The organism is Actinocrispum wychmicini, from assembly GCF_004345645.1.
GTDB lineage: Bacteria > Actinomycetota > Actinomycetes > Mycobacteriales > Pseudonocardiaceae > Kibdelosporangium > Kibdelosporangium wychmicini.
On the sequence record NZ_SLWS01000005.1, the window covers coordinates 459,398 to 516,186 of the forward strand.

57 protein-coding genes, 1 tRNA gene and 1 riboswitch (2 of these 59 running past the window's edge) are annotated in these 56,789 nt (G+C 69.0%); of the genes, 32 read left to right on the plus strand and 26 right to left on the minus strand.

Going from position 1 to position 56,789, the window contains the following annotated elements:
* Positions 1–410: the 5' end (the start) of a serine/threonine-protein kinase gene (locus EV192_RS24100; RefSeq protein WP_424923380.1), read on the minus strand. 1,936 nt of this gene lie to the left of the window's left edge; 410 of the gene's 2,346 nt are visible here — the first part of the coding sequence; the start codon lies at positions 408–410; the stop codon falls past the left edge of the window.
* 159 nt (positions 411–569) lie between these two features.
* On the opposite strand from EV192_RS24100, the gene EV192_RS24105 reads away from it, so the two are divergent.
* Positions 570–2,435, plus strand: a complete 1,866-nt coding sequence (locus EV192_RS24105) for a propionyl-CoA synthetase (RefSeq protein WP_132119056.1) — start codon at positions 570–572, stop codon at positions 2,433–2,435.
* Here the strand turns inward: EV192_RS24105 and EV192_RS24110 are convergent.
* Entirely contained in the window at positions 2,432–3,406 is a 975-nt protein-coding gene (locus EV192_RS24110) for a hypothetical protein (RefSeq protein ID WP_132119058.1), read from the minus strand. The genes EV192_RS24105 and EV192_RS24110 overlap by 4 nt on opposite strands.
* 137 nt (positions 3,407–3,543) lie before the next feature.
* Here EV192_RS24110 and EV192_RS24115 point away from each other — a divergent pair, with 137 nt between their 5' ends.
* Positions 3,544–5,091, plus strand: coding sequence for a beta-N-acetylhexosaminidase (locus EV192_RS24115; protein WP_132119060.1), 1,548 nt, complete (start codon positions 3,544–3,546; stop codon positions 5,089–5,091).
* Between the two features lie 155 nt (positions 5,092–5,246).
* Here EV192_RS24115 and EV192_RS24120 read toward each other — a convergent pair whose 3' ends face one another.
* Positions 5,247–6,566, minus strand: a complete 1,320-nt coding sequence (locus EV192_RS24120; protein ID WP_132119062.1) for an aldehyde dehydrogenase family protein — start codon at positions 6,564–6,566, stop codon at positions 5,247–5,249.
* Between the two features lie 88 nt (positions 6,567–6,654).
* Here EV192_RS24120 and EV192_RS24125 point away from each other — a divergent pair, with 88 nt between their 5' ends.
* The 6 genes from EV192_RS24125 (at position 6,655) to EV192_RS24145 (ending at position 12,470) form a co-directional block, all read left to right on the plus strand.
* On the plus strand, positions 6,655–8,073 hold the full coding sequence (locus tag EV192_RS24125; protein ID WP_132119064.1) for a GAF domain-containing protein: 1,419 nt from the start codon (positions 6,655–6,657) through the stop codon (positions 8,071–8,073).
* A gap of 66 nt (positions 8,074–8,139) precedes the next feature.
* Positions 8,140–8,529 carry a hypothetical protein gene (locus EV192_RS24130; protein ID WP_132119066.1) on the plus strand — a complete coding sequence of 130 codons (390 nt, stop codon included), beginning with the start codon at positions 8,140–8,142 and terminating at the stop codon, positions 8,527–8,529.
* Positions 8,530–8,534: 5 nt separating this feature from the next.
* A complete protein-coding gene (locus EV192_RS56865) occupies positions 8,535–8,669 on the plus strand; it encodes a hypothetical protein (RefSeq protein ID WP_279494028.1) in 135 nt (44 codons plus the stop codon).
* Complete coding sequence (locus EV192_RS24135) at positions 8,659–9,339, plus strand: response regulator transcription factor (protein ID WP_132119068.1); 681 nt, start codon at positions 8,659–8,661, stop codon at positions 9,337–9,339. The genes EV192_RS56865 and EV192_RS24135 overlap by 11 nt, the downstream gene beginning before the upstream one ends.
* Entirely contained in the window at positions 9,336–10,685 is a 1,350-nt protein-coding gene (locus tag EV192_RS24140; RefSeq protein WP_132119069.1) for a HAMP domain-containing sensor histidine kinase, read from the plus strand. The genes EV192_RS24135 and EV192_RS24140 overlap by 4 nt, the downstream gene beginning before the upstream one ends.
* 96 nt (positions 10,686–10,781) lie before the next feature.
* Positions 10,782–12,470 carry a sensor histidine kinase gene (locus tag EV192_RS24145; RefSeq protein ID WP_132119071.1) on the plus strand — a complete coding sequence of 563 codons (1,689 nt, stop codon included), beginning with the start codon at positions 10,782–10,784 and terminating at the stop codon, positions 12,468–12,470.
* A 9-nt stretch (positions 12,471–12,479) separates the two neighbouring features.
* Here EV192_RS24145 and EV192_RS24150 read toward each other — a convergent pair whose 3' ends face one another.
* On the minus strand, positions 12,480–13,319 hold the full coding sequence (locus tag EV192_RS24150) for an SDR family oxidoreductase (protein ID WP_132119073.1): 840 nt from the start codon (positions 13,317–13,319) through the stop codon (positions 12,480–12,482).
* Positions 13,320–13,382: 63 nt separating this feature from the next.
* Between EV192_RS24150 and EV192_RS24155 the strand changes: the two genes are divergently transcribed.
* Together EV192_RS24155 and trpS are read left to right on the plus strand one after the other, a co-directional pair.
* Complete coding sequence (locus EV192_RS24155; RefSeq protein ID WP_207926209.1) at positions 13,383–14,021, plus strand: TetR/AcrR family transcriptional regulator; 639 nt, start codon at positions 13,383–13,385, stop codon at positions 14,019–14,021.
* Positions 14,022–14,096: 75 nt separating this feature from the next.
* Entirely contained in the window at positions 14,097–15,203 is a 1,107-nt protein-coding gene (gene trpS / locus EV192_RS24160) for a tryptophan--tRNA ligase (protein ID WP_132119077.1), read from the plus strand.
* A 55-nt stretch (positions 15,204–15,258) separates the two neighbouring features.
* Here the strand turns inward: trpS and EV192_RS24165 are convergent, their stop codons facing one another.
* On the minus strand, positions 15,259–15,540 hold the full coding sequence (locus tag EV192_RS24165; protein ID WP_132119079.1) for a hypothetical protein: 282 nt from the start codon (positions 15,538–15,540) through the stop codon (positions 15,259–15,261).
* A gap of 680 nt (positions 15,541–16,220) precedes the next feature.
* On the opposite strand from EV192_RS24165, the gene EV192_RS24170 reads away from it, so the two are divergent.
* From EV192_RS24170 to EV192_RS24180, 3 genes are all read left to right on the plus strand, one after another.
* Positions 16,221–17,051 (plus strand): SDR family NAD(P)-dependent oxidoreductase, encoded by an 831-nt coding sequence (locus EV192_RS24170; protein WP_132119081.1) that lies wholly within the window; start codon positions 16,221–16,223, stop codon positions 17,049–17,051.
* Between the two features lie 205 nt (positions 17,052–17,256).
* Entirely contained in the window at positions 17,257–18,276 is a 1,020-nt protein-coding gene (locus EV192_RS24175; protein WP_132119083.1) for a GAF domain-containing protein, read from the plus strand.
* A 339-nt stretch (positions 18,277–18,615) separates the two neighbouring features.
* Positions 18,616–18,843, plus strand: coding sequence for a hypothetical protein (locus EV192_RS24180; RefSeq protein ID WP_132119085.1), 228 nt, complete (start codon positions 18,616–18,618; stop codon positions 18,841–18,843).
* A 264-nt stretch (positions 18,844–19,107) separates the two neighbouring features.
* Here EV192_RS24180 and EV192_RS24185 read toward each other — a convergent pair.
* The 5 genes from EV192_RS24185 to EV192_RS24205 all read right to left on the minus strand — a co-directional run bounded on the left by EV192_RS24185 (position 19,108) and on the right by EV192_RS24205 (position 22,995).
* Positions 19,108–19,180 (minus strand) — tRNA-Ala (locus EV192_RS24185).
* A 41-nt stretch (positions 19,181–19,221) separates the two neighbouring features.
* Positions 19,222–20,016: a divisome protein SepX/GlpR gene (gene sepX / locus EV192_RS24190; protein WP_132119087.1), complete on the minus strand. Its 795-nt coding sequence runs from the start codon at positions 20,014–20,016 to the stop codon at positions 19,222–19,224.
* 153 nt (positions 20,017–20,169) lie between these two features.
* Entirely contained in the window at positions 20,170–20,829 is a 660-nt protein-coding gene (locus EV192_RS24195; protein ID WP_207926210.1) for a GNAT family N-acetyltransferase, read from the minus strand.
* Between the two features lie 7 nt (positions 20,830–20,836).
* Positions 20,837–22,060 carry a molybdotransferase-like divisome protein Glp gene (gene glp / locus EV192_RS24200; RefSeq protein ID WP_132119089.1) on the minus strand — a complete coding sequence of 408 codons (1,224 nt, stop codon included), beginning with the start codon at positions 22,058–22,060 and terminating at the stop codon, positions 20,837–20,839.
* 47 nt (positions 22,061–22,107) lie between these two features.
* Positions 22,108–22,995 carry a UTP--glucose-1-phosphate uridylyltransferase gene (locus tag EV192_RS24205; RefSeq protein ID WP_132119091.1) on the minus strand — a complete coding sequence of 296 codons (888 nt, stop codon included), beginning with the start codon at positions 22,993–22,995 and terminating at the stop codon, positions 22,108–22,110.
* A gap of 24 nt (positions 22,996–23,019) precedes the next feature.
* Here EV192_RS24205 and EV192_RS24210 point away from each other — a divergent pair, with 24 nt between their 5' ends.
* Both EV192_RS24210 and EV192_RS24215 read left to right on the plus strand, forming a co-directional pair.
* Positions 23,020–23,598, plus strand: coding sequence for a 5-formyltetrahydrofolate cyclo-ligase (locus tag EV192_RS24210; RefSeq protein ID WP_132119093.1), 579 nt, complete (start codon positions 23,020–23,022; stop codon positions 23,596–23,598).
* 54 nt (positions 23,599–23,652) lie between these two features.
* Complete coding sequence (locus EV192_RS24215) at positions 23,653–23,967, plus strand: FmdB family zinc ribbon protein (protein ID WP_132119095.1); 315 nt, start codon at positions 23,653–23,655, stop codon at positions 23,965–23,967.
* Positions 23,968–25,274: 1,307 nt separating this feature from the next.
* On the opposite strand, the gene EV192_RS54880 is transcribed toward EV192_RS24215, so the two are convergent.
* From EV192_RS54880 to EV192_RS24240, 4 genes are all read right to left on the minus strand, one after another.
* Positions 25,275–25,565 carry a transposase gene (locus EV192_RS54880; protein ID WP_207926211.1) on the minus strand — a complete coding sequence of 97 codons (291 nt, stop codon included), beginning with the start codon at positions 25,563–25,565 and terminating at the stop codon, positions 25,275–25,277.
* 400 nt (positions 25,566–25,965) lie between these two features.
* A complete protein-coding gene (gene mscL / locus EV192_RS24230) occupies positions 25,966–26,367 on the minus strand; it encodes a large-conductance mechanosensitive channel protein MscL (protein WP_132119097.1) in 402 nt (133 codons plus the stop codon).
* Positions 26,368–26,398: 31 nt separating this feature from the next.
* Positions 26,399–26,989, minus strand: a complete 591-nt coding sequence (locus EV192_RS24235; RefSeq protein WP_132119099.1) for an SAF domain-containing protein — start codon at positions 26,987–26,989, stop codon at positions 26,399–26,401.
* Positions 26,990–27,069: 80 nt separating this feature from the next.
* The gene (locus tag EV192_RS24240) at positions 27,070–28,113 is read right to left on the minus strand and encodes an NAD-dependent epimerase/dehydratase family protein (RefSeq protein WP_132119101.1); all 1,044 of its coding nucleotides are present in this window, start codon (positions 28,111–28,113) and stop codon (positions 27,070–27,072) included.
* Positions 28,114–28,206: 93 nt separating this feature from the next.
* Between EV192_RS24240 and EV192_RS24245 the strand changes: the two genes are divergently transcribed.
* Positions 28,207–28,707, plus strand: coding sequence for a MogA/MoaB family molybdenum cofactor biosynthesis protein (locus EV192_RS24245; RefSeq protein WP_132119103.1), 501 nt, complete (start codon positions 28,207–28,209; stop codon positions 28,705–28,707).
* Positions 28,692–28,850: a hypothetical protein gene (locus EV192_RS53995; RefSeq protein WP_165960571.1), complete on the plus strand. Its 159-nt coding sequence runs from the start codon at positions 28,692–28,694 to the stop codon at positions 28,848–28,850. Before EV192_RS24245 ends, EV192_RS53995 begins: the two co-directional genes overlap by 16 nt.
* Here EV192_RS53995 and EV192_RS24250 read toward each other — a convergent pair.
* From EV192_RS24250 to EV192_RS24260, 3 genes are read right to left on the minus strand one after another with little or no spacing between them, the layout of a single operon-like run.
* Positions 28,833–29,897: a sensor histidine kinase gene (locus tag EV192_RS24250; protein WP_132119105.1), complete on the minus strand. Its 1,065-nt coding sequence runs from the start codon at positions 29,895–29,897 to the stop codon at positions 28,833–28,835. The two genes, EV192_RS53995 and EV192_RS24250, sit on opposite strands and share 18 nt — an antisense overlap.
* Positions 29,884–30,576: a response regulator transcription factor gene (locus tag EV192_RS24255; RefSeq protein ID WP_132119107.1), complete on the minus strand. Its 693-nt coding sequence runs from the start codon at positions 30,574–30,576 to the stop codon at positions 29,884–29,886. The genes EV192_RS24250 and EV192_RS24255 overlap by 14 nt, the downstream gene beginning before the upstream one ends.
* 4 nt (positions 30,577–30,580) lie before the next feature.
* The gene (locus EV192_RS24260; protein WP_132119109.1) at positions 30,581–31,882 is read right to left on the minus strand and encodes a hypothetical protein; all 1,302 of its coding nucleotides are present in this window, start codon (positions 31,880–31,882) and stop codon (positions 30,581–30,583) included.
* 142 nt (positions 31,883–32,024) lie between these two features.
* Here EV192_RS24260 and EV192_RS24265 point away from each other — a divergent pair, with 142 nt between their 5' ends.
* Genes EV192_RS24265 through EV192_RS24285 form a run of 5 tightly spaced genes read left to right on the plus strand, consistent with a single transcriptional unit; the run spans position 32,025 to position 35,371 of the window.
* Complete coding sequence (locus EV192_RS24265; protein WP_165960573.1) at positions 32,025–32,675, plus strand: glycosyltransferase family 2 protein; 651 nt, start codon at positions 32,025–32,027, stop codon at positions 32,673–32,675.
* Complete coding sequence (locus tag EV192_RS24270; protein ID WP_132119111.1) at positions 32,672–33,316, plus strand: TIGR04282 family arsenosugar biosynthesis glycosyltransferase; 645 nt, start codon at positions 32,672–32,674, stop codon at positions 33,314–33,316. Before EV192_RS24265 ends, EV192_RS24270 begins: the two co-directional genes overlap by 4 nt.
* Complete coding sequence (locus EV192_RS24275; protein WP_132119113.1) at positions 33,313–33,918, plus strand: methyltransferase domain-containing protein; 606 nt, start codon at positions 33,313–33,315, stop codon at positions 33,916–33,918. The genes EV192_RS24270 and EV192_RS24275 overlap by 4 nt, the downstream gene beginning before the upstream one ends.
* Positions 33,915–34,988 carry a molybdopterin-dependent oxidoreductase gene (locus EV192_RS24280; protein ID WP_132119115.1) on the plus strand — a complete coding sequence of 358 codons (1,074 nt, stop codon included), beginning with the start codon at positions 33,915–33,917 and terminating at the stop codon, positions 34,986–34,988. Before EV192_RS24275 ends, EV192_RS24280 begins: the two co-directional genes overlap by 4 nt.
* A complete protein-coding gene (locus EV192_RS24285) occupies positions 34,985–35,371 on the plus strand; it encodes a hypothetical protein (protein WP_132119117.1) in 387 nt (128 codons plus the stop codon). Before EV192_RS24280 ends, EV192_RS24285 begins: the two co-directional genes overlap by 4 nt.
* Here the strand turns inward: EV192_RS24285 and EV192_RS24290 are convergent.
* Positions 35,322–36,878: a dolichyl-phosphate-mannose--protein mannosyltransferase gene (locus EV192_RS24290; protein WP_424923376.1), complete on the minus strand. Its 1,557-nt coding sequence runs from the start codon at positions 36,876–36,878 to the stop codon at positions 35,322–35,324. The genes EV192_RS24285 and EV192_RS24290 overlap by 50 nt on opposite strands.
* Positions 36,879–36,894: 16 nt before the next feature.
* Between EV192_RS24290 and rsmI the strand changes: the two genes are divergently transcribed.
* From rsmI to rsgA, 3 genes are all read left to right on the plus strand, one after another.
* Positions 36,895–37,743: a 16S rRNA (cytidine(1402)-2'-O)-methyltransferase gene (gene rsmI, locus EV192_RS24295; RefSeq protein ID WP_243727037.1), complete on the plus strand. Its 849-nt coding sequence runs from the start codon at positions 36,895–36,897 to the stop codon at positions 37,741–37,743.
* 1,243 nt (positions 37,744–38,986) lie between these two features.
* Positions 38,987–39,943 carry a DUF4185 domain-containing protein gene (locus tag EV192_RS24300; RefSeq protein WP_132119123.1) on the plus strand — a complete coding sequence of 319 codons (957 nt, stop codon included), beginning with the start codon at positions 38,987–38,989 and terminating at the stop codon, positions 39,941–39,943.
* A gap of 136 nt (positions 39,944–40,079) precedes the next feature.
* Complete coding sequence (gene rsgA, locus EV192_RS24305; RefSeq protein WP_207926212.1) at positions 40,080–41,120, plus strand: ribosome small subunit-dependent GTPase A; 1,041 nt, start codon at positions 40,080–40,082, stop codon at positions 41,118–41,120.
* A gap of 44 nt (positions 41,121–41,164) precedes the next feature.
* On the opposite strand, the gene EV192_RS24310 is transcribed toward rsgA, so the two are convergent.
* The 3 genes from EV192_RS24310 to EV192_RS24320 all read right to left on the minus strand — a co-directional run bounded on the left by EV192_RS24310 (position 41,165) and on the right by EV192_RS24320 (position 43,550).
* Complete coding sequence (locus EV192_RS24310; RefSeq protein WP_243727038.1) at positions 41,165–41,890, minus strand: ABC transporter permease; 726 nt, start codon at positions 41,888–41,890, stop codon at positions 41,165–41,167.
* Positions 41,883–42,866 carry an ATP-binding cassette domain-containing protein gene (locus EV192_RS24315; RefSeq protein ID WP_132119127.1) on the minus strand — a complete coding sequence of 328 codons (984 nt, stop codon included), beginning with the start codon at positions 42,864–42,866 and terminating at the stop codon, positions 41,883–41,885. The genes EV192_RS24310 and EV192_RS24315 overlap by 8 nt, the downstream gene beginning before the upstream one ends.
* 78 nt (positions 42,867–42,944) lie before the next feature.
* Positions 42,945–43,550, minus strand: a complete 606-nt coding sequence (locus EV192_RS24320; protein ID WP_132119129.1) for a PadR family transcriptional regulator — start codon at positions 43,548–43,550, stop codon at positions 42,945–42,947.
* Positions 43,551–43,561: 11 nt separating this feature from the next.
* Between EV192_RS24320 and EV192_RS24325 the strand changes: the two genes are divergently transcribed.
* The 7 genes from EV192_RS24325 to EV192_RS24355 all read left to right on the plus strand — a co-directional run bounded on the left by EV192_RS24325 (position 43,562) and on the right by EV192_RS24355 (position 53,105).
* The gene (locus EV192_RS24325; protein WP_132119131.1) at positions 43,562–44,413 is read left to right on the plus strand and encodes a TatD family hydrolase; all 852 of its coding nucleotides are present in this window, start codon (positions 43,562–43,564) and stop codon (positions 44,411–44,413) included.
* 344 nt (positions 44,414–44,757) lie between these two features.
* Positions 44,758–46,230, plus strand: coding sequence for a resuscitation-promoting factor (locus EV192_RS56870; protein WP_279494031.1), 1,473 nt, complete (start codon positions 44,758–44,760; stop codon positions 46,228–46,230).
* Positions 46,231–46,335: 105 nt separating this feature from the next.
* A complete protein-coding gene (gene rsmA / locus EV192_RS24335) occupies positions 46,336–47,187 on the plus strand; it encodes a 16S rRNA (adenine(1518)-N(6)/adenine(1519)-N(6))-dimethyltransferase RsmA (RefSeq protein ID WP_243727039.1) in 852 nt (283 codons plus the stop codon).
* A gap of 98 nt (positions 47,188–47,285) precedes the next feature.
* Positions 47,286–47,375, plus strand: a riboswitch (SAM riboswitch).
* A 193-nt stretch (positions 47,376–47,568) separates the two neighbouring features.
* Complete coding sequence (locus EV192_RS24340) at positions 47,569–48,582, plus strand: methionine ABC transporter ATP-binding protein (RefSeq protein WP_132119133.1); 1,014 nt, start codon at positions 47,569–47,571, stop codon at positions 48,580–48,582.
* 26 nt (positions 48,583–48,608) lie between these two features.
* Positions 48,609–49,598: a 4-(cytidine 5'-diphospho)-2-C-methyl-D-erythritol kinase gene (locus tag EV192_RS24345; protein ID WP_207926213.1), complete on the plus strand. Its 990-nt coding sequence runs from the start codon at positions 48,609–48,611 to the stop codon at positions 49,596–49,598.
* A 43-nt stretch (positions 49,599–49,641) separates the two neighbouring features.
* Entirely contained in the window at positions 49,642–51,399 is a 1,758-nt protein-coding gene (locus tag EV192_RS24350) for an ABC-F family ATP-binding cassette domain-containing protein (RefSeq protein WP_132119137.1), read from the plus strand.
* A gap of 47 nt (positions 51,400–51,446) precedes the next feature.
* Positions 51,447–53,105, plus strand: coding sequence for a fatty acyl-AMP ligase (locus EV192_RS24355; RefSeq protein ID WP_132119139.1), 1,659 nt, complete (start codon positions 51,447–51,449; stop codon positions 53,103–53,105).
* Here EV192_RS24355 and EV192_RS24360 read toward each other — a convergent pair.
* The 5 genes from EV192_RS24360 to glmU all read right to left on the minus strand — a co-directional run.
* Complete coding sequence (locus EV192_RS24360) at positions 53,080–53,772, minus strand: alpha/beta hydrolase (RefSeq protein ID WP_132119141.1); 693 nt, start codon at positions 53,770–53,772, stop codon at positions 53,080–53,082. The genes EV192_RS24355 and EV192_RS24360 overlap by 26 nt on opposite strands.
* Before the next feature lie 14 nt (positions 53,773–53,786).
* Entirely contained in the window at positions 53,787–54,383 is a 597-nt protein-coding gene (pth, locus tag EV192_RS24365) for an aminoacyl-tRNA hydrolase (RefSeq protein WP_132119143.1), read from the minus strand.
* 5 nt (positions 54,384–54,388) lie between these two features.
* On the minus strand, positions 54,389–54,997 hold the full coding sequence (locus EV192_RS24370; protein ID WP_132119145.1) for a 50S ribosomal protein L25/general stress protein Ctc: 609 nt from the start codon (positions 54,995–54,997) through the stop codon (positions 54,389–54,391).
* A 255-nt stretch (positions 54,998–55,252) separates the two neighbouring features.
* Positions 55,253–56,233, minus strand: coding sequence for a ribose-phosphate diphosphokinase (locus EV192_RS24375; RefSeq protein WP_132119147.1), 981 nt, complete (start codon positions 56,231–56,233; stop codon positions 55,253–55,255).
* A protein-coding gene (gene glmU / locus EV192_RS24380) for a bifunctional UDP-N-acetylglucosamine diphosphorylase/glucosamine-1-phosphate N-acetyltransferase GlmU (protein WP_132119149.1) crosses the window boundary here: on the minus strand, positions 56,230–56,789 show its 3' end. The gene runs 907 nt beyond the window's last position; 560 of the gene's 1,467 nt are visible here — the last part of the coding sequence; the start codon falls outside the window, past its right edge — the gene reads right to left on this strand; the stop codon is at positions 56,230–56,232. The genes EV192_RS24375 and glmU overlap by 4 nt, the downstream gene beginning before the upstream one ends.

Consider the following 56,789-nt stretch of genomic DNA (forward strand, 5'->3'; position numbering starts at 1 on the left):
CCCGGCCTGGTCAGCACGTCGTAGACGGTCTGCCCGCCGCCGAGGAAGTTCGCCTGCTGGCCGACGAGGATGCTGCCCTGCCCGGTGAGCGTGGAGATCTCCGCCGCCGTCAGGCCGAACTGCCTGCCGTCGCCGCCGGCCGCGACCGACTGGTAGATCTGCGACACGCCGTTGGCCAGCAGCCACGGCACGGCCATCGCGAACACCAGGCCGATGATCGCGAAAACCGCGATCGTCGCGGTGTGGTAGCCGTTTCCGGTGCCCTTGCGGATGAGCGCGACCAGGCACGACGCGATGATCGGGAAGAACGCCAGGAAGAATCCGGCGGCGATGGTGGCCCAGATCCAGTCGCCCGGCCAGATGCCCGGGCCGAAAACGGTGTGGGCGAACGACAACAGATTGGCTGCCATCCGAACCAAGCCGTCCACGGTTTCCCTCCTCGTGCCGCTCACCGATGTGAGCACTGACCACCATATGTCGAGCGGTGCTGGCTCTGTTAGGCAACCGTGGCCCCCGAACACGAGACGTGCCGTGGGCGACCAGGTTGCACAGGTGGCAGAGTGACGCTCATGGCCGACTACCGGGACGCATACTGTCGCAGCCTGGCCGACCCGGACGGGTTCTGGCTCCCTGCCGCCGAGGCGATCGACTGGGTCACCCCGCCGACCCGGGCGGTCGACGCGGACCACGCCCCGCTGTACCGCTGGTTCCCCGACGGCGTGCTGAACACCTGCTACAACGCGCTGGACCGGCACGTCGACTCCGGGCGGACGGCGCTGGTGTACGACTCGCCCGTGACCGGGAGCAAGGCCACGTTCACCTACCGTGAGCTGCGGGACGAGGTGGCGTTGTTCGCCGGCGCGCTGGCCGGCCTCGGCGTGGCCACGGGCGATCGGGTGATCATCTACATGCCGATGGTGCCCCGGGCCGTGGTCGCCATGCTCGCGTGCGCCCGGCTCGGCGCGATCCACTCGGTGGTCTTCGGCGGGTTCGCGCCCAAGGAACTGGCCAGCCGGATCGACGACGCCAAACCCAAGGTGATCGTGGCCGCGTCCGCCGGAATCGAGCCGACCCGGGTGGTCGAGTACAAGCCGATCATCGACGAGGCCTTACGGCTGTCCGAACATCAGCCCGACACCGTGGTGATCACACAACGCCCGCAGGCCGTGGCCGAGATGGGTGCGCGTGACGTCGACTGGGACGACCTCACCGCCACGGCGACACCGCATGACTGTGTGCCCGTTCCCGCCACGCACCCCGCGTACATCCTGTATACGTCCGGCACGACGGGCCGTCCCAAGGGAGTCGTGCGGGACACAGGCGGGCACGCGGTGGCGTTGGCCTGGTCGCTCAAAGCGATCTACGACATCGGGCCCGGTGACGTCTTCTGGACCGCGTCCGACGTCGGCTGGGTCGTCGGCCACTCGTACATCGTGTACGCGCCGCTGCTCGCGGGCGCGACGACCGTGCTCTACGAGGGCAAACCCGTCGGTACGCCGGACGCCGGTGCGTTCTGGCGCGTCATCGCCGAGCACGGCGTGCAGGCGCTGTTCACCGCGCCGACCGCGTTCCGGGCCATCAAGCGTGTCGACCCGGACGCGACTGAACTGGCCAAGTACGACCTGTCGAAGTTCCGGACGCTCTTCCTGGCCGGCGAACGGCTCGACCCGGAGACGTACCACTGGGCCACCGAGAAGCTCGGCGTGCCCGTCATCGACCACTGGTGGCAGACCGAGACCGGCTGGCCGATCTGCGCGAACCTGCGTGGCCTTGAGCCGATGCCGATCAAACCAGGCTCGCCGACCGTGCCCGTACCAGGCTATGACGTGCGGATCCTCGATGGCGTGGGCGCCGAACTGCCGGCCGGGCAGGAGGGCGCGATCGCCATCAAGCTGCCGCTGCCACCCGGATGCCTGCCCACGTTGTGGGGCGACGACCAGCGGTACATCGACTCGTACCTGTCCACGTACCCGGGCTACTACCTGACGGGCGACGGCGGGTACGTGGACGAGGACGGGTACGTGTACGTGATGGGCCGGACCGACGACGTGATCAACGTCGCCGGCCACAGGCTGTCCACGGGCGCCATGGAAGCCGTCCTGGCCGCGCACCCGGCCGTGGCCGAGTGCGCGGTCATCGGCGTGCACGACTCCCTGAAAGGCCAGCTCCCACGCGGTTTCGTGGTGCTCAAGGCCGGTGCGGAGATCGACGAGCAGACCCTGCGCGACGAGCTGGTCGCGGCGGTCCGCAGGGACATCGGCCCGGTCGCCGCGTTCCGGGACATCTCCGTGGTCAACGGGCTGCCGAAGACCCGGTCGGGCAAGATCCTGCGCAAGACCATGCGTGGCATCGCCGACGGGCGCGACGAGCCCGTCCCGTCCACCATCGAGGACGCGGCCGTGCTGGACGCGCTGCGCCCGATCCTGCGTACCTAGGACACGGTCAGCGGGACGTCCTTGGGATCCGGTTTCGTGCTCCACTTGGCCGTGCTGGCGGCCGGGAACTCGGGGGCGATCGTCAACGTGCCTGTGGTGAACGTGTCCGGGACCTGGAACAGCAGGCCGACCACGTTCGGCCGGGCGGTGACCTTTTCCCCGTTCGGCAGGGTCAGCGTGACGCTGCGGGCCATGTCGACCTTGAGCTGCGCGTCGTCGGTATTGATCTTGGCGTCCGGCAGGCGCAGCCAGAGCTTCTGCGCGGGTGCCGCGGCCACGCCGGACAGGGTCGCGCCCAGCTCCGACCGGTTGCCGAGGGCGACCGTGACACCGAGCGGTCCGGACGTGCGTACGCCCTGGTAGCTGCCCTGGCCCGAGTAGTCGCCGTCGGACCAGCGGACCTGTTTGGCGTTCGGTCCGGCCGGCGGCGCGTCCGCCGGCGACGAGGGCGCTGGAGGCCCGCCGGCGCCCTTGCGGACGCTGTACTGGTACGGCTTGTCGTCGGTCACTTCAAGGGTCGCGTCACCACCTGTGGGCACGCTCACGATCAGCCCGGTGCCCGGCAGCAGTGTTTTGGGCAAACGCTTGCGTACCGTTCCGACCAGGACGTCCACCGGGAGTGCGGCGCCGCCGTCCGGCTGTTGGGCGAACGAGTCGTCGCCCTGGAGCCGGTACAGCACCAGGAACTGGTGACCGCCGGCGGCGCGTGCCGGGCCGACCTCAAGGGCCCCGCTCGTCTCGTCCAGGGTGTCCCGGACGGCCAGCGCACCGAACTGGTAGGAGAAATGCGGTCCCTTGAACACGCCGCGGATCGCTTCCGTGCCTGTCGGGGCAGCCTGTGACCAGCTGAAAACGTCCACGTAGTCGGCCGGTTTGCCGGGTAGGTCGGCGGGTCCCGACGGGACGGCCGCGGGTCTGCCGCAGGCCGCGAGCACCAGCACCACCAGGATCAACACGCCGCTTCGGAGCACGCGGACAGGGTTTCATCAGTGCCAGGTGCCACACAATCGGCCGTTGTGAGTGTGGGTTATTGGTCTATACCTTAGGCACGTCGCCGCCAGCGGAACCGCGGGAGGACCCTGTGCGCATATCTCGAATTCTCGTGGCGATGACGGTACTGACCGTTGTCACGTCCGGGATGTCCAGTTTGGCCGCCGCCGAGGACCTGGCCGCCACCAAGAGCCTGTCGGACGTCGTGCCCGTGCCCGCGTCCGTCGTGCCGGATGCACGCCAGGCATTCCAGCTGAGTTGGCGCACGGTCATCTTCACCCAGGCCGGGTCGGCCGAGGCGGCCCGGGTCGGGCGGCAGCTCGCCGACGTGCTTCGGCCGTCCACCGGCTTCCCGTTGCCGGTCGTGCCGTCGGTCTCCGCCCACTCCGGGATCGCGTTGCTCCTCGGTCATGCCGACCCGAGGGTCGGTCAGGAGGGCTACCAGCTGACCGTGAACCGGTCCGGGGTCGTGATCCGGGCCAACGCACCCGCCGGCCTGTTCGCCGGCATCCAGACACTGCGCCAGCTGCTGCCCGCGAAGGTGGAGAACAAGCACCGGCAGAGCGGGCCGTGGACCGTGCCGGGCGGCCGGATCGTCGACTTCCCGCGGTTCGCCGTGCGCGGCGCGATGCTGGACGTGGCCCGGCACTTCTTCAGCGTGGCCGAGGTCAAGCGGTACATCGACCAGCTGGCCCAGTACAAGATCAACCAGCTGCACCTGCACCTGGCCGACGACCAGGGCTGGCGGATCGAGATCCCCGGCTGGCCGCGGCTGACCAGCTACGGCGGCAGCACCGAGGTCGACGGCACACCCGGCGGCTTCTACACCGCCAGGGACTACAGCGAGCTGGTGGCGTACGCGCGGTCGAAGTACATCACCGTCGTGCCTGAGATCGACATGCCCGGACACACCAACGCCGCACTGGCCTCATACGCCGAGCTGAACTGCAACGGGGTGGCGCCGCCGCTGTACACGGGCACCGACGTCGGCTTCAGCTCGTTCTGCGTGGACAAGGAGATCACCTACAAGTTCGTCGACGACGTGATCCGCGAGCTGGCCAGGCTCACCCCCGGCGAGTACCTGCACATCGGCGGCGACGAAGCCCACTCGACCCCGCCGGCGGACTACGTCAGGTTCATGGACCGCGTCCTGCCGATCGTGGCCAAGTACGGCAAGAAAGCCACCGGCTGGCACGAGATCACCAAGGCCAACCCGTCGACCACGACCGTCCCGCAGTACTGGGGCGTGGGCGCCGAGGACGCCGGCATGGCCGCAGCGGCCGCGAAGGGGCACCAGATCCTGCTCTCCCCGGCCGATCGGTCCTATTTGGACATGAAGTACACGCCGGACACTCCGCTCGGCCAGGACTGGGCCAGCCTGATCGAGGTGGATCGCGCCTACGGCTGGGACCCGGGCAAGTTCCTGGCCAACGTGCCGGAATCCGCGATTCGCGGAGTGGAGGGCCCGCTCTGGACCGAGACCATCACCGACAGCGCGGACATCGAGTTCATGGCCTTCCCCCGGCTGCCCGCGTTGGCGGAACTCGGCTGGTCCCCGGCGGCCACCCACTCATGGCCGTCGTTCCGTTCGCGATTGGCCCACCAAGGTGCCCGCTGGACGGTCCAAGGGGTGAACTTCTACCGGTCCCCACAGATCCCCTGGTAACACGACAGAGTGGAGTCCGTGCGGGCGGACCGTTCGCACGGACTCGCTGGTCCCAGACCCCCACATCCGCCCCCCACAGCGATACGCTGGCCCCGGGGTCGCCCCCCGGAGAGGGTGGGGGCTGGAGAGGTGGGGGCTGGATCCACTGAGGACGGTCAGGCGTAGTTGACCAGTAGGCGTTTCTCGTGCCAGAACTGGGCCAGCAGGCTGTGCCGGTCCTCGTGGCCGAACATGGCTTCGGCGAAGTACGTGTGGTCGTTGTTCACCCAGACGCGTTCGGCCTGCACGGCTTGGCCGAAACGGTAGCCCACGCCGTTGTCACGGGACCACACCGAGACGCCACGACCCAGTGCGGTCTCGTTCACCAGTTTGACCGCGTCGTCGAAGTCGTTGAATGGCGCGACGGACACCACGGGCCACACGCCCGGTACTCGCGCCTTGTCACCTTCGATCACGGTGGGTTCCACGTAGTAGCCGTCGGCCAGATCGGGGTGCGGTAACGGCCGGCCGCCGCCGAGCCGGACCAGGGCGCCGGAATTCGTCGCGTTGTCGATGTACCACAACGCTTTCCCCAGCTCATCCGCGCTTACCTGGGCGCCAACCGTTGTCTCGCTGTCGAGTGGGTGACCTACCGCGAGCGCACTCATGTTTGCCGTTGCCGCGGCCAGAAATTCCTCATAACGGTCATGTTGGACAAGCGCGAGTGACGTTCCGGTGGCGAAGCCGGCCAGTGCCCGGTCGTGGAAGTTGTCGGCGTACTGGGCCACGTCGGAGAAGAACACCGCGGGTCCGCGGCCCGAGGGCGCCACGCCTTCGTGCCCGTTCACGACGTTGACGACCCCAGGTGGCACCAGGTCCGCGATGGCACTCAGCAGAACGTGCACGGAGGCAGGCGTCTGCGCGGACGGGTGCAGTACCACGGTGTTCCCGGCGGCCAGCGCGGGCGCGAGTCGCCATGCCGCGCCCAGTAGCGGGAAGTCCCACGAGACGCGTTGAGTCACCACGCCGAGCGGGTTCCGGATGCCGTGCACCACGACGTCGCCGTCGACCTGTGACCTGGTGCACTCCTGCGCCCGGACCGCCCCGGCGAAGTACCGGAAATGGTCCGACGCCAACGGAAGGTCCGCGCCGAGCGTTTCACGTATGGGTTTGCCGGTGTCCCATGTCTCAGCCACCGCCAGGGCTTCCAGGTTGTCCTCGATCCGGTCGGCTATCTCGCTCAGGATCACCGCTCGTTCCGCCACCGCCGTCTGGGCCCACCGCGCGGCCGCGCCGTGCGCTTCCTGCCAGGCGTGCGCCATGTCGTCGGCGGTGCCTTCCGCGACCTCGGTGAAGACCTCGCCGGTCACGGGTGTCGGATTGGGGAAGTACCGGCCTTCCGCGGCGGGCACGTACTCACCGCCGATGAAATGGTCGTAGCGGGCGGCGAACCGCACCAGACTGCCGGGTTCCCCAGGCGCTGTGTACCTACTCATGCCGTCACGCCTCCCCGCATGCTTTCATGGGTACGTCGGCCGACGCTAGAAGAGACCGGGTTGCAGTCACGTTGCATGGACTTAGGGCATGACCGATCCAGCGGGATACGCGGAACTGGTGAGCCAGCTGCGGGACGGAGTCCACGGCGGCGGCCCCCGCGCGCTCGTTTCCGCTTCCTGGCAACGATCGCTGGCCGCGAGCATCGACCCGGACCTGTCCGAGCCGCCCGTCGTCTACGACCAGGACGAGGTCGCTGAGCTGCGCACGGACCACCCGCTCGCGCCCGTGATGCCGGCGTTGCGCGCGATGCTGGTGAGCATCGCCGATGAGGCTGAGCACATCATGATCATCGCGGACGCCTCCGGGCACGTGTTGTGGCGGGAGGGCAGCGCGCGCGTCTGCGTCAACGCGGACAAGGTTTCGCTGACCGAGGGCACGCGGTGGACCGAGGACGCCATAGGCACCAACGCGATGGGTACCGCCATAGCGGTGAACGGTCCTGTGATGATCCACGCTGCCGAGCATCTTGTACGTACGTACCATCCATGGACTTGCGCGGCGGCGCCGGTCCACGACCCGGACACGGGCGCGTTGGTCGGCGTGATCGACGTGACCGGCCCTGTGTCCACAATGCACCCGTCAACGCTCGCCCTGGTGTCGACCGCGGCACAGCTCGCGGAGAGCCAGCTCCGGCTGCATCTGACGGCCAGGGACGAACGGTTCCGGCAGCGCAACATGCGTCATCTCAGTGGCGTCTCGGCCGGGGCGCTGCTCAGCCGCAGTGGTCGGGTGATCGCTTCGTCGGGTGTTCCGCTGCCGTCCAGAGTGGACACGAACCAGGGCACGCTCTGGTTGCCGGACGGCCGGGAGGCCACGGTCGAGCCGCTGGCCGAGGGGTTCCTGCTGCGGCTGGTGAACACGGCCCGCAACCGGCCGCCGTTGTTGACCTTGCCGTTCCTTGGCGCCAACGAGCCACGCGCGTTGATGGACGGCAGGGAAATCCAGCTCACCCTGCGGCACGCGGAGATCCTGACGTTGCTCGCGTTGCACCCCAAGGGATTGACCGCCGAGCAGTTGGCGTTGGCGCTGTACGGCGAATCGGGCAACCCGGTGACGGCTCGGGCGGAGATTCACCGGCTGCGTGGGCAATTGGGCCCATCTGTGGTCCGAACGAAGCCGTACCGGCTGGACACCGAGGTGGACGCGGACTTCATCAACCTGCGCAAACCCTTACGCGAACGGAGAGTCCGCGACGCGGTCGCGCTGTGGCGTGGCCCGTTGCTGCCCCGCTCGACGGCGCCTGGCATCTGCGGTGAACGGGACGAGGTGCTTGCGCAACTGCGCAGTCTGGCCATCGAGCGGGGCGACCCGGACACGCTGTGGTCGTTCACCCGCGCCACCCATGACCAGACCGCGCTCGAGGCGTTGTTGCGTTGCCTGCCCACGTCGGACCCACGGCGCGGCCGGGCGGAGTCCGAACTCCGCAGTTCCCTGCTCGCGGACTGAAGCGGCTTACACGATCCGAACATTCGCCGGACGTTCCGCTCATGGCCGCCCGCCACAGTGGTGTTCATGAGCATGAAATGGATCCAGCGAATCGCCGCCGCGGGCGGCGCCACGGTCATCGCCGTCACCCTGGTGGGCACCGCCGCCAGCGCGGACCCGGCCACCCCGAACCCCTCGGCCGGGCACTCGTTCGACGTGCAGAAGGTCTGCGCCCAGCGGATCCCCAAGCTGTCGGACCGGGCCACCAAGCTGATCACCCGGATCACCGGCGGTCCCGAGGTCGCCGGCTCGTCGGCGAACCTCCGGGCCCGTGCCGAGAAGGCGAAGACCGCCGGCAACCCGGCGGAGGCGGACTGGCTCGACGGCAAGGCGCAACACCGCGACGACCGCCTTGACCTGCTCAAGAAGGCAGTGGCCCAGCTCGACGCCTACAAGCAGAAGTACTGCGCCAAGTGAGGCGGGTGGCGGCCGCGCTGGCCGTGTTCGCGCTGCTGGCCGGCGGTTGCGTGAAGGACGAGACGCCCCCGCCGCCCGGGGACCTAGACTCCATCGAGTCCACACTGAACTCGGTGGAATCGGAGATCGATGCGCCCTGACCGCGGCCTCGTCCTCCTCGTCGAGGACGAGAAGTCCATCGCCGACCTGGTCAGCCTGTACCTGCGCCGGGACGGGTTCGGTGTGCACGTCGAATCCGACGGTCCGGCCGCGCTGGCCGCGGTCCGCAGGCTGCGGCCGGTGGCAGTGGTGCTGGACATCGGCCTGCCGGGCAAGGACGGCATCGAGGTCTGCCGCGAGCTACGGGCCGGCGACGACTGGACACCGGTCCTGTTCGTCACCGCCCGCGACGACGAGGTGGACCGGGTCCTCGGCCTGGAGATGGGCGCCGACGACTACGTCACCAAACCTTTCAGCCCGCGTGAGCTCGTCGCGCGCGTTCGCACGGTGCTGCGGCGCGCGGCGGGCCCGCCGGGCCGGGAGGTGCTGACGGTCGGGACGACCAAGCTGAACGTGGAGCAACGGCGGGCGTGGGCCGGTGCCCGCGAGGTCACGCTCACGTCCACCGAGTTCGACCTGCTGGAACATCTGATGCGCGCGCCCGGCCGCGTCTACGCGCGGGAGCAGCTGCTCAGCGCGGTCTGGGGCTACCAGGCCGCGGCCGGCACTCGAACGGTCGACGTGCACGTCGCCCAGTTGCGCGCCAAGCTGGGTGACGACAGTCCGATCAGGACAGTCCGGGGGGTCGGCTACTCGGTGGAGGCCAGGTGAGCCGCCGGCCGACCACGCTGGCGGTCCGGATCACCACCCTGTGTCTCGCGGTGGCCGGGGTCGCCGCGATCGTCGCCGGGCTGGTCTCGTTGCGGCTGGTCGCCCAGACGGCCGAGAACGTGGTCCACGAGGTCCTGGCCAACCAGGCCGACGTGGTGGCCGCCCAGCTCGACGAGACCAACGGGCAGCTGAATGCCCGCAACAAGATGCTCGACATCCTGGAGGGCCAGGGCATCCTGGTGGTCGCGACCGGGCCGCGCGGCGCGGTCGTGTACGGGGACGCGACCGCGGTCGCCGTGGCGCGGCAGGCGGGTGCGCTGACGGGCGGCAAGGTGTCCCAGAGCATCACCTATGGCGGTCACCGGTGGCTCCTCGAAGGGCGTCAGGCGCCGCGCGGCGCATTCGTTCTCGTCGAGCAGCCGGCCTCGGCGCGTGCCACCACGGTCCGCCACCTGATCGAGAACGTCCTGGTGGCGCTGGGAATCGGTCTTGTGGTGGCGGCGATCGCCGGGGTGGTGCTCAGCCGGCTGCTGGCCCGGCCGTTGCGCCGTACCGCGCAAGTCGCGCACACCATGCGCGGCGGGCGGCGGGACCTGCGTGTGCGGGTGGAGGGGCCGATGGAGGTCGCCGACGTCGCGGGGTCGGTCAACGCGCTCGCGGATGCCTTGCAGCGCAGCGAATCCCGGCAGCGGGACTTCCTGCTGTCGGTGTCCCACGAACTGCGCACGCCACTGACCGCGGTGCGCGGGTTCGCCGAGTCGCTGGCCGACGGCGTGGTCGAGGGACCCGAGGCGGCCGAGGTCGGCCGGACCGTGCAGAAGGAGGCGCACCGGCTGGAACGGCTGGTCGACGACCTGCTCGACCTGGCCAGGTTGTCCGCGGACGACTTCCGGCTGGACATCACCGGAGTCGACCTCACCGGCATCGCCCGGGAGATGGGCGACGTGTGGTCGGCGCGCTGCGCGGCTGAAGGCGTCGTGTTCCGGATGGAGACGCCGATGGACCGGGTGTTCGCCAACACCGACCCGCGCCGGCTCCGCCAGGCCCTGGACGGCCTGATGGAGAACGCGTTGCGGGTCACCCCGGTCGGTCAGCCGATCGTGCTGTCGCTGGCGTCGACACCGGTGTTCCAGATCCGCGACGGCGGCCCCGGATTGTCCGAAGAGGACTACCAGGTGGCCTTCGACCGGGGTGCCCTGTACCGGAAGTACGTGGGCGTCCGGCCGGTCGGGACCGGGCTGGGACTGGCCATCGTGCACGGCCTGATCACCCGGATGGGGGGTACCGTCCGGGCTGGGCAGGCGCCGGAGGGCGGCGCCTGTTTCACGGTCACGCTGCCCGCGTGAGGTGGGCCTAGCCCCACCCCGGGTGTGCGGTTGCACGCAATGCGCGGCAGCCCGTCGGTCAGGGAAACTACGGTTCGACTGACCGGAGGAGACGACATGCGGGCGATCAGGGCGTTGGTGCGCAGCTCACTGCTGCTCGCCTTGGCGCTCGCCGGCCCGCTCGCGTTCGCCTTCGTCGTTCTCAGCCTGTGCCTGGTGCTCCCCGCACCCCGCGTGATCGTGTCCACCCGCCGGCTGACCAGGCTGGCCCGCAGGTTGGCGGGGGTGTCGAACGAGGGGGTGTACTGGGACCCGCCGGCGCCGTTGGTGCCCGAGCCGGACGGGCTGTACCGGGTCGACGACAAGCTGATGAAGAGCCCGTGGTGGCCCGAGTTCGAACGCCGTCTGGACTGGGCAACGGACGATCCCGGCGCGCGCCGGGACATGATCTGGATGATCACCAACTTCTTCGTCGGCGGCGTCCTCGCGGCCCTGAGTCCGGGTGCGGTCGTCGCGGGGGTCTGGCTGTTGTTCACGTCGTGGTGGCCGGCCACCGTTCCGCTGGTCGTGGCCGGTGTGCTGGCCGCGCCCGCGCTCGTCGGTGTGCACAACCAGTGGACGAGCACGATGCTCCGGGCCAAGCGCGACGGCCGGATGTTCCGGTTCTGGGCGTGGGTGCGTCGCCGGATCACGCAATGGTGGCACGCGACAGCGCTGTTCCTGCTCGGCTTCGCCAGCACCTGGTTCACCCTGTTGATCATGGCCGGCGCCCTGTTCGTGCACTGGTTCGGGCTGTGGTCGATCGTCTGGCGGCCGTGGATCGAGGCCGGTCGCGTCCTGGCGAACCTCCGGCGTGAGCTGATCCGGGAGTGGACGGGCACCACGATCCCGTTGCCGTACCTGCCGAAGCCGCCGCCACCGCGTCCCCGCCCGGACGGCATGTACCGCCGGGGGCGTCAGCTGTACAAGAAACCGACGATGCCGATGCGACTGGCCATGTACCGCTGGGTCATGACCGACCCTGCGACGTGGCGTGACTTCGCCTCCGGTCCCGTCGACACCGTGGTCGGGCTGTTCGCCGTCGTCGCGTCGATCTTCGCCCCGCGACGGGTCCTCCGCTGGCAGGCGAGGGTGTCCAAGGCATTGTTGGCCCCCACCAAGGCCGCGGAGCTCGCCCAGCGGGTCCAGCGGCTGACCGAGACCCGAACCGACGCCACCGACGCCCAGGCGGCCGAGCTGCGACGGATCGAACGCGACCTGCACGACGGCGCCCAGGCCCGGCTCGTCGCGCTCGGCATGACGCTCGGCGCGGTCGAGAAACTCATCGACCAGGACCCGGAGCTGGCCAAGACCATGGTCGCGAAGTCACGGGAGGCCTCCGCGGACGCCCTCGTGGAACTGCGCGACCTGGTCCGTGGCATCCATCCGCCTGTGCTCGCCGAACGCGGCCTCGCCGACGCCGTCCGCGCCCTCGCCCTGGACAGCCCGTTGAGCGTGGCCGTGGAAGGCACGCTGGCGAACCGGATGGAAGCCCCGATCGAGTCCGCCGCGTACTTCGCGGTGAGCGAGCTTCTGGTCAACGCCACCAAACACGCCCGTGCCGACCACGTCGTCGTTCACTTGGGACAGTCCCCGGACGCGCTGCGGATCACCGTGACCGACGACGGCCGTGGCGGCGCGAACCCGGGTAAAGGCACTGGCCTGCAAGGACTTCAACGCCGCCTGGCCACGTTCGACGGCTCGCTGACGCTGGACAGCCCCAGGGGTGGCCCGACCGTCGCCACGGTGCACATCCCGACCGGATAGCCCTCCTGGTCAGGCGAACGCCGCCTTGTGGTCGACCGCCCACTCGGCGTACGTCCGGGCCGGCCGCCCGAGCAGCCGCTCGGTCGTGTCCTCGACCCGCGCGGACCGACCCTGCTGGGCCTTGGTGAACCCCAGCATGGTCTTGATGATCTCAGGCGGAGTCCCGGGCGGGAACGACTTCGCCGACTCCACCTCGGCCTCGTCGCCGCTGACGTCCTCGACCCACAGCTGCCTGCCCACTGCCTGGCCGATCAGTTCGACCATCTTTGCCTGGGTGATCGACTCCGGGCCGGTCAGCGGGTAGGCGGCTGCTTCGTGGCCCTCGTTGAGCAGGGCGACGGCCGCGACCGCGGCGATGTCATGTTCGTGAATGGGTGAGAACTCGGCCTGTGCGTATGGAATCCTTATGCCGCCGTCTTTCTTGAGGACCGGCGCCATGCGGAACGTGTTGGTGGCGAAGAAGCCTGGCCGCACGAACGTCCACGCGATGCCTGAGTTCCGCACCGCGCTCTCCACGGCGAGGTGCGCCTGCGCGATCATGTTGTCGGTGTTGGGTTCCGCTGTCGCGATGGACGACAGCAGCACGATGTGCTGGACGCCGGCGGTCTTGGCCGCGGCCACCACACCCTGCACCCCGGCGGGGTTGGGGAAGAGGAACACCTTGTCCACGCCGTCGAACACGTCCACGAAGCTGCCGGGGTCGGTGAGGTCCGCGGTCCGGACGTCCACCCCGGCCGGCAGGCCGGATGGGGTGCGCGACGCGGCGCGGACCGGAACGCCTTCGGCGAGCAGGAGGTCTACGACGTTACGACCGACGTTGCCGGTCGCCCCAGTTACCAGAACGGTCATGAGGCCAGTATCAGCCATATGGCAAACGGCGTCAACCAACTGGCTGACTGATAGCATGCGATGGTGGGTGGAGAGGGCAGGCCGAGGCGGTCTCCGGCGCCGGAGGACCGTCAGGCGGACGCGGAACGCTCCCGACGCCAGCTGCTGGCGGCGGCGTTCGACGAGTTCGCCTCGAAGGGCTACGCGGGCGCGCGGGTGCACGAGATCGCGGCTCGGGCCGGCGTGAACAAGCAGCTCATCAACTACTACTTCGGCGGCAAGGAAGGCCTCTACCGGCACCTGCAGCGGCAATGGCTGGAACGGGAGTCGACCTTCGACGACCGCTCCTGCCCGGCCACCGAGGTGATCACGAGGTACCTGCACGAGGTGCTCGCCGACCCGCGCGGCACCCGCCTGGAGATCTGGCGCGGCCTGGCCACCGCGTGCGGCGGCGCGGGGGAGACCCCGGACGAGGAGCCCGAGCAGGACCTGTCCGGGATCAGCGACCGTCAGGCCAATGGCGAGTTCGACCCGGCCATCGACCCGGGCAGCCTGCTGCTGATGATCATGGGCGCGGTCACCGCGCCGATCGTGATGCCCGACATGGTCCAGAAGATCTTCGGGGTGACCCCGTGGGATCCCGAGTTCGAAGAACGCTACTCCGCGCACCTCCGGACCGTGCTCGGCCGGCTCGCCCCGCCCGGATCATCCACAGTGGACTAGTGGCCCAGCGCTGGCGAGGGTGAACGAGCATGACGCCACACCTCGGCCGGCGGCAGCCCCGTAGACTCTGCGTCCATGGAGCTACCCGCAAGTGAGCCCGTGGGCGGCGCGCAGGCCGACCTGTCCTTCGCCGACGCCGAGGCCCGCAGTGAACGCCTTGAGGCGGGCCTGCGTCGTGACCCCGCCGCGCATCGCGTCCTGACCGGCGACCGGCCGACCGGCCCACTGCACCTCGGCCACTACTTCGGGACCCTGCAGAACCGGGTGCGCCTGCAGAACCTCGGCGTCCAGCTGTTCGTGCTGGTCGCGGACTACCAGACGATCACCGACCGGGACAGCCCGCAGTCCATGCCGGACGACGTGGACGCGCTCGTCGCCGACTACCTCGCGGTCGGTATCGACCCCGAACGGGCGACCATCTTCGCGCACTCCCAGGTGGCCGCGCTCAACCAGCTTTTCCTGCCGTTCCTGAGCCTGGTGAGCGTCGCGGAACTCAACCGCAACCCCACGGTCAAGGACGAGACGGCCGCGGCCGGGCAGACCGCGATGTCCGGACTGATGTTCACGTATCCCGTGCACCAGGCGGCGGACATCCTGTTCTGTAAGGGAACGGCTGTGCCTGTCGGCAAGGACCAGTTGCCGCACCTGGAGGTCGCGCGGCTGATCGCCCGCCGCTTCAACCGCCGCTACAGCCCCGAACGTCCGTACTTCCCCGAGCCCGACGCGCTGCTCAGCGACGCGCCCGTGCTGCTCGGCACCGACGGCCAGAAGATGAGCAAGAGCCGCAGCAACTCCATCGCGCTCGGCGCGACCGCCGACGAGACCGCACGGCTGCTCTCGCGCGCCAAGACCGACTCCGACCGGCACATCACGTACGACCCGGTGAACCGGCCCGACGTGTCGAACCTCGTCCTGCTCGCGGCGCTGTGCCAGGACCGCAAGCCGGAGGCGGTGGCCGAAGAGATCGGCGACGGCGGCAGCGCGGCACTCAAACGCCTGGTCACCGAGGCCGTCAACGAGTACTTCCGCGACATCCGCGCCCGCCGGGCCGAGCTCGCGGGCGACCGGGGCCATCTCCGGCAGATCCTGCTCGCCGGCAACGAGCGAGCCCGGGAGATCGCCGACGCCACCCTCGCGGACGTCAAGCGCCTGATGCACACCGAGTACGGCGACATCCACTGACCTGGAGCGGGAAGGAACATCCGGGTCGTCAGATGTTCCTTCCCCGGGAGCGGTCCTATATCGGCTGCGCCGCCCGGCGGTTGGCCACCCGGAACAGCACGCTGATCCCGGCGACGCACGCCGTTCCCGTGAAGCCGAGCACCACGACGAGGCCGACCATGCAGCCGGCCAGCAGGATGACCAGCAGCAGAGCCACACGCAACGTCATCGGCCAGCCGCCGAGGACGCGTTCGGCCAGGCCGGTCCAGTTGGTGCGCGCCGGGCGGCGATGCCTGCCACGTCCGGAGCGGACCACCTCAGCGCCGGCCGTGTGCACCGGTTGGTTCGTCCTCGACACTACGGATTCCGCCGGGCGACAAGCCACTCCTTCAGCTGACATTGCCTCTAGAGACGATGGTCCTGAACGTCGTAGCATGGTTTGGTGTTCACCTTTCTGATCGCGTGAGATGGTCCGGATTCGGTGACACTCCAGCGGCCCCCTGTTCTGCGCAGGGGGTCGTCTTTTTCCATAGGCGGGAAGACCAGAATCCTCCCTCGGCACATCATGTCGAGTCGTTCTCCCGTCGCGCCGTCGGCAAGCGACGAACGGTCGCATCACGTCGACGAGCGGCCAACGAAGAAAGGCCCGACCCGATTTGATGGACACCACCACATCGGCCCAACAAGAAGCAAGCGACAAGCGGTTGACGTTCCATAAACCATTCGTCAAACGTCATCCAACCTGCGACGTTGTGAAGTCCATCGCCAAGCCGCCCATCATCCCAACACCGCGAAAATACGGATTCATGCGCCCAGCGAGCCGCCTGAAGCGTCGGGCTGCATCGGAAGCTATACCCGAGTGGTACTCCATTCGAGTTAGCTGTTGCTTCCCGCGCATGGCTTCTGCGAAGGTCATGAAGCCAGTCTGGCGCGCGAATCGATCATTGTTCGCCGTCGACGTTGTTGCACCGTTACCGTGACTCCGTCGACTGACACCGGCCGTGACGGTGACGCCGGGTTCTGCGCACAAGGGGTTCGATGGGCTACTACAGCGGCCGGGTCGTAGTGATCACCGGAGCAGGCAGTGGGATCGGCCGCGCGTTGGCGGTGGACCTGGCCGGCCAGGGCGCCCGGCTGGCGCTGTCTGATCAGAACACCGATGCGGTGGCTGCGACGGTCCGCCGATGCGAAGGAGCCGGTGCATGGGTGCGCGGCGACACCCTTGACGTCACCGATCGGTCGGCGGTGCTGACGTACGCGCAAGCGCTGGCCGAAGAGTCCGGCCCGGTCGACCTGGTGTTCGCGGTAGCGGGCGTGATCCATACCGGAACCGTCCTCGATTCCGAGTTCGAGGACATCGAACACGTGATCAACGTGAATTTCTGGGGAGTGGTCAACACGGTGAAGGCGTTCCTGCCACACGTGATCGCGGCGAAACGCAGTGGGCATGTCGTGATCGTCTCAAGTGTGTTCGGTATTGTGGCCGCTCCCCACTACAGCGCCTACAGCGCCTCGAAGTTCGCGGTCCGGGGATTCACCGAGGCATTGCGGCAGGAAATGGTTCTCGACGGGCACGAAGTCGCGGTGACGGGCGTGTACCCGGGTGGGGTCCGTACTTCGATCCTGCGCAACGGGCGATTCGCCTCACGGGAGGACGCCTCAGTCATCGCTAGAACCTTCGACAAGAAGATCGCTCGTACGGAGCCGGAGAAAGCGGCCGAGATCATTCTGCGCGGCGTGCGGCGGCGGCGGGCATACGTCCTGGTCGGGATGGATGCGCGTCTTGTCTCCGCATTCATCCGGGTGGCCGGAAGTGCATATCAAGGCCTGCTGCCCTGGGGCAGGAGGCTATCCAGATGGTGGCGATAGAAAGACTGTCCGCCTGGGCATGGACCAGGGCTCGCGATCCTTTGATCTTTGTAGTGATCACGAAATCGTCAGAGTCCCGTCCCCGTGTTTGGCTTCCTCTCGGCATGTCACCCGAATGCCTCCGAGTTCCTCCCAGATCCACGGCGAAAGTTCGTTAGACTCCCCCGGCGGAAGCCCTGAATCGACGATGGCGGGGGTGTCCACAATGGCTGATCGGCGGTGGCTTCTGATCGAGGTGTTCGGCGGGGAACCGCCGGACCGGGAGCCCACTGTCATCGGTATCGGATCGACCCCCAAGCGAATGGTTCCCTTGGCCAGTGTGCTCGGCCGAGGCAGGTACCTCGATGACGTCCGGGCGCTGGTGGTCCGGGTCGTCGGCGCCGGTCAGGTGGTCCAGAGCACATCCTCGGATGGACGCCGCCGGATGATCGGCAAACCCTTGGTCAGCTATGCCGGCCGGGTGCACGGTGTGTACGCGTGGCTGGGCGATCTGGAAGAGGAGCCACCATCGCGGGATCCGGCCGGCGCCTGGTACTTCAACCTGACCACCGACAAGATCGCCGGCAGCGACGACCTGCTTGACCTCTACGGCGTAGCGCCAGAGGACCGACGTACGCAGCGGCTGACCGCAGAAGCATTCGGCCGGCTGGTGACCAACGCCGATGAGTCCGCGGCGTTGGCGTTGATCGTGCAGTCCCGGCCAGGCGCGGAGCACCAGGCGACATGGACCGTTCGCCGCGACGACGGACAGTTACGCGCGGCCAACTTCGCCTGTCGGGCCGTGGCGGAGGTCGGCGAGAACGGGGACGTCGAGGTCGTGCTGCGGGGCATCACGCACGACATCGGCCCGGCGGAGAGCACGCCCAGTGCGCCGCCGCTGATGGTGCTGGCTCAGCGGGTGTTGGCTGCCGAACGGGAGCCTGGCACGCATCGCGCGATCGTGAATCTGCACACCCTGACTCTGTTGCGGTGGATCGATGATCCGATGCCAGGTGTGGCCTGGGAGTTGGACGCCGAGCATCCACCGGCCATCCACCCGGACGACCTGGTTGTCGCCAAGCGCATGTCCGCGGGGCTGGCGAACTCGGCCCGTGTCAGCGGGCACCTGCGCCTGCGATCAGTCACGGGAACATGGCTCAAGGTCGCGGTGACGGCCAACCTGATGCTGCTTGATCAACATACGACGGCCGCGCTGGTCACGATATCCACGCCCGATGCGACGTAACCGCAAAGACAAACAGTCGCGTCGACGACCGCTCACAGTGCGGCTTTCGGGTTGACCGTGTTGATATGAATCGTTACGCTGTGTGAGCCCACCGGGCTTGGGTTGGCCTTGTCGCACTCGGGCTGATCCCCGATATCGCAGTTCACGCTGCCCCTTTCCAGGGGCGGCTTGGTCGATGTGATCGGGGATCATCGTGCGTAGGCCGCCAGTAATCAGTCGTGGTCATCAGAGCGCAGTAGCGCGCTGGCTGCGGTCCGCATCGCCGGAGACCGCCCATCAATACCTCGCGACCGCGACATTGGTTACGCCACCACCTCATACCAAGCAGGGAGGACGAACATGAAGGTGCGTGAAGAGCAACATCAGACATTAGTCAGCCAAGAGCTGATCAAGCGGTTGGAGTCCAAAACGAGCAGTCTGAGCGAGTCCGCTCAAGCATTCCTTGACGACATCCTGCAAGCCGTATCGCGGTACGCGGAACGCGAGCACAGCCGAAACATACGAGAAGGTCTGACCCGACGGCGAGTACAGAACAAGGAAGATGACAAGGAGAGCAGATTACCATGAAAAACCAACCGAAAGACGAGTGACGTCCCCCGGACCGCCAAACGAGATAATCGCGGAGCCGTACATACGACACCACGCCTGGCGAGAATAGTCTCATCGGGCGTGGTGTGAATGAAATAGTCCTAGTGAGCCCCTAGGCCAACCCAACCTCGCTGGAAAGCGAGGCGGCGAAGCCGCACGTGGGGGGTTTGGGGGGCTCGGCCCCCCAACATGATGCGGAGCGAGCGGGGGAGGTTGCGAAGCAACCGAACAAGACAATCCGAGTGGAGCTGAGGGGAATCGAACCCCTGACCTTCTCGATGCGAACGAGACGCGCTACCAACTGCGCTACAGCCCCTTGGTGCCTCGGAAGCATATCAGGGCTTGCGAGGCGGTTTCTCACTCCCCCACTGCTCGGCGGTAGCGCAGGTTGTGGGGGTCTTCCAGCTCGTCGAACGCCGGGTCTTCGTCGTCGATGTCCACTACCACCGCGTGCGGGTGGGTGACCCGGGGTGGGGGTGTGGCGGCTTTGGCGACGGGTTCGTGGCGTTCTTCTGCTGGCTGGTCGTGGGTGGATGGGGGTTCCGCGACACGGCCGGTGATCCGGCGGGCTTGGTCCATGCGGGCCATGCGGCGTTGACGGATCTCCTCTTCGATGCGCACCTGGCGGCGCAGGTATGCGAGGTAAGTCACCAGGCCGATGTCGATCAGACCGTGGGCCCACCAGGCCACAGGGGTGACGACGGCCGCGGTGATCGCGCTGCCGACCGCGAACAGGAGCATGGCCACGACGACACGTTGGCGGAACGCGTACTTCGCGCGCGCCGTGAGGGCTGCTGCTTCGGGGTCGAAGCCGCCGCGCCCAGGGCGGTACCGCCGCGGTGCCTGCGGTGTGGGGGCGGAGACGGTGTCCGTGTCCACGGGGTCACGATCGTCCGCTTCGGCTTGGATGTCGAGGGGTGGGGCGGCTTCCGTAGTCGAATCCATACCGTCTTCGACCTCAGCGATGCCCTCGCTGGGCTCTGTCTCGCGCATCTCGGGCTCCTCGACCGCGCCGTTGCCCTTCCGTACGACCCGGGCGGCCAGGGCGGAGTCCGCGGTCCTGGCGATCTCCTGGCGCTTACGCACGATCATCGGGACAAGGACGACCAACCACGCGACGACGAGCGCCACCACGATGAGTGAGCTCGGCATGCCTCGTCACCTCCCCCGATCTGTTGCCATTCGTCACGGTAGTCACAACAGTCACAGCAATGTCGGAGGCGCGCCGGGCGCGATCATGCGGCGCAAGGCCCTTTTAGGCGTAGTCGTGCGGCAAAAGAGCCATCTGGGACAACGAAATTCCCCCTACTGGGGGATGGTGGCCCGGCCGGTCGCGAGCAGCCGGTTGACCAGTCCATCTGGCACGTCCTCGGTCGTCAGGGCGAGGCACAGATGGTCGCGCCAGCCGCCCGCGACGTCCAGGTACCGGCGGAACAGCCCCTCTTCGCGGAACCCGAGTTTCTCCAGCACACGCAGGCTGGCCTTGTTCTCCGGGCGCACCGTCGCCTCGATTCGGTGCAGGCCGGCCATCATGAACGCGTGGTCGACGACCAGTGCGACCGAGGCGGGCGCGACGCCACCGCCGACGACGTGCGACGCCACCCAGTAGCCGACCCACGCCGAGCACAGCGACCCCCGGATCACGTTGCCCACGGTCACTTGCCCGGCGAACTGGCCGTCCACTGTGATCACGAACGGCAGCGTCATCCCCCGACGTGCCAGCGCACGCAGCGACGACCACTGGCCGGGCCACGCGAGCGTGGCGTTGCGGTCCTCCCACGTGCCCGGCGCTGTGGGTTCCCACCGCTCCAGGTGATCCCGGTCCCGTAACCGGATCCGGCTCCACGCGCCGCCGTCCCACAGCCGGGGTCCGCGTACCGCGACCAGGCCGGCGGCCACCCGCAGCGGACCCAGGCTGGCCGGCCAGCCCGGATGCCGCCCCAGTGGGCGCGGCGGCTCGATCACGGCGGTCTCACCCCCGTTGGGCGAGGAAACTGACCTGGACCTCGTCGCCCACCGCGATGTCGGTCGTCTCCTCGTCGACCATCACCAGGCAGTTCGCCTCGGCCAACGAGGCCAACAGGTGCGCGCCGGACATCCCCAACGGCTGGACCAGGTACTGGCCGTTGCTCTCGTCCCGCAGCAACTGGCCACGCAGGTATCCCCGGCGCCCCTTGGTCGACGAGATCGGGGACAACAACTTCGCGCTGACCAGCCTGCGATGAGGGTTCCGTTTGCCCTGCGCGGCCCGGATCAGCGGCCGGACGAGAACCTCGAAGACCACGAGCGCGCTCATCGGGTTGGCCGGCAGGACGAACGTGGGCACGGCGTCCGACCCGAGTCGCCCGAAGCCCTGCACCGACCCCGGGTGCATGGCCACCCTGGTCATGTCGACCTCACCGAGGTCGGTCAGTGCCGCGCGGACCTCGTCTCCCGTCGCACCGCCCACGCCGCCGGCCAGCACGACGATCTCGGAGAGCAGCAGGCGGCTCTCCACGGACTCGCGTACGCGCCGCTGGTCGGGGCCGACGATGCCGACCCGGGTGACCTCCGCGCCCGCGTCCCGGGCCGCCGCCGCGAGGGCGTACGAGTTCACGTCGTAGACCTGGCCCTGGCTGGGCGCGCGGTCGATGTCCACCAGTTCGTCGCCGACCGAGATGATCGACACCCGCGGCCTCGGGTAGACGAGCACCTTGGCCCGGCCGACCGCGGCCAGCAGACCCACCTGGGCCGAGCCGATGGTGACCCCGCGTCGGACCGCGACGTCACCGGTCTGCACGTCCTCCCCGGTGCGCCGGACGTAAGCGGCCGACGGCACCGGCTGGTTGATCGTGACGCGTGCCGGATGCTCATCGGTGTAGCCGAGCGGGACGACGGCGTCCGCGAGCGTGGGCAGTGGCGCGCCGGTGTCCACCCGTACCGCCTGCCCGGGCTGCAGCCTGCGAGGTTGGCGCGATCCGGCCTGGATCTCGCCGACCACCGGCAGGACCACCGGCTCCCGGCCGGCCGACTGGACATCGACGCTGCGCACCGCGTAACCGTCGACGGCTGCCTGATCGAACCCCGGCAGGGCGTGCTCGGCGACGACCTCCTCGGCGCAGAGCAGTCCCTGAGCCTCGGAGATCGCGACACGCACGGGCGCCGGCCGCACCGCGGCGGCCAACACCCTGGCGAGCTGCTCGTCGACTGACCTCATCCACCTGACCTCGTTGTTGACACCGATCCCGCGAACGGATCGCCTGGCTAGTCCTTGATCCGGTCGCGCAACCACTCACGCAGATCAGGCCCATACTCGGGGTGATCGAGTGCGAAGTCCACGGCGGCACGCAGGAAACCGCCAGGATTGCCCAGGTCGTGACGTCCGCCGCGATGCACCACCACATGCACCGGGGCTCCTTCGGCGATCAACATCGCGATCGCGTCGGTCAGCTGGAGCTCCCCGCCCGCGCCCGGGGTGATCCGCTTGAGCGCGTCGAAGACCGCCCGGTCGAGCAGGTATCGGCCGGCCGCGGCGAAGGTCGACGGCGCGTCTTTGGCCGCGGGCTTCTCGACCATCCCGCGGACGACCTTGACGTCCTCGTCGGCGGTGTCCTCAACGTCGAACACGCCGTACGCCGAGATCTGCTCCACCGGGATGTCGAACGCGCACAGCACGCTGCCACCCCGTTCGGCCCGGACCTGGGCCATCCGCTTGAGCACACCAGTGGGCAGCACCAGGTCGTCGGGCAACAGCACGGCGACCGCATCGTCGTCGCCGTCGAGGTTGGGCTCCGCGCACGCCACCGCGTGCCCGAGACCGAGAGCCTGTTCCTGGATCGCGGTCTCGACCGTCAGCAGGGCGGGGGCGCGGCGAACCTTGGCCAGCAGCTCCGTCTTACCCCGAGCGTTCAGGGTCTCCTCCAGCTCCGGCTGCGGGCGGAAGTACTCGACCACCGCGTCCTTGCCGGGGGAGGTGACGATCACCAGTCGGGTCGCGCCCGCGTCCGCCGCCTCGGCGGCCACGAGCTCGATGCCGGGTGTGTCGACGACTGGCAGCAGTTCTTTGGGAACGGCCTTGGTCGTGGGCAGGAAACGGGTGCCCAGCCCTGCGGCCGGCACGATTGCTGTTTTGAATGCGAGCGACGGGCTCATGGTTCGTGAGCCTAACCTCCAGGTGTGAGCACACTTCCTGGCACCAAGGGCGAATGGCGTTCACATTTGACGTCCGCGCGCCGCGCCGTACCGGCCGAGGTCCGCGCCGCCGAGGCGGTCGCGATTGCGGCATTTGTCCGTGACCTCGTCCACCCTGGTCAGACCATATGCGCCTATGTGCCGGTCGGTACCGAGCCGGGCTCGCGCCCAGTGCTCGACGACCTGCTGGCGTCCGATGTCCAAGTGCTCCTTCCTGTTGTCAACGGCACGGACCCACTGGACTGGGCCGGGTACGACGGGACCCTGCGACCGGGCCCGATCCGGCTGCTCGAACCCGCCGGTCCTCGCCTGGGCCCGACCGCGATCGGCCGGGCGAATCTGATCCTGGTCCCCGGGTTGGCCGTGGACACCGCAGGTGTTCGGCTTGGACGTGGCGCTGGTCACTATGACCGGTCACTGGTGTTCGCCGCCCCCGGCGCCGCCCTCGTAGGCGTGGTCCGCGACCAGGAGTTCGTGGCCAACCTGCCAGCCGAACCCCACGATGTCCGACTGACCGCGGTCCTGACGCCGGGTCGGGGCATGATCGAAGTGACCAGGCCTTAGCACTCTGCGTGCTAGACTGCCAGGTACAGCAGAGGGCTCAGAGGGAGAAGCGCCGTGCCTACCTATCAGTACGCATGTACGGTGTGTGATCACCGGTTCGAGCAGGTGCAGTCCTTCAGCGACCCATCGCTGACCGTGTGCCCGGAGTGCACCGGCAAGCTGCGCAAGCTGTACAGCTCCGTAGGCGTGGTCTTCAAAGGCAGCGGCTTCTACCGCACCGACAGCCGATCCTCCGCCAAGAGCACCGCCAGCACCTCGACATCGAGCGAAAGCACCTCGTCGACACCGACGCCCTCGACCACGAAGTCCGAGTCGACGTCGACCACGAGCAGCACAACCTCCAGCACCCCAGCCGCCAAGGCCTCCTGACCCACATTCCCGCGAGCCCGGCGCCAGCGCGCCGGGCTTTCGCGTACCACCGGGCTGGGGACCGCGTGGCTGGATTGTGAACGGCTGGTTGGTCGACGGTCGGGTCATCCGGGCCTCGGGTCGAAGCCGCTCGCTGACTGACTTCAGGCAGCCAGCGGCGGCTCTGGTGGTTGCCGAGTGGGTCAAGCTCAGATCGCCGTGGCTGGGGCATTCTTCGGGAGCGCCCTGGTTCCTGGTCTCGGACGCCCAGATCATCACTGTGTTCTGGCCTGGTCGACCTTCTTGGGCGTTTGGGGCATGACCGCGCCCGCTTCTCCGGCGCTGGTGCGGTCAGGACTCAGTCGGCTCAACGTCGGTGACCAGAACGTCCGCCCGAGCCCTCCCGTATCTCGTTGCCGGACTTACAACGACGCTGCTTGATGCAGAAGGATCGGCTTCAAACAGGCTCATTGAGTGAGGGACGATCGCCGCCAACAGCCTTGCTGGGTGAGGGACCGACCGTCTCGACAGCACTGGCGCTGTTTGGGCGTTCCCGGCTGCCTGGCCTCGCCCTCGATCGAACGCTGCCGCGATGGGTGCATGCCTGCATCGCCACGCGGCCACACCGCACTCGGCGGACCTTTGCCCGCCAGCTGTGTTTCCTTCCTTGTCGGGGTGAGTGCACTCGGTCTGTACGAAGAGCCTCAGCCCGATGGTTCTACCCTGACACTCACCGCGCACGTCCGTCGCCTTTGCTGTGGAGGCCGGCTGCCTCGGCTCGCATCTCCGTCGCAACTCGATGCCTTGGCCGCGGCCGTCGGCGACTTCAGCGCTGCCCCCGCAGGTCGGTGAACCCACCACAGGGCGAGTGACCTAGCGTGAGTTTGTTCGACATCGAGCACACCTTCCGCATGCTCAAACAGACCCTCGGCTGGACCACCTCGAAACTCCGGTCTCCCGAGGCAGCCGACTGATGGACCTGGCTACTGATTGCCACCTACACCCAACTCCGGCTCGCCCGCGGGCTCGCGACCGAGCCGTGTCGTCCCTGGGAGAGACCCGCACCACCACAACGCATTGACCCTGCTCCTGGGGTGGGTCGGGTTCCTGCCCAGGCGCACTGGTCGACCCGTAGCGGCGGCCCCAATGCTCGTCGACCAGGCCGTCGAGCGCGTGGTCGGCGACGCGGGCGAGTTCCTCCAGGGCCGCGCGCACGGCCTCGGTGACCAACTCCAGGCGGGCCAGGTCGCGCACGGCGGCGAGGACGTGAGTGGAGTCGGTGCGCTGGGTGGTGCGCTCGCGAACCAGCCCGGCGTCCTTCAACCGGGTCAGGGCGGCATCCAGGAGGCGGTCCGCCCGGCCGGCCCGCAGGAGGCGGTCGTGGAGTCGCCGAGCACGCTGTGGTGGAAGCCGGGGTCGTCCAACTCCAGGCCGAGCGCGTACTTGACGTCGATGCGGCAACGCACGGCCTCAGCGGCATCGCGGTTGGACAGGCCCAGCAGAAACTGCCGCACGCTCACCGTCGCCAACTGGGCGGGCGAGAACCCGGGGCGTCCGTCGCGCGAGTAGCAGTCGGCGAAGTCCTCGTCTCGCCACCGGCCGCCGAGGCGGTCACGCACCCACATCGCCGTCGTACCACCGGGATTGCTGGCACGGCCATCCGCGCGGTGAGCTCCGGGACCTCCACCGCGAACCGGTCACCCACCGGTAAGGACATCTGACCACCTCGGGGAGGGTTGCGACTTCACCGACCCCGGAAGCGTCACTGTTACCACCAGTTACCCTCCATGACACACCGACCGTTTCAAGATTCCCGACAGAGTCAAGTGGTTGGTGTGGAATTGGAGACGTCTCGATGGCGCCCGCGCGGGTTTTCATCTGGCTTTTCGAGGGGCATCACCGTGCTTCGATCTTGGCCATGGCGGCCACCTGTTCGTTGTAGTGGCCGGCCGCGGGGTGCCACGCGGCCGAGTCGGTTGGGGTTTCGCGCCGCCGGCCACTACGGGTTTTCTTGGTGGCTCAACGGTTTGGTCGTTGTTGTTGGCGGAGCAGGTCGCGGATCTCAGTGAGCAGTTCGACCTGTGACGGTTCCGCCGGACCGGGCTCTTCGCCGCGCTTTCGGCGGTCCTGGATCTTCTTCACCGGCAGCACCAGGGCGAAATACACCACCATGGCGATGATCAGGAAGTTGATCGCCGCGGTCAGCACCGCGCCGAAGTCCATCACCGACTTCCCGTTGCCGTCGACGATCTGCCAGGCCAGGCCGGCGACGTTGTTCCCGCCGATGGACGCGATCAACGGGTTGACGATGTTGGTGACCACGGCCGTGATGACCGCGGTGAACGCGGTGCCCATGACCACGGCCACAGCCAGGTCCAGCACGTTCCCGCGCATGATGAAGTCCTTGAAGCCCTTCAGCACAGCGCAAACTCCTCACCCTCGGAGACGAATTTCACCGGAGGGTAACCGCTAGCGCCCCGGCTAGCGCGGCAGCCGCCACCCGGGTGGCGACAGCCCTGGGTAAGGCCACGAGGACCAGCCGTCCCTTGCCGCCGGCACGGACGGTGACCACCGTCGCGTCCGTGGCGATCACCTCCTGGTCAGGCGCCACAACGTCCACATGCGACCCGGGGACGAGCAGTGCGGCCAGTTCGTCGTCGTCCAACCGGACCGCCACCGCGGCCGCGTCCGGCTGGCCCGCGGTCAGGCGGGTGTTCTCCGGCCCGACCAGGCGGGCGGACGTGATGGGTTCGCCGGCCGCGGCGGCGCCGGCCAGCACCTGGTGGACGGCTGACGGCTCGTCAGTCAGCGCGCCGGTGGGCACGAGGGCCGGTGGCGCGCGGACCAGCTTTATGTCTGATGTGGACAGAACGGTGCCTGGTGCGATGGCATGCCGGGCGACCAGCATCGGCACGTCCCGGTCATGTGCGGGACGTACTGCCAGGACCGCCGCGAGCAGCACGAGCACTACCGCGAGCAACCGCCGGATGGTGATCACCCGGGCCCAGCCAGGAAGCTTTCGGAAGAATCGAATCGATGTCATGGTTCGACGCTAGGCCGACCTTGGGCGGGGTGGAAGGTGTCGGTCGAGGCTGTGGACAACTCGGCTTGGTGAGTGGTAGATCAGCAGGTCGCAGGCTCGCGCAGGGGATCGGTGGCGAACGCTTTGACCCCGTCCGCGAACGTCACCCGGGCCTGGAATCCCAGCGACGAGCGAGCCCGGTCCGGCGAGGCGACCACATGCCGGACATCACCCGCACGGGCTCCCCCGACGATGAGCGGCGCCGGCCCGCCACAAGCCAGGGACAGCTCAGTCGCCAGGTCGCCGACAGTGTGCGGCTCCCCGGAGCACACGTTGACCGCCGAGAATCCGGACACCGGCGTCTCCAGGGCCAGGGCGTTCGCCAAGGCGACGTCCCGCACGTGCACGAAATCCCGACTCTGTCGGCCGTCCTCGAGCACGGTCGGTGCCGCACCCCGCTGGAGGGCGGACCGGAACAGCGACGCCACCCCCGCGTAGGGCGTGTCGCGGGGCATACGAGGCCCGTACACGTTGTGGTACCGCAAGGCCCACACGCTCCCACCGGCCTGCCGTGCCCACGCGGACGCGAGGTTTTCCTGTGCCACCTTGGTCGCCGCGTACGTGCTACGCGGGTCCAACGGCGCGTCCTCCGGCACCAGGTCCCACGTCAGTGACGCCCCGCACAGCGGACACGGCGGCTCGTAGCGGCCGGCGGAGATGTCCGATTCAAGCCGCGGCCCAGGCCGGACGACGCCGTGCGCGGAGCACACGTAACGCCCCTCGCCGTACACCACCATCGACGACGCCAGGACCAACCGCCGCACGCCGGCCGAGTGCATTGCGGCGAGCAGGACGGCCGTCCCGTGGTCGTTGTTGAGCACGTACATCGGCGCGTCGGACGGGTCCAGCCCGTGTCCGACCACGGCCGCCTGGTGGCACACAGCGTCGACGCCGGGGAGCAGGTCAAGCAGGAGGGAGTGGTCGCGCACGTCGCCGCGCACCAGGTCGGTTGTCCACTCCGGAATCCCGGCATGCGCCTGGGGCAGGAGATTGTCCAACAACACCACGTCGTGCCGACGCTCGCGGAGCAGGTCAGCGATGTGCGAACCGACGAAACCGGCGCCACCGGTGAGAAGTACGCGCATGGGGCCACGCTATGACCGATACCACTCCCACGGATGCCCGGCCGGCGAGACGTCATGAAACGGTCAGATCTCGATGCGGATATCTTTAGGCCCATGGAACGCAGTGCGCAGCGTCTTGGCAGGGCTCTCATTGTGGTCGTCGACGACCGGATCGCGCACGGTGAGAACGACGACTCACCGGGCCCTCTGGTGACAGAACTGTTGGAGGAGGCCGGTTTCATCGTCGACGGCACGGTCGCGGTGGCCGGTGAGGTGGTCGACATCCGCAACGCGCTGAACACCGCGGTGATCGGCGGCGTCGACCTGGTGGTCACGGTGGGCGGCACGGGCGTGTTGCCGCGTGACGTCACGCCGGACGCCACCCAGGGCGTGCTGGATCGCCCGATTCCGGGCATCGCCGAGGCACTGCGCTCCTCCGGCTTGGCCGCCGGTGCGGTGGACGCCGGCATCTCCCGTGGTCTGGTCGGCGTGTCGGGCAGCACGCTGGTGGTGAACCTGGCCGGGTCGCGTGCGGCGGTCCGGGACGGCATGGCGACGCTGTCCTCGCTGGTTCCGTACGTGATCGGAGAGCTGTCGGGGTGGGACGGGAACTAGATCCGGAGCGACGCCGGAAGATCGACGAGATCTTCGGCGACGTGCTGCCGGACACGACCAGTGACGAACGTGAGCCAGACCCCGAGCAGGAGGACTGGTACCAGCGGAACAAGCCGCCACACCATCTAGACGGCGAGGGGTAGGCGGACCTCGAAGCGGCAGCCGGGGCCGTGGTTGTGCGCGGTGATCCGGCCTCGGTGCGCCTCGACCAGGCCTTTCGCGATGGCCAGGCCGAGGCCGGCGCCGACCGGTTCGTCCCCGCTCGGCGCGGGTGTCCGGGCCGAGCTGCCGCGGAAGGCCACGTCGAACACGCGGGGGATCTCCTGCTCGGGGATGCCGCCGCAGCTGTCGTCGATGGACAGGACGGCGGTGGAGCCGTCCACGCCGAGCTGCACGGCGACGGTTCCGTCCGGCGGGGTGTGCCGGATCGCGTTGGACACCAGGTTGCGGACGACTCGTGCCAGCTCGGGGTCGCTGCCCAGGACGACCGGCCATGCTTCCGCGTTCGCGACCAGCCGGACCCGTTTTCGGGCAGCGACGGACGTCTGACCGGCTACGGCGTCGCTCACGACGTCCCGTAGCGGCACCTCGGACAAGGTCAGTTGCAGTGCTCCGGCGGTGATCCTGGACAGTTCGAACAGGTCGTCGACCATCCCGGACAGCCGTCGGGTCTCGCCGCCGATCCGCTGGGCGTACCCGGCGACCTCGGCCGGCTCCGACACGACCCCGTCCGCCAGTGCCTCCGCCATCGCCCGGATTCCGGCCAACGGGGTCCGTAGGTCGTGGCTGATCCACGCGACCAGTTCCCGGCGCGACGCCTCGGCCGCACGTTCCCGATCTCGGGCCTCACGCTCCCACACGCTGCGCCGGGCGAGCCAGCGCCCGAGCAGGAGGGCAGCGGGGACGGTCACGACCATGACGAGCACGCAGACCAGGAGCATCGTGGTCAGGGTCGCGTTGAACATGAACCCGCTGACCCCGAGTACGCCGACGACGACCGCGGCGACAGGGATCAGTACTAGCACCGTCAGGTTGGTCGCCAGACGGCCGTTGCGCAGCAGATACAGCGCCAGCCCGCCGACGGCCACGACGGGCAGCGTCAGCCCGAGCGCCACTGGGAGGATATGACCCGCGTGCTCGAGCATGTCGGCGAACGACTCCGACGGGTTGATGACGTCAGGTGCGATCATAGCGGTACCCCACCCCCCACACGGTCGAGATCCGCACGGGTTTCGCCGGGACCAGCTCGATCTTCTCCCGCAACCGTCGCACATGGACGGTCACAGTGGACTGATCGCCGAAGTCCCAACCCCACACCCGCTCCAGCAGTTCGGCTCGGGAGAACGCCTTGCCCGCGTGGGAGATCAGGAACAGCAGCAGGTCGAACTCGCGGGTCGTCAACGGCAGTTCGGCACCGCGCAGAACGGCCTTGCGCGCGCCGACGTCCAGGGCCAGATCGCCGTCGGTGACCACCCGCGAGGCGATGGGCGCGGGCGTGGCGCGGGCGCGCCGGAGTACCGAGGACACCCGAAGTGCCAGCTCACGGGGGCTGAACGGTTTGGTGACGTAGTCGTCCGCGCCGAGTTGCAGGCCGGCGATGCGGTTCTCCTCCTCGCCGAGCGCGGTCAGCATGACGATCGGGACCCCGCTGCGCTGCCGGATCCGGCGGCACACCTCCAGGCCGTCGATGCCCGGCAGCATCAGGTCCAGCACGATCAGGTCCGGCTCGGCCTGGGCGACCAGGGTCAACGCCAGTTCGCCGTCGCCGGCGACGGTCACCTCGTGTCCGGCCAGCTCCAGGTACCGGCGGACGACGTCGCGGACTGTCTCGTCGTCGTCCACCACCAGTACGCGCCCGTGTTCGCTCATTGCCTCACCAGGTCGTCAGCAGCAGGTGGTTCACGATAAGGGCTGTGGCCGCCTGCCCGGCCAGCCACCATCGTGTTCGGGATCCCGCCAAGAACCCGACCGCGGGGACCAGCCAGACGGCGAACGGCAGCCAGATCCGTTCCACTTCGGACTTGGACAGTCCGGAGACGTCGGCGAGCAGGATCACCGCGATCGCCGCGGCCACGACCGGGAACCGCCAGGCGCGGGGCAGGCCGGCGGCGATCGCGGGCCCGATGACCAGGGTGAGGGACGCCAGGTCGGCCCACACCCAGTACCAGTACGGCCGGTCGTTCGCGATGCCCTGGTAGTACCGCTCGACGACCAGGTGGTAGCCGTCGAGCCACCAGAACCCGGCCAACGCGAACACCGCCACCACGGCCGCGGCGGCCGCCACGGCCAGCGCCAGCAGCCGCACCGAGCGGCGACCGGTGAAGAGCACGGCGAGCCCGACGATGCTTAGTAGGACGAGTCCGTAGGACAGGAACATCCCGAATCCGAGGACCAGTCCGCCGGCGATGGCGGACCAGCTTCGCCGCAGTGCCAGCAGGGCGATTCCGGTGGCGGTGACCCCGGCGAACAGGCCGTCCGCGGACACCCCGATCCACACCGCGCCCGGGAACAACGCGATGAACGGCAACGTCTTACGGGCCAGTTCGGGTTTTCCCAGCAACGCGACGGTGGCCGGGACTGCGACCGCGGTGAGCCCGCCGACCAGGACGCACACGATCCCGGCCCAGCCGCCGCCCGCGAGACCCAGCCGGTCCAGCCAGACGAACACCAGGGTCGCGCCGGGCGGGTGCCCGGAGACGTGCGTGGTCCACGAGTCCGGCTGGAAGTCCAGGATCCGCGACGAGAACGTCCGCAGGAACACGCCGACGTCGGTGATGCCGGGGACTTCGTGCAGGTACTCGGTCGGGGCGGGCAGCCGCCCGGCGATACCGCGTTCCCAGCCGTCGACCATGGCCAACGCGAAGATCCACGCCACGCACGTCGCGTATCCCAACAGCAGCGCCCGACGCCAGGGCAGCCGCGCGGCCAGGTCCGGTCCCCAGGCCACGACCGCGACCGCGACCATCAGCGCGAACGGAGTGCCCGGCCCGACGTGCGGCAGCCACGCACCCAGCACCGGCCACTCGCCGAACGTGTCAGGCGCGCCAGGGCCGAAGTGAGCGGCGCCGTACAGCCGGACGCCGAAACCGAAGCCGACCGCGATCGCGGCCAGCAACAGGCCGAGCGCGACGAGGTCGCCGCGTACTCGCCGGCGGCGTGTGGAGAGCAGGGACACCTTGGGACCGTAGCCCTGTTTTCCCAGGGATTCCGGGTGGAGAGGGCAACTGTCAGAACTCTGTAAGAAGTCCGGTGCCGTCACATTTCGGTAAGCGCCCCAAGGGTTCTGTTCATGCTCCACGGTGGACTTCACTCGGTCCATGGACGAGATCGACGTGGTGCTGCCGTGCTTGAACGAAGCCGCCGCCCTGCCTCTGGTACTGGCCGCGCTGCCGCCAGGTTACCGGGCGATCGTGGTGGACAACGGGTCGACGGACGGTTCGCCGGACGTGGCTGCGAGCCTGGGTGCCAAGGTGGTCCACGAACCGCGAAAGGGGTACGGCGCCGCTGTCCACACTGGACTTGAGCATGCGGCGACGGACCTGGTGGCGTTCATGGACGCGGACGCCTCATTCGACGGCGGAGACCTGCCTACGCTTGTATACGCTGTACACAACGGCGCGGACATGGCTGTGGGCAAGCGAATCCCGTCGCAGCGCGGGGTCTGGCCGTGGCACGCGCGAGCTGGGAACGCCGTGCTGGCCGCGTTGCTGAGACGGCGTGGCCTGCCCGTCACCGACATCGCGCCGATCCGGGTCGCGGGCCGGACGGCATTGCTGGACCTGGGTGTCCAGGACCGCGCGTTCGGCTACCCGCTGGAGCTTCTGCTGCGTGCGGCGGAGAACCGGTGGCAGGTGGTCGAGTTCGACGTGGTCTACCGGCCGCGGGCGGCGGGAACGAAGTCCAAGGTGTCGGGGTCGGTCCGGGGAACGCTGCGGGCGGTCCGGGACATGGCCGGAGTCCTTCGATGATCGTTCTCGTGGTCGCCAAGGCGCCGGTGGCCGGCCTGGCCAAGACCCGTCTCTGCCCGCCGGCAACGCCTGACCAGGCGGCGGACATCGCGGCCGCCTCGCTACTGGACACTTTGGACGCCGTGTGCGCGGTTCCCGGCGCTCAGGCGGTGGTCGCCTTCACCGGCGAGCTGGACCGTGCCATGCGACGGGACGAGCTGAAGGATTCCCTCGGCCGCACCACGATCGTGCGGCAGCGCGGCGCCAACTTCGCCGAGCGGCTCGCCAACGCGCACGCCGACGTCGCCCGAGGCTGGCCGGGCACGCCGGTGCTACAGATCGGGATGGACACCCCGCAGGTCACACCGGCCTTGCTGGCGCGTGCCGGCGACCGGCTCAAGGACGTCGACGCGGTGCTCGGCCGCGCGGCCGACGGCGGCTGGTGGGCGCTGGGCCTGCGCGACCCGTTCGAGGCGGACGTGCTGCGTGACGTCCCGATGTCCCGTGCCGACACCGGGGATCTCACGTATCTCGCCCTGAGTCACCTGCGCGTCGGCGACCTGCCTGTTCTGTCCGATGTGGACACAATGGCGGACGCCGTGCGCGTGGCCGCCGAGGCCCCGCACGGCCGGTTCGCCGAGCTCGTGGTGGGTGTCCGATGACCGAGTTCGACGCGGCCCTGCTGGCCCAGAGCTGCTGGCTGGAGTTGGCGACCGGGGAACGGATCACGCTCCCGGTCGAGCGCTGGCAGTCCGCGCCGGATCCGAGTGACGAGATGATGCTCGCGCACTGCGCCGGCCCGGCGCTGGACATCGGCTGCGGTCCCGGTCGGCTGGCCGCGGAGCTGAGCGCTCGGGGAGTGCCCGTCCTCGGCGTGGACACGTCCCCGGTCGCGATCAAGCTCACCCTGGCGCGTGGGGTGGTCGCCTTGCGGCGCAACGTGTTCGACCGGATTCCCGGCGAAGGCCGGTGGCGCAGCGTGCTGCTGGCGGACGGGAACGTCGGCATCGGCGGCGACCCGGTCCGGCTGCTGGCCCGGGTCCGGCAACTGGTGTCCGTCAACGGAAACGCCCTGGTCGAGGTGGAACCGCCTGGTGCGGGCGTGCGGCACCGGGCGGTCCGGTTGAACGGCACCGGCCGTTGGTTCCCGTGGGCCTGGCTCGGCGCGGAAGCGGTGGAGGAGACCGCGCGACGGGCCGGCATGCGCGTCCGTTGGGTCGCGTCGCAGGGCAGGCGATGGTTCACCGAGCTGGTCCCGGCATGAAGCTGAGGTTCAAGAGCGCGGCCCATCACGAACGAGCCACCGCGCGGATCGGCCTGTGGCTCGGTATCGCGTTCCTGACGTGCTTCGTCACCGGCCTGATCAGCCACGCCATCCAGCATCCGCCGTCGTGGTTCTTCTGGCCGTCCCGGCCGGTCAACCTCTACCGGATCACCCAGGGCGTGCACGTGATCTCCGGCGTGGCGTCGATCCCGTTGCTGCTGGCCAAGCTTTGGTCGGTCTACCCCAAGCTGTTCAAGCGCCCGCTGGTGCGCGACCTGCCGCACGCGCTGGAACGCGGCTCGATCCTGGTGTTGTCCGGCGCGGCTTTCTTCGAGCTGGTGACCGGCATCTTCAACGTGGCCCAGAACTACCGGTGGAGCTTCTACTTCCCGGACGTCCACTACGCGGTGGCGTGGATCGCCGTCGGCTCGATCATCCTGCACATCGCGGTCAAACTCCCGACGATCCGCCGGGCACTCACCAAGGACACCGAACCGCCGGACACGTCCCGCCGGGCGTTCCTGCGGACAACGTGGCTCGCCACGGGCGCCGCGGTCGTGGCCACGGCGGGAACGACGGTTCCTTTGCTGCGTGAGATCTCCGCGCTGGCCTGGCGATCCAGCAAAGGCCCTCAGTCCGTGCCGGTGAACAGGACAGCCCTGGACGCGGGGATCAAGCGCGACCCGTCGTGGACGCTGGACGTGGCCGGTCGGACCTTCACCTTGGCCGAGCTCAACAACATGCCGCAGACCACCGCGGAGTTGCCGATCGCCTGCGTGGAGGGCTGGAGCCAGAACGCCCAGTGGACCGGCGTGCCCGTCGCGGATCTCCTCGAAGCCGCCGGTGTGCGGCCAGGAACCGACGTACGCGTGCAGTCGATGGAACGCACCGGCCTCTACCGGTCGAGCGTCCTTCCGGGCGAGCACACCAAGGACCCGCTCACGTTGCTGGCGTTGCAGCTGAACGGCGAGATCCTCGACCTGGACCACGGCTACCCGGCGAGGATCATCGCCCCCAGCCGGCCGGGTGTGCTGCAGACCAAGTGGGTCAACCGGCTGGAGGTCCTGTGAAAACCCGGATTCTGTTGGGGTTCGTCGGGGTCGTGACGGCGCTGTGGGGTGCGTGGCTGGTGCTGGACGTGCCGCGACCGGTCGAGGTCGGCGCCTGGTTCGTGGCGGGCCCGATCGTCCACGACCTTGTGCTGGCACCGGTCGTCGCCGTTCTGGGATGGGCGTTCCGAGGTCCGGCGAAGGTCGGCGCGGTGATCTCCGGGGTGCTGATCCTGATCTCGGTTCCGTTGGTGTGGCAGGAAAGCCCGATCAACCCGGGCCTGCACGACCGGGACTACGTCGGTGGTCTCGCGATCACCGTCGGCGTGGTCTGGGTGCTCGTCGCCGCCACGGCTATCGCCAGGAAGGCAGCCAGAGCTCGGCCTGCCAGCGGGCGTTCGTGATCGAGTCGCCGTTCAGGATCGGCCACAGCCAGACGAAGTTGGCGACCACCAGGCCCACATACAGGGCGACCACAAGCAGACCTGTGCCTCTGCGTTCGTAGCCGTCCCCGGCCTTGCCGAGGATCTGGCCGAGCGGCAGGACCAGGCCGAGGACCAGGAACGCCGAGGTGGGCGTCATGTAGAAGAAGTACATCTGGCGGTCCAGGTTCAGGAACCACGGCAGCAGACCGGCCAGGTAGGCCACGATGACCGCCGCGTACCGCCAGTCCAAGCGGGCGACCATCCGCCACAGGCCCCAGCCGAGCATCGGCAGGGCCAGCCACCACATCGCCGGCGTGCCGATCAGCATGGTGGCGCTGACACAGGTGGCCTCGCCGCAGCCGGTGGTCGACGAGTCCCAGTAGTAGAGCATCGGCCGCAGGCCCATCGGCCACGTCCACGGCTTCGACTCCCACGGGTGCTGCTTGCCCGGGACGGTCACCAGATTCTCGTGGAAATCCAGGACATGCCCCGAGTACGTCCACAGCGACCGCAGAGCCGGGCCGATCGGTCCCCACCAGGTGGTGATGAGGTGCCGGTCGACGCCGGTCTCGCTGGCGAACCACGCCCACCAGCAGCCCAGGTAGACCAGCAGCGGGATGGCGAGCAACGCCCACAGACCCGGCAGCAGGTCACGCCACAGGGCGCCCAGCCACGGGTGCCGTACCCCGGCCGCGCGACGGGCGGTGGCGTCCCAGATCACCGTCAGCAGGCCGAAGGCGGCGATCCAGTACAGGCCACCCCATTTGCACGCGGTCGCCAGGCCGAGCGAGACGCCGCAGCCAAAGCGGTACCAGCGGAAACCGATCCGGGGGCCGTACCCCGAGTCGTCGACCCAGCCCTCGCGCACGGCGGTGGCCAGGCGGTTGCGCACCTGGTCGCGGTCGAGCAGCAGGAAGCCGAACGCGGCCAGGATGAAGAAGGCGATGAAGATGTCGAGCATCCCGGTGCGGCTCATCAGGTGCACGACGCCGTCGCAGATCAACAGGACGCCGGCGATCGCGCCGAGCATGGTCGACCTGGTCAGCCTGCGGGCGATCCGGATGATCAGCAGGATCATCAACGTGCCCAGGATCGCCGCGGAGAACCGCCAGCCCCAGCCGTTGTAGCCGAAGATCCACTCGCCGAGGGCGATCAACTGCTTGCCGAGCGGCGGGTGGACAGTCAGCTCGTAGCCGGGGTTGTCCTCGTAGAAGCCGTTGCGGAGCATCTGCCACGCCTGCGGCGTGTAGTGCTTCTCGTCGAAGATCGGAGTGCCGTTGTGCGTCGGGAAGCCAAGGTCCTGCAGCCGGATGACACCGCCGATCACCGTCAACACGACCGTGACCACCCAGCCGCGCAGCCGGTCGGTCGGCATCGGACGGCCGAGCAGGGTCGCCACCCGGTCCGCACCCGGCGTGGACGTCGGGGCGGCCTCCGCTGGTTCGTGGTCCACCTCTCGGTCGGACCCGGTCACGACGGCTGTCACGGGTCCCGATCGTAGGGTGAGCGATGTGAACCCCGTATCCGGTTCGGGTCTCCTCGTGCTCGCGGCCACTCCGCTGGGGGATTCCCGCGACGCCTCACCCCGGCTCGTCGAAGCCCTGGCCAGCGCGGATGTGATCGCGGCCGAGGACACCCGGCGGCTGCGGGCACTGGCCGCGGCACTCGGCGTGTCCCCGAAGGGCCGGGTGGTCAGCTTCTACGACTCGGTGGAGACAAGTCGGATTCCTGCCCTGGTGTCCGCTATCGCCGCCGGCTCCACAGTTGTCCTGGTGACCGACGCGGGGATGCCGAGCGTCTCGGATCCCGGGTACCGGCTCGTGACCGCGTGCATCGCGGACGAATTGCCCGTTACGTGCCTTCCTGGCCCGTCGGCGGTGACGACTGCCCTCGCGGTGTCCGGCCTGCCGTGCGACCGGTTCTGCTTCGAGGGGTTCGCTCCTCGGAAAGGCGGGGAACGGCAGCGGTGGCTCCGGTCGCTGGCGACGGAATCCCGGACGACGGTGTTCTTCGAGTCGCCGCACCGGCTGTCGGCGACTCTGGCGGACGCGGTCTCGGTGTTGGGCGCGGACCGGCCGGCGGCGGTGTGCCGGGAGTTGACGAAGACCTATGAGGAGGTGAAACGCGGCTCGCTGGGGGAGTTGGCTGAGTGGGCGGTCGACGGGGTGAAGGGGGAGATCACTGTCGTCCTCGGGCCCGCTGTGCCGCGCGCTGTGGATCTGCCTAGCTTGGTGGAGCGGGTGCGGGTGCGGGTGGATGCGGGGGAGCGCCTGAAGACCGTGGTGGCGGAGATCGCGGAGGCTGCGGGGGTGAGCAAGAAGGAGCTTTACGACGCGGCGATCAAGGGGTGAGTGGCGGCTCGCGTCGGGTGGCGGGGTGCAGTGGCGGGAAGCCTGCGCCGGGGGTGCGTGGCTTGGGTCGGGTGGTGGGGGACGGTGGCCTGAGACTTGGGTGGAGTGGTGGGGCGAGTCGGGGGATGCGGTGGCGGGAAGCGAGTGGGGTGGTGGGGAGGCCCGCGCAGGCCTGTGTCTGGTGGTGAGGGTGGTGGTGCGGAGCCCACACTGGGTGGCGGGGACGGCGGCTGCCCGGTGCTTGCATTGGGTGGGAGCGCGCGGGTGTGGGGCCTACGTCGGGCGGTGGCGGGGAGCGTGTGTTGGGTGGTGGGGCGGTGGCGCAAGGCCTGTGTCGGATGGTGGGCACGGTGGCATGGGTCTGTGCCGGGTGGTGAGGGTGGTGGTGCGGAGCCCGCACTGGGTGGCGGGGACGGCGGCTGCCCGGTGCTTGCATTGGGTGGGAGCGCGCGGGTGTGGGGCCTACGTCGGGCGGTGGCGGGGAGCATGTGTCGGATGATGGGGCGGTGGCGCAAGGCCCGGGTTGGGTAGTGGGTACGGCGGGCATGGGGTCTGTGTCGGGTGGCGCGGAGCCCGCGCCGGACGGCGGGGACGATGGCCGCATTGGCCGCATTGGCTGTGTCGGGCGGGCGCGTGGTCGCGCATTGGGTGGCGGGAAGCTCGTGTCGGGTGTCGGGTGTCGGGTGTCGGGTGTCGTGGTGAGAAGGCTGTGTCGGGCGGGGCGGCGGCCGCGTTGTCTGTGGGGTCGGGTGCGGTAGCGGCGTTGGCTGTGTCGGCGATGCGTCGTGGCGACTGAGTGCGCGTCGGGTGGCAGCGGTGGCGCCGAGCCCATGTCGGGGTGGTGCGGCGTGATGGCGATGTTGACCGCGTTGGGTGGTGGGCGTGGCTGGGTGACCGAGGTCGCCTTCCGGCACGTGGGCGTGCGGGAACGACCACGCTCGCAGTGGCCGAAGCCCGCCGTGGCACCTACGTGCCTGCTGCAGGGCAGTGGTCGACGGCGCACGGGTAAAGGCGGCGTGGGCCAGTACCCCCGCGCGGCGCCATGCGGCGCGCAGTGTCCCTGCTAAGCGCAGTGCTGTGCCGGGCGCAGTGCCGTGCCGAGCGCGGTGCTTTGCTAAGCGCGGTGCTGTGCCGGGCGCGGTGCTTTGCTAAGCGCATTGCGTTGCCGTGCAACACCGCCGTGCTGTGCCTGTGTGCCTGCGTGGCTGGGCAGGGGGGAGCTGGCTGGCTTAGCGTGGGCTTCATGGTTCGGGTGCTGGTGACGCGTGCGGTTGCCCCCGTTACCGGCGTGGGGACGCGGCGGTTTGGGATCCATGCCACTGACCTTGGCATCCTTTGGGACAACGGGCAGGGGCGGCTGCTCGTGGCCTTTGGGGACACTTATGGTGCTGAGTGGGGTGGGCATGGGGCCGGGCCGGCGCACGCCGATTGGCGGTGCAACGTTCTGGCGTCGTCCAGCAACCGGGACCTCGACCGTGGGCTCCGGCTTGATTCAGTTGTGGCGCGGGCCGACGGGGTGGCGGCGCAGATCATCGAGCGGGATCGCGGGGTGGACGAGAACACCGTGATCCCCAACTCGGGTATCGCTGTCGACGGCTACAACTACCTGCATTACATGTCCGTGCGGGAGTGGCGTGCGGATGGGTGGAGCACGAACTACGCGGGCGTCGCTGTGTCCGCCGACGGTGGGGCGACCTGGACCAAACCGCCGGGCGCGCGCTGGGTTAACTCCGCCAAGGACGATCACCCCTTTCAGATCTGTGCGTTCGCTTCGACTGCTGACCATGTGTACCTCATGGGTACGACAAACGGCCGGTTTGGTGGCGCCTACCTGGGCAGATGTCGTCGTTGGGACGTTCTCGTGCCGTCCGCGTACGAGTACTGGTCGGGCACGTGGGGCAAGGACGCGACCCCGGTCATGTCGGGGCCGGTCGGTGAGATGTCCGTCGGGTTCAACAAGCACTTCGGCCAGTGGCTGTGCCTGCACCTGGACGAGCATCGGGCGGCGATCGTGCTGCGGACCGCCCCTGAGTTGACCGGGCCGTGGACCGACGGGCAGGTCATGGCCGACGGACGGGACATTCCCGCGTTGTACGGCGGTTATCTGCATCCGTGGGCCATGGACGACGCCACGGTCTACTGGACGTTGTCGCAGTGGGGTCCGTACAACGTGACGTTGATGCGGACCGAGCTGGGGTGAATATTCGAGTGCGCCCGGGCCCGGTCGGAGCTATCGTGCGGGTGACTTCGAGAGAGAGGGAGGTGGCTTGTGATGGACGTCTTTGTCGCTGTCGCGCGCCCGAAATCCCACGCCTCTCTCGAAGGGTTCACCTCCGTTGACTTCGCTTGACCTGAAGACGCTCGGCTGGGACGAGTACTTCGCCGCCGCGCTGCCGGCCGGGTCGGTACCGGGCCGGGTCGCCCGCGTCCACTCCAGTGGCGTGGAGGTCCTCGTGGACGGCCATGAGGAACACATCGAATACACCTCGCGAGTGGAGTTGCCGTGCGTCGGCGACTGGGTCGCGCTGCGCGAGGGGGAGCTGGTCGACGTGCTCCCGCGTCGGACCGCACTGGTCCGTGGCGGGGTCGCCGAGGACTCGCTCGGCCAGACCCTGGCGTCCAATGTGGACGTCATTTTCGTGGTCGAGCCGACCTCGTTGGCGGGCCGGCGGGGCGGGCCGAACCTCGGCCGGATCGAGCGGCTGCTGGCGCTGGCGTGGGAGAGCGGCGCCACCCCGGTCGTCCTGCTCACCAAGTCCGACCTGGTCGGCGACCAGATCGGCGAGATCCTGTCGAACGTCATGGCCGCGGCGCCCGGGGTCGACGTCCACCCGGTCTGCTCGGTGACGGGCGACGGCGTCGACATCGTCGCCGGGTACCTCGGGGTCGGCCGGACAGCGGTTCTCGTCGGCCCGTCCGGCGCCGGCAAGTCCACATTGGTCAACGCCTTGGCGGGCAGTGACGTGATGGAGACCCAACAGGTCCGCGCTTCGGACGGCCGCGGCCGGCACACGACCGTGCACCGCGAGCTGCTCGTGCTCCCACGCGGCGGTCTGATCATCGACACGCCTGGCCTGCGCCGGGTGTCGTTGGCCACCGGCGGCGAAGGCCTGCAGGACGTCTTCACCGACATCGAGGATCTGGCTCAACAGTGCCGTTTCGACGACTGCGCGCATTCCGGCGAGCCCGGATGCGCGGTGGTCGAGGCGGTCGAGACGGGGGAACTGCCGCAGCGGCGCCTGGACAGCTGGTTCAAGCTGCGGCGCGAAGCCGAGTGGATCGCCAGCCGCACCGACTGGCGGCTGCGCCAGGAACGGGCCCGGCAGTGGAAGGCGATCGGCAAGGAGATGCGCCGCATCAACCGAAGCCGACCTTGACGCCGAGGTGGGTGGTCGCCCGGCGACCACCCACACCCCCGGTTTCAGGCGTTGACTCGGCGGAAGCTGTTGGTTCCCCACAGCACGCACAGGCCGGCGAGCACCACGACGATCACGCCGCCGACGATCACCGAACTGGACGCGAAGTCGCCGTTCACCACGGCCCGGACAGCGTCGGCGACGTGGCTGAACGGGTTGATCCGCGACACCACGTACAACCAGTGCGGCCCACGGTCCATCGGCTGCAGCACGCCCGACAGCAGCATCAACGGCATCACCGTGGACGCCAGCACGGGCGCGAACGCGTACTCCTGCTTGAGTTTCAACGCCAACGTGTACGACACCGAGCCGAGCGCGACACCCATCACGGCCGCGTAGACCAACGCCAGCACGACGTCCGCGACCGACGCGCGGAAGCCGAAGATCGTCGACAGGCCCATCAGCAGCGCGCACTGCGCGACCAGGACCACGACGTCCCGCAGCACCCGGCCGAGCAGCAGAGCCGCCCGGCTCACCGGCGTCACCCGCAGCCGTTCCAACGCGCCCGACCGGATCTCGGGGATCAGCCCGAAACCCGCGTACGCCGTGCCGAACAGGCCCATCTGGATGACCAGGCCGGGGACGAACCACTGCCACGACCCGCTCGACTCCAGCAACGGACCGAACAGCACCAGCCACAGCAGCGGCTGCACGATGCCGAAGACGATCACGCTCGGGTTGTGCAGGGTTGGCCGCATCGTCCGGATGAACACCAGCCAGATGTCACGCACGGAAACCTCCGAAGAACGGCGTCGCGGCCTCGGCCTCGCGCAGGGTCCGGCCGGTCAGGGTGAGGAACACGTCGTCCAGCGAGGGCCGCTGGACCTGGACTGACCGCGGTTGCACCCCGGCGTTGTCGAGTTCCCGCAGCAGGGGCATCAGTGCCGTGTCGCCCTTCGGGACGCGGAACCGGACGGTCTGGCCGGTGACCTGGAGTTCCTGGGAGCCTTCGAGTTTCGACGCGACGTCGGACGTGACCGCCGTGTCCGCTGGGTGCTCGACGGTCAGCGTGACGAGGTCGCCTGCCACGCGCGCCTTGAGTTCGTCGGGTGTGCCCTCGGCGACGATCCTGCCGTTGTCGATCACCAGGATCCGGTCGCACAACGCGTCGGCTTCGTCAAGGTAGTGCGTGGTAAGGAAGATCGTGCTGCCGGCGGTCCGCAGCGCCCGGATGTGCTCCCACAGGTTGCTGCGGCTCTGCGGGTCGAGACCGGTGGACGGCTCGTCCAGGAACAGCAGTTCCGGGTCGTGCAGGACGCCCATGGCGATGTCCAGCCGGCGCTGCTGGCCGCCGGAGAGCCGGCCGGCCAGGCGGTCCGCGACCCCAGTCAGGTCCAGCCGGTCGAGCAGCGCGTCCGCGCGACGCTTCGAGTCCGCTTTGGACAGTCGGTAGAACTGGCCCTGTAACACCAGTTCGTCGAGCACTTTCTGGTCGCTGCCGGCGCCGTGGCCCTGTGCCACGTAACCGATCCGCTTGCGCACGCCGGTGGGATCGGCGCGCAGGTCGCAGCCGGCCACCACGGCCTCGCCGGCGGTGGGGCGCAGCAGCGTGGTGAGCATGCGCAGGGTGGTGGTCTTGCCCGCGCCGTTGGGGCCGAGGAAGCCGACGAGCTCCTCGCGTTCGACGTCGATGTCCACCCCCTGGACCGCGTCGATCGCTCGGCCGCGGACCTTGAACTGGCGCGCGAGACCGCGTGCCTTGATCACGGAAGTCCTCCAGTTTGCTAGTCAAGTTTGACTAGCGGGAGGATGGCACACGTCGGCCCGGTGGTCAAGTTTGACTAGTTAGCGCCGCGGAGGCATGCCGAACGAGTGCGGGCTGTCGTCGGCGAACTCGTACTCGCCGGCCTCCACCCGGGCGAGCAGGTCCCGCAGCCACTCCAGGACGCCGACCGCGGCCGCGTTCCAGTACCGGAACATCTCTCTGATGTGGACGGGCTTGCCCGGCTCGCCGGGCTGCGCCGCGATGGTGTTGTCCATCAGGAACTGGGTGGTGGACATCTGCCCCTCGGTCTGCCGGATCCGCGCCTTGAGCAGGTACGCGAGGGTCGACCGGTCCAGCGCGGTGATGAACGGCAGGGCCGCGTTGAACATCGTCTCGCCGCTGTCCACCTCGCCGAGGCCCTTGCTGAGCAGGTAGAAGAACTCGCCGTCGCCCTGCGGGGTGATCCGGTACACGACCCGGTCCGGGCCCAGGTCGCTTTCCTCGGTGTGCCCGGCTGCCAGCAGCTCCTCGCTGGTCAGCTTCTTCAGCGCGTGGTAGATCGACCCCTGCTTGACGTTCGCCCAGCGGTCGGCCGCCCACAGCAGCAGGTCCTGTCGTACCTGGTAGCCGTGGGCCTCGCCACGCATTCGGACCACGCCGAGAACAAGCAGTCGAGTCGCCGACACACTATTAGGCTATGACGCCTCGTAAAGGTGAGCGCCCACCGCTGCCTGAGCCTCTCCCCGCGCCGGTGATCGACGCGCACACGCACTTGGACGCGTGCGGCGCCAAGGACGCTGCGGACGTCGCCGCCATGGTCGACCGCGCCGCGTCGGTCGGAGTCGAACGGGTCATCACCGTCGCCGACGACCTGTCCGCCGCGCGCTGGGCCGCGGCGGCGGCCACATGGGACTCCAGGGTGTTCGCGGCTGTCGCCGTGCACCCGACGCGTACTTCGGCCTTCAGCGACGACGACAAGGCCGTTATCGAGGAACTGGTGCGGCAGCCGCGTGTGGTGGCGGTCGGCGAGACCGGGCTCGACTTCTACTGGGACTACTCACCGCCGGCGGCGCAGGAGGAGGCGTTCCGTTGGCACATCGACCTGGCCAAACGGGTCGGCAAGCCGCTGATGATCCACGACCGCGACGCGCACGAGGACATCATGCGCGTGTTGCATTCGGAAGGTCCGCCCGAACGGGTGGTTTTCCACTGTTTCTCGGGCGACGCCGACTTCGCACGGCGATGTGTGGACGCCGGGTTCGTCCTGTCCTTCGCCGGCGCCGTGACGTTCCGGAACGCCCGGGAACTGCGGGCCGCCGCCCAGGTCGTGCCAGTGGATCAGCTGCTTGTGGAGACCGACGCGCCCTTCCTCACACCGCACCCGTTCCGGGGTCGGCCGAACGAGCCCTACTGCGTCGCGTACACCCTGCGGGACCTGGCCGAACTCCGTGGAATGGATGTGGGTGACCTGGCTTCGGCCGTTCGGGATACCGCGATCCGGCTGTTCCGACTACCCACGATGACATCCCACGATTCAGTGGGTGAATGACTGGACCGAACGGGTGACTGATTACGTCTCCAGACGTGTGGTGCAAGTCACAACATGTGCGGAGGTGTTTGCGCAACCTCCTGGGACCCGTTACGGTCCCGTGACCGTACCCGGTGGTGTCAGGCCGGGTGCGACCCGCAGTCAGAGCCAGCGTGCGTCGGGGCCGGGACATTCCCGGAAAACGTTCGGTGGTGGCTAAGGGAGTCGGACTGAGAACGCCGGGGCGCGGAACCCTCCGCGCAGGACGTAGATGAAGGAGCAACGCCAGGCCCGTAGGTGCTCGACCAGATCAAGCAACTGCGCGCCCACCGTGAGGCTTGCGCCCTTCTGGAGGAACGACCCTAGTGACTGATAGCGAGAAACAGAGCCGGAACGGCTTCGACGAGGACACCGACTGGTTCACCCCGGTGAAGCAGCCGACCACGGCCACCGCGACGCTCGATCGTCCCGCAGACCACTGGCGTACCGAGTTCCCTGAGTACACGGACTTCTCGGACGAGCTGTCGGTCGTTCCGCAGGACATCTACGCGGCGCTCGGCCCGCAGGCCGACGAGCTGATGGCCTCCGTCGACGTGGACGTCGACGAGCTGATCCGGCTGATCAACGCCGAGACCACGCTGCTTCCGCCCATTCTCGACGTGCCGGACACGCTCGCCGAGGAGAAGCCCACCCAGGACAAGCCTGAGGGCCTCATCGCCGCGGTCCGGAAGTGGAAGCGCACCTTCCTTCGGGCCAGCATCGCCGCGGTGCTCGTCACGCTGACCGGCGGCGGTGCCGCCGCGATCGCGATGAACAAGTCCGTCACGATCGATGTGGACGGTGTCGAGCACAACGTCCACACGTACGGCGGAACCGTCGGCGCGGTGCTTGAGGACGAGGGCATCACGGCCGGCGAGCACGACTCGCTGAGCCCGTCGCCGGGCGCGAAGATCGGCGACGGCGGCAAGATCGTGATCGAGCACGGCAAGCTGCTGAAGTACACAGTGGACGGTCAGGCCAAGGAGGCCTGGGTCCGGGCCCGCACCCTCGGCGACGGCCTGCGCCAGGTCGGCGCGCCGATGCAGGGCTCGAAGATCTCCGGCGACCTCAACTCGGCCATCCCCAACCAGGGCATGACCGTCGACGTCCGGACGCTGAAGAACGTCACCGTCTACGACGGCGGCAACGAGGGCCGGGCCATCCAGACCACCGCGACCAACATCGACGAGCTGCTCAAAGAGCTGCAGGTGTCGCTGGGTCCGGACGACGCGGTGACCCCCGGCTCGGACGTGAAGATCGCCAACGGCGCCGAGGTGCGGATCACCCGCAACGGCGTGACGGTCAGCAACGTGACCGAGGACGTGGCGCCGCCGGTGCAGAACGTCAACGACGACACCATGGACAAGGGCACCCAGCAGGTCGTCGACCCCGGCACGCCCGGCCAGAAGATCGTGACCTACCGGATCCAGATGAAGGACGGCAAAGAGGTCAAGCGGGAGAAGCTGGGCGAGAAGGTCACCAAGGACGCGACCCCGCGGATCGTCAAGGTCGGCACGAAGAAGGCGCCCGCCCCGGTGATCTCCGACGGCGAGGTCTGGGACCGCCTGGCCGGCTGTGAGGCCGGCGGCAACTGGGCGATCAACACCGGCAACGGCTACTACGGTGGCCTGCAGTTCGACGCCGGCACGTGGCGGTCGAACGGCGGCACCGCGTACGCGCCGCTGCCCAACCAGGCCACCCGCGAGCAGCAGATCGCGATCGCCACGAAGGTGCGCGACGCCCGCGGCGGCTACAGCGCTTGGCCGGCCTGCTCGAAGAAGCTGGGCCTGCCCCGGTAGTTCTCGGATGTTCACAGCGCCCCGGCCTTCGGTCGGGGCGCTTCGTGTTTCAGTCTGGGTTGGGGATCGCGATCAGGTCGAACCGGCGTGTGGCAGCCTTGGACGGTGAGCAGCGCGTTGTTGGGTCCCGCTGAGGTGCGGCGGTTGGCCGCGGAGTTGGATGTGCGGCCGACCAAGCGGCTGGGGCAGAACTTCGTGCACGACCCCAACACGGTCCGGCGGATCGTCAGCACGGCCGAACTGGCCGACGACGACGTGGTCCTCGAAGTGGGGCCGGGGCTGGGGTCGTTGACCCTGGCCCTGCTGCCCGCGTGCGGACGGGTCGTCGCCGTCGAGATCGACCCGGTGCTGGCCGGGAAGCTGCCGGCGACCGCCGCCGAACGTGCCCCCGAGCTGGCCGGCAAACTCACGGTGGTGACGGCGGACGCGTTGAAGGTGACCGCCGCGGAGGTCGGCGAGCCGACCGCGCTCGTGGCCAACCTGCCGTACAACGTGGCCGTGCCGGTGGTGCTGCACCTGCTGGCCGAGTTGCCGAGCCTGCGCACCGGCCTGGTGATGGTCCAGGCCGAGGTGGCGGACCGGATCGCCGCCGGGCCGGGCAGCAAGGCGTACGGCATACCGAGCGTCAAGGTCGCGTGGTACGCCGACGCACGGCGTTCCGTGACGGTGTCCAGGTCGGTTTTCTGGCCGGTGCCGAACGTCGACTCGGCGCTCGTGCGGTTCGTCCGACGCGAACCGCCTGCGAACGTCGACCGTGAGCGCCTGTTCGCGCTTGTCGACGCGGCCTTCGCGCAGCGGCGGAAGACGTTGCGGGCCGCACTGGGCGGGTGGGCCGGGTCGCCGGCACGGGCCGGGGAGATCCTCACCAGGGCCGGAATCGATCCAGCTCAGCGTGGCGAACAGCTCACCGTCCGCGAGTTTTCTCGCATTCTGGAAGCAGCCGACCACTATCTGTGAAATCGCCGGTGTGATGTTCGTCCGTCGGTGTGATGTGGGCCCTTAATTCCTGGGTCAGACCTTGCATCCGGCCGCCTGAGTCGGTTTGAATGCAAGTGCATCCATCCCGAGCGGCTGAGAGACCTGGCTCCCTGACGCCGCAGCAACCACCTCGCCGAGGCAGGTGCTACCGCCAGGAGCGATGGAGGAATCGTGTTCGCGAGCATGCTCACCCAGCGTCGGGTCATCGACCAGGGCAGGCGAACTGTGACCGCGTGTCGTAGCCACAACGCCTGATTCCCGCACCCGAGAACCCACCATGCTTCCGTCCTAAGAGGACGGTCCCTGTCGGACATCGGCAGTCGCCACCGCGACCGGGCCGTGTGCTGCGCTGGAGTAACCGTGATCACCGTAGAGAATGTCAGCAAATCCTTCTGGAGCCGAACCGGGAACGTCGTCGCACTCGACAACGTGTCCCTCGACGTGACCGCCGGTGCCGCCCTCGGGGTGGTCGGACCGGCCGACTCGGGCAAGTCCACTTTGGCCCGTTGCGTGTCGTTGCAGGAGCGGCCGGACACCGGTGTGGTGCGCCTTGACGGGCTGAACACCGCAACGCTGGACACCCGCAGGCTGCGCGCCACCCGCCGCCAGATCGGTTTCGTCACCGGGGAGACGCAGCTTTTCAAGCAGCGCACCGCCGCGGGCAACATCGCGCTGCCGCTTGAGCAGTCCGGTGTGGACGGTCCGAGCCGGCGGACCCGGGTGGGCCGGCTGCTCGACCTGATCGGCATGACCGACAAGGCCGCCGTGTACCCGGACGACCTCACCGACGGCCAGCGGCGACGGGTGGCCATCGCCCGCGCGCTCGTCGGCGAACCGGCCGTGCTGCTCGCCGACGACCCGACCGCGGACCTGGACACCGACGGCACTGCGGGCGTGCTCGCCGTACTGGACCGGGCCCGCGCCGAACTCGGCGTGACGCTGCTGGTGGCCACCCAGGACAACAGCGTGGTCCGGCGGATCTGCGACGACGTCGCACTGCTCGACGCGGGTCGGCTGGTCGAGCACGGCAACCTGTTCGAACTGCTGCGCTCGCCGGACAGCCGCGCCCTGGACGCGCTGCTGCCGGCGATCGACGGGAACGCCGGACTGCCCGGCTGCGGCCAGGACCGGGTCGCGGACGTCGTGCTCGTCGGGTTCGCCGCGGTCGGCGCGTTGCTGCCGGAGGCCGCCTCACGGTTCGGCGTGCAGGTGTCCGTCCTCGGCGGCGGTCTGACCCGGCTCGGTGAGACGCCGGTGGCGCGGTTCCGGATCGGACTGAAGGGCGAACGGACCGACGGCACGCTGGCCTGGATGGCCGACCGGGGCGCGATCGTGCACCAGCCCCTGGCCGGTCCACAAGGTGTGGCGGCGTAGGACGACACGGCCGGAACGGCAGTCGAATGCGCACACGTAGGCTGCTAGGTGTGCTCGCTGTCGTTCCACCACCGGTCACCGTTCGCGTGCCGTCGAAGGTCAACCTGCACCTCGCCGTCGGCGAGGCCCGGCAGGACGGTTTTCACGAGCTGAGCACGGTGTTCCAGGCCCTGTCGCTGACCGACGAGGTGACCGTGGCGGTCGCCGACGAACCCGGCGTCGAGGTCATCGGGGAAGGCGCCGCCGAGGTGCCGACCGGCCCGAGCAACCTCGCCTGGCAGGCGGTGCAGGCCCTGGCCGAGCACGTCGGCCGGGACCACACCGAGCCGAAGATCCGGGTGGTGATCCGCAAGGGCATCCCGGTCGCCGGCGGCATGGCCGGCGGCAGCGCCGACGCGGCCGCCGTCCTGGTCGGCCTGGCGTCGTTGTGGCGACTGGAAGTCGGCCGGGACGAGCTGGCCGGCGTGGCCTCGAAGCTGGGCAGTGACGTGCCGTTCGTCCTCCAGGGCGGCACCGCGTTGGGCACCGGCCGCGGTGAACGGCTGATCCCGGTGCTGTCCCGGCACCAGTTCCACTGGGTGATCGCGTTCGACCGTCGCGGCCTGTCCACCCCGAAGGTCTTCGAGGAACTGGACCGGCTGCGCGCGGAAGGCGACCCACCGCGCGTCGGAGCGGTCGAGCCGGTGCTGGAGGCCCTGGCGTCCGGCGATCCACGCCAGCTCGCCCTGTTGCTGGGCAACGACCTGCAGTCGGCCGCGATCTCCCTGCGCCCCGGGCTCCGTCGCACGTTGCGTGCCGGCGTGAACGCGGGCGCCCTCGCCGGCACTGTGTCCGGATCCGGGCCGACGTGCGCTTTCCTTTGTACGGACGCCGAAGCCGCCCTGCGCGTGGCCGCGGAGCTGGCCGGCGCCGGAGTGTGCCGGACTGTGCGCGTGGCGCACGGCCCGGTGCCGGGCGCGCGGGTCATCGGCGGCGAGGAAGCGCCCCGGCCGACACCTCCCGAGGTCCACGCCTAGGTAGCCTCTTGGCTGAGGGTTTCGACGGGGAAAGCGCGGGTAGATGGCCAATCTGGTCAATCTGGAAGCAGTGAGCAAGTCCTACGGTGTCCGGCCGTTGCTCGACACGGTGTCGCTCGGCGTCGGCGAGGGCGACCGGATCGGGGTCGTGGGCCTGAACGGCGGTGGGAAGACCACGCTGCTGGAGGTCCTGTCCGGGATCGCGGAACCGGACGACGGCCGGGTCAGTCGCACCCGTGACCTGCGGATGGCCGTGGTCACGCAGCGCACGGAACTGCCCGCCGGCGGCACGGTCCGCAACGCCGTCCTGGATCCGCTGGGATTCCGGGCCGACCACGAGTGGGCCGCGGACCCGCGGGTTCGTGCCGTGCTCGACGGCATCGGGATCACCGCACTCGGTCTGGACGCCCCGGTCGACCGGATGTCCGGCGGCGAACGCCGACGTGTCGCGCTGGCCGCGGCGCTCGTGCAGGAGCTGGACATGGTCGTGTTGGACGAGCCGACCAACCATCTGGACATCGAGGGCGTGCGGTGGCTCGCGGACCATCTGCTCGCCCGGCGTACGGCGCTCGTCGTGGTGACGCACGACCGTTGGTTCCTGGACACCGTGTGCTCCCGGACGTGGGAGGTGCAGAACGGCAAGGTCGAGCAGTACGAGGGCGGTTACGCGGACTGGGTGTTCGCGCGCGCCGAACGGGCCCGCCTGGCCGACACGCTGGAGGAGAAGCGCCGGAACCTAGCGCGCAAGGAACTCGCGTGGCTGCGGCGGGGCGCGCCCGCGCGGACTTCCAAGCCGCAGTACCGGATCGACGCCGCCGAGGCGTTGATCGCGGACGTGCCGCAGCCGCGCGACCGGGTCGAGCTGACCGCGTTCGCCAAACGGCGGCTCGGCAAGACCGTGATCGAGCTTGAGGACGTCAGCCTGGACATCGGCGACCGGTCGTTGCTGGACCACGTGACGTGGCGGCTCGGGCCGGGCGACCGGATCGGCCTGGTCGGCGTGAACGGCTCCGGCAAGACCACGTTGCTGCGCCTGCTCGCCGGCGACCTGGACGCCCGGTCCGGCAAACGGGTTCAGGGACAGACCGTGCGGCTGGGGTACCTCAGCCAGGAACTCGCCGACCTGCCGGGTGACTTGCGCGTCCTCGAAGCCGTCGAGGAGATCGCCCGGCGGGTCACCCTGGGCAAACAGGAACTGTCCGCGTCCCAGCTGGCGGAGAAGTTCGGGTTCCCGCCCAACCGGCAGTGGACCCCGGTCGCGGACCTGTCCGGCGGCGAACGGCGGCGCCTGCAGCTGTCCCGGCTGCTGATGGCCGAGCCGAACGTGTTGCTGCTCGACGAGCCCACCAACGACCTGGACATCGACACGTTGCAGCAACTGGAAGACCTGCTCGACTCGTGGCCGGGCACGCTTGTCGTCGTGTCGCACGACCGGTATCTGGTCGAACGCGTTTGCGACGAGGTGTACGCGCTGTTCGGCGACGGACGGGCCAAACACCTGCCTGGCGGGATCGACGAATACCTGTCCCGTCGAGTCGCCACGGTCGCGCCCGCCCCGGTGAAGGCGCCCAAACCGAAGTCGAGCGCGGCCGACCAGCGGGCGACCGGCAAGGAACTGGCCCGGCTGGAACGCGCGCTGGACAAGTTGACCAAACGTGAGGCCGAGCTGCACACGGCGTTGGCCGAGGCGGCGACCGACCCGGACCGGCTCCTCCAGCTGGACGCGCAGCTCCGCGACCTGCTCAAGGAGAAGGACGAGGTCGAAGAACGCTGGTTGGAGATCGCGGACAGTGCCCAGTAACGACCTTTGTCACTGTCGGGCGGTCAGGACCATTTAAGGTCGCGGGTATGAGTCGGTTTGTGGACGTGTTGCTGGCTACCGCCCGCACCAGCGACAAGGGCATCATCCTGGGCGAACCGGGATCGCCGGCGCGCCGCACCTGGGCACAGGTGCACGAGCAGGCCCAGGTGATGGCCGGCGGCCTGGTCGATGGCGGGCTCGCGCCGCGCAGCGCGGTCGCCATCCTGGCCGCGGATCCCGCCCTGATCGCACCCGCCATCCAGGCCGTGTGGCTGTCCGGCGGCAGTGTGACCATGCTGCACCAGCCGACCCCGCGGACGGATCTCGCGGTGTGGGCCGAGGACACCCTGCGCGTCCTGAGCATGATCGACTCGAAGCTGGTGCTGCTCGGCTCGCCCTTCGACCAGCTCGCGCCCGTGCTGACCGAACACGGCATCCCGTACCGGCTGCTGTCCGAACTGAGCGGCACGTTCACCGAACCGGTCGTGGTCAGCGAGAACGACCACGCCTTGCTCCAACTGACGAGCGGCTCCACGGCCGACCCGAAAGCGGTCCGGATCACCCACGGGAACCTGTTCTCGAACATCATGGCCATGGCCGACCGGGCGGCGCTGGACGTGGTGAACGACACGATGGTGTCCTGGCTGCCGCTGTTCCACGACATGGGCATGGTCGGCTTCCTGACCGTGCCGATGACGTTGGGCATCGAACTGGTGAAGGTCACCCCGCCGGACTTCCTGCGCGCGCCGCTGCTGTGGATGGACCTGATCTCGCGGTACCGCGCGACGATCACCGCGGCGCCCAACTTCGCGTACGCCATGGTCGGCAGGCGGATGGGCAACGCGGCCGACGGCGACTACGACCTGTCCACGCTCCGGCTGGCCCTGAACGGCGCCGAACCGATCGACGCGGACGCCGTCAAAGCCTTCACTGACGCAGGCGCACGGTTCAACATGCCCGCGGAGTGCGTGTTCCCCGCGTACGGCATGGCGGAATGCACGCTGGCCGTGTCGTTCGCGCCGCTGTTCACCGGGCTGACCCTGGACTACATCGACGCGCACGCCCTGGAAGTGGACCGCCGCGCGGTTCCTGTGCCCCCGGGCGACGGCGTCCGGTCGTTCGCCGTGCTGGGCAAGCCGTTGCCGGACGTGGAAGCGTCCGTGGTCGCGGAGACCGGTGCGGTGCTGGGGGACCGCGAGGTCGGCGAGATCCGGCTGCGCGGCGCGGCCATCACCCCGGGATACTTCACCGTCGACGGCCCTCGGTCCCTTCAGGACGAAGACGGCTGGATGCCCACGGGCGACATCGGCTACACCATCGACGGGGACATCGTGGTGTGCGGCCGCAACAAGGACGTCATCATCCTCGCCGGCCGGAACATCTACCCCACGGACATCGAGCGCGCCGCGGTCGCGGTGGACGGTGTGCGAGCCGGGAACGCGGTGGCCGTCCGGATCGACGCCGGCACCCGACGGGAGCGGTTCGCGGTCGTGTGCGAGTCCAAAGTGGCCGGTGACCCGGCCGAAGCCGCCCGGATCCGCCGCGAGGTCGCCAGCCGCGTGTTCGAAGCGGTCGAAGCCCGACCGGTCGCGGTGATCGTGCTCGCACCGGGCACCCTGCCGAAAACCCCCTCAGGCAAGCTTCGGCGGGCGGCCGCGGGCGAGCAGTTGCGGGACAGCATCAGGAAAAGCGAGTCAACGGACTGAGGTCCCGCAGCACGAGGTCGGCGGCTTCGAGGACCGCGCGGCGGGACTGCTCGGCGGGGTCAAGGACGTCGAAACCGTGCTGTCCGTCGGGGACGTCGATCAGGCGTACCGCGGTGCCGGCCGCTTCCGCCTCGGCGCGGAAGCGGTCGACTGTGGCCTGCCATTCGGGCCGTTCCCGGCCCACTCTGGTCAGGATCACCGGCCGGCCGGGACCGATGGAGTACGGGATGTCCAGCACCGGATACGTCAGCGCGAGGCAGCGCAGCCATTCGGGCGAGTCCGTCAGCCAACGGCCGATCTGCATGGCCCCGGCGGAGAACGCCCACACCGCGATCCGGTCCGCGTCCACTTCGTCGAGCGCGCGCACCGACTCGACGATCCGGACCAGGCTTTCCGCCATCTCCGGCCATTGCGAAACATCGTGGTATGGCTGGTCGATCACCACCCCGAGCACACCCCGGCCGGCCATGAGCCGTGCGTAGCCCTGGTACATCGGCCAGTGCCGGGGCCGTACCGGGAGTTGGGCCGTGATCGGTCCGGGTACGAAGATCACGGCAGGTAACGGACCTTCGGCGCCATCTGGTTGACACAGGTCGAAATCGGCGTGCTCGGTCACTGTGCCGGACTCCGGGACGTCGACCACGAACTTCATCTCATGCGGCAACATGTGCCAATTCTCGGCTATGACAGGGCGTGGAAGGTGTTCTGGGCCGCCTCAAGGCCGTTCGCCACCAGGGCCGCCACCGCGTCCGCCGCCTTGTCCAGCAGGAAGGGGAGTTCCTTCATCTCGATCTTGGCGAAGTCCTTCAGGACGAAGTCCGCCGGGTCCATCCGGCCAGGTGGGCGGCCGATGCCCACCCGAACCCGGAGATAGTCCTTGGTGCCCAGGGACTTGCTGATCGACCGCAGGCCGTTGTGGCCGTTCTCGCCGCCGCCGAGTTTCAGTCGGACCGTGGCGAACGGCAGGTCCAGTTCGTCGTACACCACGACGATGTCCGCGGGCGCGACCTTGTAGAACCGGGCGATCCCGGCGACCGGGCCGCCGGAGACGTTCATGAACGAACGGGGTTTGGCCAGCACGACCCGGCTGCCGCCGAGCCGGCCCTCCAGGATGTCCGCACCGGCCTTGTGCGCCTTGAACTTCCCGCCGCCGACCCGGTCGGCCAGCTCGTCGACCACGAGCGAGCCGACGTTGTGCCGGTTGCCGGCATAGCGAGGGCCGGGGTTGCCGAGCCCGACCACCACGGTCAGCCCGGCCGTCCCCGGCCCGTCGGACATGTCGCTCAGGCCTCGTCGGACTCGGCGGCCTCAGCCGGGGCCTCGCCGGTGTCGCCCTCGAGCTGCTCGGCCGTTGGCGCCGCGTTCACGGCCACGACCAGCGTGTCCGGGTCGGTCGCCAGGGTCGCGCCCTGCGGCAGCCGCACCTGGGCGGCCAGGACCTGGGTGCCGGCCGTGGTGCCGTCGATCGACAGCTCGACCTGATCCGGGATGTGCAGGGCCTCGACCTCGATGGTGATCGTGGTCAGGCCCTGGGTGACCAGGGTGCCGGACGCCGGTTCACCGGTCAGCACGACCGGGACCTCGACGCTGACCTTCTCGCCGCGCTTCACCAGCAGCAGGTCGACGTGCTCGATGTAGTTCTTGATCGGGTGGGTGGTGACGGTCTTGGTCAGCGCGAGCTCGGACTTGGAGTCCACGTCGAGCGTCAGGACGGCGTTCTGGCCGTGCTCACGGACGACACGGGCGAACTCGAGCGCCGGCAAAGCCAGGTGCTTCGGGTCGGAACCGTGGCCGTAGAGCACCGCGGGGATCTTGCCGGCGCGGCGGGTGCGGCGCGCGGCGCCCTTGCCGAATTCGGTACGCGACTCGGCGGCAAGACGGACCTCGGACACGGTGATGCTCTCCTGTACTGACAACGTCGGGGGACGTCGGGGCGGGTAGAAGCAGGCGGGTAGGTCGTCATCGCGGCGGCGGCAGGCATGTGGACACGCGGCAACCGAACCAGCCGCGTCGATCACGCCAAGCTCATCGGAGCCGGGCCTCGCCGAGACAACCCCGATAGTTTACGTCAGCTTCGCGCCCACGTCGCCGGGGGTCCCCGGACACACGTGTGCCCCCGAGAAGAATCGGGGGCACACGGCGGAGAACTAGGCGTTGCCGTCGAACATGCTCGTCACCGAGCCGTCCTCGAAGACCTCCTGGATCGCGCGGGCCAGCATCGGGGCGATGGACAGCACTGTCATGCCCGGGAACCGCTTCTCCGGCGGGATCGGGAGGGTGTTGGTGAAGATCACCTCGCGGGCCTTGCAGTTCGCCAGGCGTTCGGTGGCCGGGTCGGACAGGATGCCGTGGGTCGCCGCGATCACCACGTCGGAGGCGCCCGCGTCGAGCAGGGCGTCGCAGGCCTTCACGATCGTGCCACCGGTGTCGATCATGTCGTCGACCAGCACGCAGAGCCGACCGGCGACCTCACCCACGACCCGGTTGGCGACCGCCTCGTTGGGTTTGAGCGGGTCGCGGGTCTTGTGGATGAACGCGATCGGGCGGTCCCCCAGGTAGGACGCCCACTTCTCGGCCAGCCGGACCCGGCCGGAGTCGGGGGAGACCACGGTGATGTCCGAGCCGCCGTAGGTGGCTTCGATGTGGCCGGCCAGGATGGACTGGGCGAACAGGTGGTCCACCGGGCCGTCGAAGAAGCCCTGGATCTGGGCGGTGTGCAGGTCGACCGTCATGATCCGGTCGGCGCCCGCGGTCTTGAAGATGTCCGCGATCAGCCGCGCCGAGATCGGCTCCCGGCCCTTGTGCTTCTTGTCCTGCCGGGCGTACGGGTAGAACGGCATGATCACGGTGATCCGCTTGGCGCTCGCCCGCTTCAGAGCGTCCACCATCAGCAGCTGTTCCATCACCCACTGGTTGATCGGCTCGGTGTGGCTCTCGATCACGAACGCGTCCGTGCCGCGCACCGACTCGTTGAACCGCACGAAGATCTCGCCGTTGGCGAAGTCGTACGCGGCCTGTGGGGTGATCCGCACGTTCAGTACCTTGGCCACTTCCTCGGCCAGCTCCGGGTGCGCACGGCCGGAGAACAGCATCAGCTGCTTTTTCGGGGTCCCGGACTTGGCGGTCATGACTTTGTCTCCTCAGGATCTGCGAGCGCCCGCTCGGCCGCTTCCGCGGCGGCGGTGCCCGGCCGGCGCCGCAGCACCCAGCCGTCGAGATTTCGTTGCGGCCCACCAGAAACGGCGAGCGCGCCCGGTGGTACGTCCGCCCGGATCACAGTACCCGCGCCGCTGTAGGCGCCGTCACCGACCGTCACCGGCGCGACGAACATGTTGTCCGAGCCGGTGCGGACATACGAACCGACCGTCGTGCGGTGCTTGTTCACCCCGTCGTAGTTGACGAAGACACTGGCGGCGCCGATGTTGCTGTGCTCGCCGATGGTCGCGTCGCCCACGTACGACAGGTGCGGCACTTTGCTGCCCGTACCGATCTCGGAGTTCTTCACCTCTACGAACGTACCGATCTTGCCGCGGTCGCCGAGGCTGGTGCCCGGCCGCAGGTACGCGTACGGACCCACCGACGCGCCCGCGCCGATCGTCGAGTCAGAACCGTGCGTGCGAATGACTTTCGCCCCCTCGCCCACGGCGACGTTCGCCAACGTCGTGTCCGGGCCGATGATGGCTC

Coding starts and splice junctions, on each gene's coding strand:
- EV192_RS24250 (WP_132119105.1), bottom strand. CDS start 29,897: ATGATCGCACCTGACGTCATCAACCCGTCGGAGTCGTTCGCCGACATG.
- EV192_RS24170 (WP_132119081.1), top strand. CDS start 16,221: ATGGGCTACTACAGCGGCCGGGTCGTAGTGATCACCGGAGCAGGCAGT.
- EV192_RS24355 (WP_132119139.1), top strand. CDS start 51,447: ATGAGTCGGTTTGTGGACGTGTTGCTGGCTACCGCCCGCACCAGCGAC.
- EV192_RS24265 (WP_165960573.1), top strand. CDS start 32,025: ATGGACGAGATCGACGTGGTGCTGCCGTGCTTGAACGAAGCCGCCGCC.
- glp (WP_132119089.1), bottom strand. CDS start 22,060: ATGAGGTCAGTCGACGAGCAGCTCGCCAGGGTGTTGGCCGCCGCGGTG.
- EV192_RS24130 (WP_132119066.1), top strand. CDS start 8,140: ATGAGCATGAAATGGATCCAGCGAATCGCCGCCGCGGGCGGCGCCACG.
- EV192_RS24205 (WP_132119091.1), bottom strand. CDS start 22,995: ATGAGCCCGTCGCTCGCATTCAAAACAGCAATCGTGCCGGCCGCAGGG.
- EV192_RS24280 (WP_132119115.1), top strand. CDS start 33,915: ATGAAGCTGAGGTTCAAGAGCGCGGCCCATCACGAACGAGCCACCGCG.
- EV192_RS24235 (WP_132119099.1), bottom strand. CDS start 26,989: ATGACATCGATTCGATTCTTCCGAAAGCTTCCTGGCTGGGCCCGGGTG.
- EV192_RS24135 (WP_132119068.1), top strand. CDS start 8,659: ATGCGCCCTGACCGCGGCCTCGTCCTCCTCGTCGAGGACGAGAAGTCC.
- EV192_RS24180 (WP_132119085.1), top strand. CDS start 18,616: ATGAAGGTGCGTGAAGAGCAACATCAGACATTAGTCAGCCAAGAGCTG.
- trpS (WP_132119077.1), top strand. CDS start 14,097: ATGGAGCTACCCGCAAGTGAGCCCGTGGGCGGCGCGCAGGCCGACCTG.
- EV192_RS24255 (WP_132119107.1), bottom strand. CDS start 30,576: ATGAGCGAACACGGGCGCGTACTGGTGGTGGACGACGACGAGACAGTC.
- EV192_RS24150 (WP_132119073.1), bottom strand. CDS start 13,319: ATGACCGTTCTGGTAACTGGGGCGACCGGCAACGTCGGTCGTAACGTC.
- EV192_RS24350 (WP_132119137.1), top strand. CDS start 49,642: ATGGCCAATCTGGTCAATCTGGAAGCAGTGAGCAAGTCCTACGGTGTC.
- EV192_RS24345 (WP_207926213.1), top strand. CDS start 48,609: ATGCGCACACGTAGGCTGCTAGGTGTGCTCGCTGTCGTTCCACCACCG.
- EV192_RS24120 (WP_132119062.1), bottom strand. CDS start 6,566: ATGAGTAGGTACACAGCGCCTGGGGAACCCGGCAGTCTGGTGCGGTTC.
- EV192_RS24105 (WP_132119056.1), top strand. CDS start 570: ATGGCCGACTACCGGGACGCATACTGTCGCAGCCTGGCCGACCCGGAC.
- EV192_RS24125 (WP_132119064.1), top strand. CDS start 6,655: ATGACCGATCCAGCGGGATACGCGGAACTGGTGAGCCAGCTGCGGGAC.
- EV192_RS24275 (WP_132119113.1), top strand. CDS start 33,313: ATGACCGAGTTCGACGCGGCCCTGCTGGCCCAGAGCTGCTGGCTGGAG.
- EV192_RS24175 (WP_132119083.1), top strand. CDS start 17,257: ATGGCTGATCGGCGGTGGCTTCTGATCGAGGTGTTCGGCGGGGAACCG.
- EV192_RS24240 (WP_132119101.1), bottom strand. CDS start 28,113: ATGCGCGTACTTCTCACCGGTGGCGCCGGTTTCGTCGGTTCGCACATC.
- EV192_RS24245 (WP_132119103.1), top strand. CDS start 28,207: ATGGAACGCAGTGCGCAGCGTCTTGGCAGGGCTCTCATTGTGGTCGTC.
- EV192_RS24325 (WP_132119131.1), top strand. CDS start 43,562: ATGACGCCTCGTAAAGGTGAGCGCCCACCGCTGCCTGAGCCTCTCCCC.
- sepX (WP_132119087.1), bottom strand. CDS start 20,016: ATGCCGAGCTCACTCATCGTGGTGGCGCTCGTCGTCGCGTGGTTGGTC.
- EV192_RS24360 (WP_132119141.1), bottom strand. CDS start 53,772: ATGTTGCCGCATGAGATGAAGTTCGTGGTCGACGTCCCGGAGTCCGGC.
- EV192_RS24145 (WP_132119071.1), top strand. CDS start 10,782: ATGCGGGCGATCAGGGCGTTGGTGCGCAGCTCACTGCTGCTCGCCTTG.
- EV192_RS24300 (WP_132119123.1), top strand. CDS start 38,987: ATGGTTCGGGTGCTGGTGACGCGTGCGGTTGCCCCCGTTACCGGCGTG.
- EV192_RS24270 (WP_132119111.1), top strand. CDS start 32,672: ATGATCGTTCTCGTGGTCGCCAAGGCGCCGGTGGCCGGCCTGGCCAAG.
- EV192_RS24115 (WP_132119060.1), top strand. CDS start 3,544: ATGACGGTACTGACCGTTGTCACGTCCGGGATGTCCAGTTTGGCCGCC.
- pth (WP_132119143.1), bottom strand. CDS start 54,383: ATGTCCGACGGGCCGGGGACGGCCGGGCTGACCGTGGTGGTCGGGCTC.
- EV192_RS24375 (WP_132119147.1), bottom strand. CDS start 56,233: ATGACCGCCAAGTCCGGGACCCCGAAAAAGCAGCTGATGCTGTTCTCC.